Below are 57,143 nucleotides of genomic sequence, written 5' to 3' on the forward strand. Positions count from 1 at the left end.
GTCAAGGGAGAGGTGATGTGCGCACCGCCGCTGCTTCGCCTCTCCCCCGGAGGGAGAGGTCGCGCGCGAAGCGCGGTGGTGAGGAGGGAAACGCTGCGCTCTCCAATTAGGGAAATCACGACGTGATCCCGCGGTTTCGCCTCACCGATGCCGTTGCGATCGGCGCCGGTGCTCTCCTTCTCGTCAAAGTGATCGGGCTTGCAGGACACACGCAGGCATCCGATGCCGGCCGCACTAATCCTCAGAATGCGCCCGGCTTCGCACACGCGCTGACTTACGCTCTGACGAACCCGACGCCGCGGCCCGATCCGAAGACGACCGGGAATGTCGACGAGGGGACAGCGCCGGAAGCGAAGTCCTCAAGCGGCGAGTTGCGCGTCGCGCCCCCGGCTGCGCCGGTCTCGAGCGCGGAACGGGCATTGCTGGAGCGGCTTGGCCAGCGGCGCGAGGAGTGGCGCGAGAAGGGCAAGGATCTCGAGATGCGCGAGCGACTTCTCGAGAATGCCGAGCGCAAGCTCGAAAGCCGCATCAACGAGCTCAAACAGATTGAGGCGAAGGCGGAAGCGCAGGCTACGAAACGTGGTGATACGGAGGACGGCTCGCTTCGCAATCTCGTGACGATGTACGAGGCGATGAAGCCCAAAGAAGCCGCGCGCGTCTTCGATCGTCTTCCGCATGACGTGCTAGTGCCGGTGGTGCTGCGGATGAACCCGCGGAAGATGTCGGAGATCCTGGCCGTGATGTCGACGGAGGCAGCCGAAAAGCTCACGATCGCCCTTGCGACGCGCGGCCGCGAGCGCACCGAAGTGGTGACCCCGACGGCCGCTGCACTGCCGGCGAACGAACTTCCGGCCTTCGAAGCTCCAAAGCCATAGAGCAACGTCAAGATCGAAAACGTCCGACGAGGCGGAATCGGCTGGCGGCTTCGAATGTTAAGCGGCCATTAGCTCCGCCGTGAGAAGGATCGGGATCGTGGCCGCCGGGCCCAGGCGGCCCAACGAGGTCTCGCGTGGCTGATCGGACGAACTCACTTCTGCAAACAACTGCGCTTGCACTCGCCTTCGGCGCGATCTCGCTCGTCGCGTCGACAAGCAGTGCCCTTGCAGGCGACGTGCGCGTCCGCGGTGCGGAGATGAATCGGTTCGGCCGCATCGCACTCGAATTCGACCGGGCGATCAAGGTTACGGCACGCGCGTCGAACGGCGTCCTCGTTGTGTCGTTCGGGGAGCCGACGACGATCCGGCAGGAGCGCCTTCCGGTCGAGATGCCCGACTACGTGGCAACCGTTCGCCATGACCCCGATCGTACGGGGCTGCGCGTGGCGCTGGCCGGTACCTACCGGGTCAACGTGCTGGAAGCGGGTGAGAAGACCTTTATCGATCTCCTGCCCGAGAACTGGACGGGACTGCCGCCCGGATTGCCGCCGGACGTCGTCGCGGAGCTGGCGCGTCGGGCTCGCGAGGCAGAGGCGAAGATCAGGGCTGAAGACCTGCGTCGTCGGACTGAACCCGCCAAGGCTCTCAAGGCCAGCGTCGCCCGCCTGCCGACCCTGACGCGGATCGTGTTCGAGCCTCCGGAAATCGTGCCGGTCCGGTTCGACAGGAGCGGCTCGGAGGTAATCGTCCTCTTCGATGCCCCGCTGACATTCGATCGCACGCAACTCGCGGGGCAACTCGCCACGATCGTGCAGAATCTGACGGTCGAGGAGGGCGACGGAGCCCTCGTTCTGCAGTTCACCGTTGATTCCGCGCGCGAAGTCCGCAGCTTCCGGGAAGACGAGAGTTTCGTCCTCGACATCGCGGAAACCGCCTCCGCTTCAGCGCTGGCCGCACCTCAGCCTCCGAAAGCAGAGGCCGGGAAGGCGGCGACCGAGGACAAGGCGCAGCAAGCAGCTGTTCCGTCTCCAGGACCCGCACTCCCCACGGCGGCGCCCGCGCAGCCCGCGCCGCCGCAGCCTGCTCCGCCCAAGGCAGCCACTTCGGCGCAGCGCGTCGTGCAACCGGCCATCACGGCCACTGCGAGCGGGATGAATGTCCGTTTTCCGTTCCTGGGTCGCGTTGCTGCTGCGGCCTTCGAGCATGCGGGACAGCTGACGCTCGTATTCCATACGGACGAGCCGATTGCGCCGCCGGCGCTTCCCGCCGAGGCGGCCCGGTTCGCGCGAGCACTCGAAATCACCCGGGAGGGAGCGTTCGCGGTCGTCCGCATTCCGTTGGCCGGTCCACGGGTTGCTCGCCTCTCGCCGCAGGAGAGCGAATGGGTGCTCTCCTTGGGCAGCGGGCACACGGTACCGTCGCAGCCCCTCGGGATGCAGCGGAACGTCGACGAGGATGGCCGGACAGTTGTCACCGTGCCGCTGGCGGATAGTTCGGGCGTCTACTGGCTGGACGACCCGGTTAGCGGCGAGAAGATCGCGGTGGTCACGGCCTATGGCGCGCCACACGGCATTCCGCGAATCCAGCGATTCGTCGAATTTTCCTTGCTCTCCAGCCTTCATGGCGTGGCGGTTGCGGCTGCCGCCGATGACGTGATCGTGCAATCCGGCCTCGATGGCGTGACGATCACGCGCGGGCGCGGCCTCACGGTCTCGATGCCCCTGCATGAGCCGAGTCGCATCGACCAGGCGAATGCGCCCGTCGAGCCGGTCATCCGGCGCGACTGGTGGCAGGACGCACAGCGTGGCTCGGCGCGCGTTCGCGCGTTCGCGCTCATGCGCGCAGCCGCGGAGGCGCCGCCGTCATTGCGCGGGGCCGCACGGCTGGAGCTCGCGCGCGTGCTGCTCGCGAACCGCCTCAACCACGAAGCAGCCGGCGTCCTGGACTACGCTTCTCGCGAGGACCCGAAGCTCGCGGAGGACCGCGCCCTCCTGATCCTGAGCGGGATTGCGGCCCTCGGAAAAGGTCATTCCGGTGACGCACGGAAATATCTGACTGCGCCGCCCATCGCGGAGGATCCCGAAGGCATTCTATGGCGGGCCGCGGTCGACGAAAAGGAACGCCGCTGGCCGCAGGCGCTCGCGGGCTTTCGCAGGGCGATGGCCGTCATCGAGAGCTATCCGAATGTCCTGCAGGCCGAGTTGCGCCTGCAGGTCGCGAATGCTGCTCTCGAGATGCGGGACCTGCCCTATGCCGAGGGCATCCTCTCGACATTGCAGCCCCTGGCGGCAGGAACCGGCCTGCGCGAGGAAGTGATGCTGGCCCGCGCGCGCCTCGACGAAGCGCTCGGCCGCGGCGATGTCGCGGTCGACGTGTTTCGCCACCTTGCCGAAACGGGCAAGCGGCCGGTCGCTGCCGAAGCGACCCTCGCCTGGGTCGAAGTCGCGCTGCGGCTCGGCACGATGGACCCTAACGAGGCGATTGCAAAACTCGAGACCCTCGCGATGATCTGGCGTCGCGGCGAGGTGGAGGTCGCCACGCTCGGCCGTCTCGGCCGCCTCTATGCAGAGGCAGGGCGCTGGCGCGAGGCGTTCGTGACGGCACGGCGCGCCAACCGCATGTTCACCGATCACGAGATCACGCGCAGCCTGCACGAAGATACGGCGCGCCTCTTCGAGGACCTGTTCCTGACCGGGAAGGGAGAGAGTCTCTCGCAGGTCGATGCGCTGGCCCTTTATTTCGACTTCAAGGAGTTCACGCCGATCGGCCGGCGCGGCGATGAGATCGTGCGCAGGCTCGCGGATCGGCTCGTGGAGCTCGATCTGCTCGAACAGGCGGCGAGCCTGCTCCAGCATCAGGTGGACAACCGCCTCGTCGGCGCCGCGAGAGCCACGGTGGCTGCGCGTCTCGCCTCGATCCGTCTGATGGACGGGAAACCGACCTTGGCCCTGCAGGCCCTGCACCGCACGCGGCTGCCGGAGCTGCCGGCCTCGATCAACAAGGCGCGCCTGCTCCTCGAGGCGCGGGCTCTCTCCGATCTCTCCCGGACCGACCTCGCGCTGGAGGTGGTCGAAGGCGAAAGCGGTCCAGAAGTCGAACGCCTGCGCGCCGACATTCTGTGGAGTGGCCGCCGGTGGCGGGAGGCCGGAGAGGCACACGAGCGGATCCTCGGGACACGCTGGCAGGAGACCGAGCCGCTGTCCGAACAGAATCGCGTCGACGTGATGCGGGCAGCGATTGCCTTCTCGCTGGCCGATGATGCCCTTGGTCTCGACCGCTTGCGCGCCAAGTTCTCGGCCAAGATGGCCGACAGCGCCGATGCCGGGACCTTCGCATTTCTGTCGCAGCCGGATGTCGGGGCCACGCGGGCCTTTCGCGATCTGGCCCGCCGCGTGACGAGCGCCGACACGCTCGGCGATTTTCTGGCGGAGTATCGCAAACGCTTTCCCGAGGCGGCGACGCCCGACCGGCCCCGGCGCCCGTCCCTGCCCGAGGCCGGCAACGGGGCGCAGGCGCAGGTTCGGGACGGGTCCGAAGCGAGCTGACGTTCTCGAAGCGACTTGCGGCGATCAGGTCCCGTAGCTCTGCACGAGGGAGCCGGCCACAAGACTCCAGCCGTCGACGAGCACGAAGAAGATCAGCTTGAAGGGAAGCGACACCGTCACGGGCGGCAGCATCATCATGCCAACTGACATGAGGATCGACGCGACCACGAGATCGATGATCAGGAAGGGAACGAAGAGAAGAAAGCCGATCTCGAACGCGCGCCGGAGCTCCGAAATCATGAAGGCGGGGATGAGGACGTGGAGCTCGACCTGTTCCGGACCCTGCGGCTGCTCGCCACGAGCAAGGTCGATGAACAGGGCGAGATCCTTCTCGCGCACGTGCTGGAGCATGAAGGTGCGCAGCGGAGCTGCCGTGCGCTCGAAAGCCTCGGCGGGCTGAATCGTGCCGGCCACCAGGGGCTGAACGCCATTCGAATAGGCCTCCCGCAGAGTCGGCGCCATGACGAAGGCCGTCAGGAACAGCGCGAGGCTGACGACAACGCCGTTCGGTGGAGCGGTCTGAGTTCCGATCGCCGATCGGAGTAGCGAAAGGACGACCACGATCCGCGTGAAGGACGTGACCATCACGAGAATCGAGGGGGCGAGCGCCAGGACCGTCACCAGCGCGACGAGCTGCAGGGCGCGTTCTGAAATCCCGCCCGACGGTCCGAGATCGAGCGTCAGGCTTTGGGCCGATGCGCCGCCGGCGGCCAGAAGCCATGCCGCTCCGGCCAGCGCGAGCATGCGTCGAAGCCCTGGACCTCGCGCAGCGTGGTCGAGTGCAGCCATAGTCCTGATTCGCCCCCGAGACATTCGGCGGGACCGTGCGGCGCGTCTCGGCAGGGCGCAAGCACTGCCCCAACGTCATGCGAATGCGAGGGAGCTGCATTCGAAGTGGCGCGCGTGGGGGCTGCGACCTTGATGCATGTTCGCTTACGTCGCGAAAGGGTTCGAACGCGCAACCCGGCTGGCGCCCGTCATCTGCCCGGCGGGACCTCGGGCACCGTTCCCGATACTCCACCCGCAACCCGTGGAATGATGCCATATGGCGCCGAACCGGCTCGCCCGCCCTGCTGCGGAGCGGCAGAGTCGGACTGCGCTTCCACCAGTCGATATCAATCCTGCCGAAATTGGCGGCCCCGCAGATGTCCCTAGCCGGTTGGGTTCGATCGTCCGGTTGGCCGGGAAAATCTGATTGCGGGTAGGGCACGCGATTGGCGACGCCGAGCCTCGAGCCCGTGCGGCTCCGGCTCACGTGTGAGCAATCGACAGCAGCAGGGCGGGAACGAGCATCATCAGAGGCCTCCTCCAGGCGCCTGCGAGCGTGAGGGGGACCACAACAGGCCTGTGACCTCGGAAAACGAGCGGTTTGACAAGCCCTGCCGCAAGGAGCACGCTCTCGACGCCTCGTCTCTGACCCGCATCGCTCAAAGCGCACACGTGCGACGTGGCAAGTTCAGTCGAAACGCCGCAATGCCGATCTCGAGGCGAAGATTGCATGGAGGCGTCGATGCTCAGCAAAGCATTCGGAACCGCTGTCGCTTTATCCGCAGCGGCCGCGATGGGTAATGCGGCTCTCGCACAGTCGGACCACCACTCAGCGTCCCGAACCGATGGGCTCGGGCAGGTCGAATTCCAAACGTCATGCACGCCGGAGGCGCAAAAGCAGTTCGAGCGTGCCCTGGCGATGCTGCACTCGTTCTTCTTCCCCGAAACCGTCAAAGCGTTCGGCGCCATTCCGGAGACGGATCCGGACTGCGCCATCGCATATTGGGGTATCGCGATCAGTCAGCGCCCCAACCCGTTGGTCGGCCCATTCGATGCAGCGACCCTGAAACGCGGCCTCGACGCGGTCCAGAAGGGCAAGGCGATCGGCGCGAAAACCGAACGTGAGCGCGATTGGCTCGCGGCCATGGAAGAATACTACAAGGACTACGACAAGGTCGACCAGGACACGCGCGCCAAGAACTACGAGAAGGCGATGGAGGAACTCGCCCGCAAATATCCCGACGATGTCGAGGCGAAGATCTTCTATGCCCTCGCCCTGAATGAGACCTTCGATCACAAGTCGATGGACAACCTCGTAAAGTCCATTGAAATCCTGGAGCCCATCGACAAGGCTCACCCGGACCACCCGGGCGTGACGCACTACCTGATCCACAGTTACGACTTCCCGCCGCTCGCAGATCGCGGCGTCGCTGCAGCCGACAAATACGCGCAGATTGCGCCGGCTGCGCCGCACGCCCAGCACATGCCGTCGCACATCTACTCGATGGTGGGCATGTGGAACGAGTCGATCAAGTCGAACCTGCGCTCGAACGAGGTGGCGGCGGAATACGCCAAGAAGGTGAACCTGGACGGAACGATGTCCGGCGTCCCGCACGCGTACGACTTCATGGAATACGCCCACCTGCAACTCGGCCAGGACGCGAAGGCAAGGGCGCTCATTGACGAGAGTGCGGCGATCAAAAAGTTGATTGGCGCCAGGCTGGCAGGCGCGACCGCGCAGGCGGCCGTGCCGGCGCGCTACATGCTGGAACGTCAGGATTGGCGCGGGGCGGCGCAGCTCACGCCGCTCGGCAGCGGAATCCTGCCCGCGGAGGCCATCACGCATTTCGCGCGTGCCCTGGGCGCAGCCCGGAGCGGCGAGCCTGCCGCGGCCGAGGCCGACCTTCATAAGCTGGACGAGATCCGGGCTGACCTGGAAAAGGCCGGTCAGGCCTACTGGGCGGGTCAGGTCGAGATCCAGGCCAACGCCGCCCAAGCCTGGCTGGCGCAGGCCCAAGGGAACAAGGACGATGCCCTGACGCTGATGCGCACCGCCGCGGATCTCGAAGACTCGAGCGAAAAGCACGTCGCCATGGAGAACCGGCTGTACCCGATGAGGGAGCTTCTGGGCGATATGCTCATGGAGCAAGGCCAACCCGGCGAGGCGCTCAAGGAGTATCAAGCCTCGATGAAGAACGCGCGTGAACGCCTGCGCGGCTACTACGGCGCGGCCAAGGCGGCCGAAGCCTCCGGCGACAGCCAGAAGGCTACCGAATACTACGCAGCATTGGTTCGGCTGACCAAAGATGCCGACACGGAGCGGTCCGAGATTCGCGAGGCCAGACAGAAGATCGCGTCGCGCTAGCAGCCATCGCCCTGCATTTCGGGCCCAATGACATCGCTGCAGGCTCGCCCCGACATCGATGTCGCTCTCACGCACGTGGACATGCCGGGTTCCCTCGACGGCTTCGAGTTTGCCCGGCTCGTCCGGTAGGGCTGGCCCGAGGTCGGCGTGCTGGTCATCTCGGGCAAGACGGTGCCCCAGCCCGGCGACCTGCCAGCCAGGACGGCCTTCGTGGCCCCGCCGGTGCTCCCGCCGACGCTGGCTAGACACCTCCGGGAGGCGATGGACCTGCCAAAGAGCCAACGGCCCGGCATGCGCGAATCCTTCCATCCGGCAGGCGAGGGGCATCGGCCTAAGGGCGCGAGCGAATTTGCAGCGCGACCGGAGATGCCTGGTTTACCGTCATGCCTCGATATCGACCCGGCTGGTTTCGCTGCCGACGCGCCATCCCGGACAGATAGACGCCGGCCCAGAAGACCGCGGAAGGGCTCTAACGAATGGCGTGCTGCTCACCGAGATGAGGGCCCATCCGGCGTCGATCGTGCTCAATGGCGAAGACGTGGGCGTACAGGTTGGCGACCCATTGGCGCCCCTCTACCGTCAGATCGAGAGAGTGGATGGCGTCCGCGATGAACGGTTCGACTCTGGACCAGAAGAATGCAGGATAGCGCTCGGCAAGGTCAGCCGGACTCTCGTATCCAAGGCGCTCGTTCACGCCGATCTCCGCGAACTCGTGAAACAGCGCATTGAGCTTGCGCGGATAGAGCGGGTCACCCAGCTGGCCGATCAGATCCGCGGCCCGCATCAGGCCGGCTTCCGTGTCGGTCTCGGCGTGGTCATTGTCCTGCGGGACCGGAAAGCGCGTGAGCTCGATCAGGCGGGAGACCCTCTCCGCATCCACGAAAGCGTGGGTTCCGAAGCGTTCGCGTACGGCGATCTTGGACCGTTCGATATGATGCGGCGCAAGGGCGGCATCCGATGCACCTCGAGGAAGCGTCACGGTGCTGCCATCAGCATCGCTCACGAAGCGACCATAGCCGTCGCCATCGCAGATCCCACGAACGTAGCCGATGTCATGATAGAGTGCCGCGATGATGGTGTGGAGCCAATCTTCGGGCGAGACCGCATGGCTGATCAGCCGGCCGCGGAGAATGTCCTGGGCGACCAGCGTCACGAGAGCCGTGTGGTGGGCGTCGTGGTATAGGGCGTCGCTCCCGCCGATCCGCTCAATGGTGAGGCGGGCGGCCTCGTCGATCACTTCGGCATAGCGCGGCTCGCGGCTCCCGAAGGCACGCCGGTAGGTGAGCGAGAGGTTCTCGCCCAGGGCATTGGCCAGGAGTTTCGTCGTATCGAGAATGCCGGCTCCCTCCCGATCCGGCTTGCTCACTGCAGGTTAGGCCGAGGAAAGGACGACCGCCACAGATATCTGCAAGATGCGCGTGATCTCCTGCGCAGGGGGATCTATCGCCACCGGGCCCCTCAACCATCGCATGCCGCCGATTGCCTTCGGAATTCCCCCCGCTTTGCCAGCGGACGAAATTCGGGCGCCTTGCCCGAGCCACGATTCCGATAGACGGCGATCAGGCTGGCCCGCTCCAGGCCGACGAAGATGTAGGTGGTGTTTCGAAAGCGCGCGACCTCGATCCTCTCGGGCTCGACACCCTTCACACCGGCTCGCTTCTCCTGGACAGATACGGCATTTCCCTGCACGGCCGGGGCGGCGGTAAAAGACGGCCCCCACCTCGGGCCGGACAGGCTGAGCGCATCGTGCGGAAAAGTGGGTCCACTTTTCCGCACGATGCGCTGCTCAAGGACCAAAGCATCTGGCCCAAAAGCGGATTCTACTTTTGGGCCAGATGTTGGGGGCGAGAGCCGCAGAGGGAAACGCCCGTCAGGGCTTGTTGCCGTCGGTCCGCCCCAGCAGTCGCGCGAACTCCGCCTCGATCTCTTCGACCGAGAATGGATCGCTCGCGGAGCGCGGGGAGGGCGCGGAGGCCGGCGCCGGAGGAGGCGGTGCGCTCGGCTTCGAGGCCATCGCTGCGGCGACCGGATCCGGTGCCGGTTTCTCGGGCGGCGTGGCGGCCGGACCGGACTCGGGTTTCGAAGGACCATGCGTCTCGCCGGTATCCTTCGAGCCGACGGTGCTCGGAGCCTCCGGCTCCTCCACCCGAGCACGTTCGGATGCGGGCGCAGCCTTGCCTTCAGCTGGGACTACCGGTGCTTGAGCCTCCGGGGCAGGCTTGGCGGGTTCCGCGGGCCGGGCAGGCATCACGAATCCCGGCGATCCCGCAGGCGCCGGACGGTGAGGTCCGGAAGGAGCCGGCGCCGCGGCAGGCGGTTGCGGGCGAGGCGACAGAACCGGACCCTGCGCGGGTCCCGCTTCCTGTCGCGTGGGTCGTGGGCCCGCTCGGTCCGGCGGAGGCGGAGCCGCTGAAACCGGGCCCGGTGCCGGCACTCCCGGAGAAGGCGCAGGGCCAGCGCTCTGGTCAGGGGCTGGCGGAGTCCTGACCGGCGGTGGAGATACACGCCCCGCGGGTGGTGCCGCATCGGCGCGACCGGCCGGGGCGCTCGGAGCAGGCTCGCGCAAATCGTCGCGGACCGGTCCCCGGTCAGGTTCGGGCGGGCGGGGCTGAGCCTCCCCGCCTGCGGGCCGCGTCGGCCGCCTGAGGGCCTCCTCGAGCTGACGTGCCATATCGGACAGAATCGCGGCGTCGGGGCCGCGAACCGGGCGCGCCGGAGGCGTGGGGCTCGGCTCGTCGACTGCCGGGCTCGGCGGCCGCGGGCCGGAAGGCCCGCCCTCTCGAGGCGCCCGGCCGGGGGTGCCGCCCATGCGGTCCTGCGGGAGGTTGGTGGCCCGAAGTACCGGCTGCACGGGAGGCCGCTGAGGGGGGGCTGCCACAGGCTCGGGAGCCGGCGCCGGAGGAACGGCCGGGCGCAACCCAGGCTCGACACTCGGCGGAGGAGCTTCATTTCGCCGGTTGGCGGCGGGACGCAGCGGCGTCACTGATGCCGGACCTGCGACGATCTGGTCGGGCTTGAGCACCGGCTCGCGCCGGGGCGGTACTGTTGGCTCGGGAGCGTTGACGACAGGAACGGGAGCTTTCTCGGGTGTCGGCACCTGATCGAGAGCGGCGCCGAGATGGCCGGCCGGCTGATTCTCGAGAGCCGGGCGAACGGCCTGTTCGACCTGCGGGCGGCTCGGAGCTTCCGGAGGCCGCTCGAAGGAGGGCTCGAGGCGCTCGACGGAGGCCTCGCCGGGGGCGGATGGAAGCCGGGCGCCGGCCGCCCTGATAATGTTCGTCTCGACGACGAGGTCGTTCGGGCCGCCGATCAGCAGGAGATGCTCGACGTTGTCGCGTCGCAGGAGGATCAGCTGACGCTGGCGGTCCAGGTCATAGATGTCGACGACGCCGAGCCGCGGCTGGCGGGCGCGGCCGCGATCCTGTCCTGGCAGCATCAATCGACCTCCGCCGTATTTCCGCATGAGCCACCCCATCAGGGCGAGGAGCACGAGGATGATCGCGAAGGCGATGACGTACCAGGCAGCCTGCGAGGCTTCGATTCCGAATCGGGACAACACGTTGAACTCTCGAGACCGAATGTGAGGGGGTGGCAAGCCATCCCGGGTTGCCGTCAGGGCGGAGCCGGCGGAGTTGTAGCACGGCAACTCCTACCGGACGCAATGCGCTTAACTCATCGTCAATATGGAAGTCATGAGGAATTTCGTCGACTTAACCAGACATTAACCATGTACCCGGCAAAACCTGCCGTGCCGGGGCAGGGATTTGAGCCGTGACTGTATCCAATCTTCCATTGATCGCCATGCTGAAGACGCGGATGCATTGGCACCAGGCCCGGCAGAAAGTGCTGGCCGAAAACGTCTCGAATTCGGACACGCCCGGATTTGCCCCACGCGATCTGGCCGAGCTTCGCTTCACGGCTCGAGGGCAGCCGAGCGGCGGAAACCTTCCCATCGTCCGCACCGCCTCGGCCCATCTGGCGGGTGAGGCCAGCCGGCCGGGCGAAAGCGAAATTCCCGCAGGTCGATTCGAGACCCGGCCGAGCGGCAACGCGGTCAGCCTTGAAGAGGAAATGCTCAAGGCTTCCCAGAACCAGGCCGACTTCCAGCTTGCAACGTCACTCTACCAGAAGAGCCTGCAGATGCTGCGTATCGCAGCCGGCCGCGGCCGATAGAGAGGTGGGTCATGGATTTTCTGAAGACGATCTCGATCGCCGCATCCGGCCTGCGCGCCCAATCGGGCCGCATGCGCGTCGTCGCCGAGAATATCGCGAACGCAGATTCCACGGCGGAGCGGCCCGGCGCGGATCCCTATCGCCGCAAGGTCGTGACCTTTCAGCGCCACTTCGACCGCGAGTTGGAGGCCAGCACGGTCGCGCTTGGCCGGACGCGCCCGGATACCAGTCCGTTCCGGACTCGGCACGAGCCCGGGCACCCTGCCGCGGATGCGAGCGGACAGGTCAAGCTCCCCAACATCAATCCCATGATCGAGGCCATGGACATGCGGGAGGCCCAGCGAAGCTATGAGGCAAACCTCAATCTCATCACCGCGACTCGGCGCATGATCTCGCGCACCATCGAGATCCTCCGCGCCTGACGAGAATTGCCATGACCCCCACTTCGATCGCGGCTGCGACCTACGCCGCCAATCAGGGAATTTCCAAGGAGACGATCATGCCGACGAATTCGTTTGCGGCTGCGGCTTATGCCGCGGGCCAGAATCTTGCCTCCGGGGTCCGGCGCCCCGATGGTGCCGCTGCCACCGAGGGACAGTCCTTCGGCGCGCTTCTGAGCGGTGCCGTCGGAAGCGTCGCAGAAGCCGGGAAGGCGGCCGAGGCGCAGGCGCTCGCCGCCGCAGGTGGCCGTGCGGATGTCGTCGACGTCGTGACTGCGGTGGCCGAGAGCGAAGCCGCGCTCGAAACCCTCGTCGCCGTCCGCGACCGGGTGATCGCGGCCTACGAGGATATCATGCGGATGCCGATCTGACGGCGATCGGCCTGCCGCCATAGAAGATCGATGATCCGAGGGCGCTCGCCCTCGGTTCCGCCGCCCCGACACATCATCCCTAAAAGCAAGGACATCGGACATGGGCGGGCTGGCCGTCATCGAAATCGCCCGAGACGGTATCTTCACCTTCTTCAAGGTGGCCGGTCCCCTGATGCTCGTCGCGCTCGTCATCGGATTCTCGGTCTCGCTCCTTCAGGCGCTTACGCAGATCCAGGAGCAGACCCTGATCTATGTGCCCAAGATCCTGGCAGTCTTCGTGGCGATGCTGCTGATGCTGCCGTTCATCGGGGACGCCATGGCGGGCTATATGGCCCGCATCGCCGCCCGGATCGTCACCGGTGGTTGAGAAACGGGTGCCGTCCAGGATCAAGGGAGCGCGCGCGCATTCCTGCTGCCGTTACCGCCCGTGACCTTTCCGATCGCCGAACTCCCCACTGCCTTCATGCTGACCTTCGCGCGGGTCGGGACGCTCGTCATGCTGATGCCGGGACTCGGGGAGCAGCTCATCGCGCCCCGGGCGCGGCTCGGCTTCGCCCTCCTGCTCTCGCTCGTTCTTTTCCCGCTCGTGCGCACGTTCCTGCCCGCGGCCGGGGATGCGGCCGCGATAGTCGGAGTTCTCATCGGCGAGATAGCCGTCGGTCTCCTTATCGGCCTCGCTCTGCGAATGGTGGTTGGCGCCCTGCAGACGGCCGGAACCATCATCGCGCAGCAGCTCGGGCTTTCCTTCGCGATGTCCGTCGATCCTGCGATGGGTGGCCAGCAGGCAGCGATCGGCAATCTCCTGACGCTCCTCGGGATCGCCGTCATCTTCGCGGCGGACCTCCACCACGTTGCGATCGCGGCGATCCGCGATTCCTATGCGCTTCTCCCGCCCGCCGGGACGCTGGTGACGGGAGATGCGGCGAACCTCGCGGTTCGCGCTGCGGCTCTCGGATTTTCGCTCGCGGTGCAGATCAGCGCGCCGTTCATCGTCTTTGCAATTCTCTTCAATGTCGGGCTCGGCGTCCTCTCGCGATTGATGCCGTCGCTTCAGGTGTTCTTCCTGGCGATGCCCGCGACCATTCTGGTCGGAATGCTCATCCTGCTCGCTTCCCTCGGAGTGATGATGAACGTCTTCGTTACCGAACTCGGAGCATTTTTGAATCAGTTTGTGAGCCGGTAACCACTCATGGACGAGCGCACTTCGCGAGACGTTAACCGGATCGTGAGCCAGTGGCCGCCCATGGAGAATACTACTCGAGACGTTAACCAGTTCGTGATCCGGTAGCCGATCATGGCCGAGAACACCGAGCAGGACGATCGCACGGAAGAGCCGACGCAGCGTAAGCTCGACGAGGCGATCAAGCGCGGCGACGTCGCCAAGAGCGTGGAGATCAACACGCTCTTCGTTCTGGCGGCCTTCACCCTCGGCGTCATGCTTCTCTCGCCATCCCTGTCACGCAATCTCGCTCTCGACCTGCGCGGCTATCTCATGAACGCGCACCTCGTCCCGCAGGATGGCGCAGGCCTGCTCGCAGTGGCCCGGAATGCGTTGATGGTCGCCTTCGCAGCACTGCTCCTTCCCGCAGCCGCCCTGTCGGTTGCGGGACTGATGGGCGGCGCCCTACAGCATCGTCCGCTTTGGACGATGCATCCTCTGAAGCCGCAGTTCAGCCGCGTTTCCCCGATGTCGGGCCTGAAGCGCATCTTCGGTCGCGAGGCCCTCGTCCAATTCCTCAAGGGGCTCCTGAAGATTACGACGGTCGGCAGCGTTGCTGCGCTCGTCATCTGGGGGGAGTGGCATCGGCTCGAGAGCCTCATCCGGACCGAACCCGCGGGTCTTCTACCGGAACTCCTGGCTCTGACCTTGAAGCTCCTGAGCGGCGTCTGCGTGATCTTCGCCTTTCTCGCGATCGGAGACGCGATCTATCAGCGGCTCAACTGGCTCAGGCGCCAGCGGATGACGAAGCGGGAGCTGAAGGAGGAATACAAGGAGACCGAGGGCAATCCGGAGATCAAGGCCAAGCTCAAGCAGATCCGGAGCGCCCGGGTGAAGCGGCGCATGATGGCTGCCGTGCCGACCGCAACCGTGGTCATCACGAACCCGACCCACTATGCCGTCGCCCTGCGCTACGAGCGCGGGATGGCGGCTCCGGTCTGTGTCGCCAAGGGAGTGGACGATCTGGCGCTCCGCATCCGGGAGGTTGCCGCCGAACTCCGGATTGCGGTTGTCGAGAACCCGCCGCTGGCCCGCGCCCTCCATGCGACCGTACGAATCGACGACGAGATTCCCGTGGAGCACTACAAGGCCGTTGCCGAAGTCATCGGAGCGATCTTGCGGCTCCGGCGCCGTCCGGCTTAACGCTAATGGGGCAATTCCGACAGGTGGATTCCGGCTGCCGGATGAGTCTTGATCCGCAAGGGACTGTTTCGGCCCCCGAGGCCCCGAGAGGCTCCGCTTTTTCCATGGCTCAAGAGAGCAACACCTCAGGCGCGGCGATCGACCGGTCCGAACGCCCCGGTCATATCGGCCTGGTGCTGCTCGTGATCGGCGTTCTGGTCGGCGCCGTCGTCGGAATCCAGCTTCTTGGCCGCGGCCAGGCGACGCCGTTGATCCTCGGGCTGCTGGCCTTCTTCGCCATGGCCGGGATCTTCTTCCTGCTTGCAGCAGCGATCGGCGTCGTCCAGTTCGCGGGTCAGGTCGCCCGGAACGATACGACCAAGCTGATCGCCGACACGGCAGCGGAGGGGCTGGTCGTCGTCGACGACGATGGGCGGATCATCTACGCGAACGAGACCTATCTCGCCCTGGCAGGCTCGAAAGCCGGCGAAGTCCGCACCGTCGAGCGGCTTTTCACGGGGGCGCCCGAGGTTTCCGAAGCGATCTATCGCCTCGCACAGGCCGCGAGAGAGCACCGCAACGCGGCGGAGGAGATCCGCCTTTCGCCGTCTCTCGATGGGATCCACGAGTTCGGCTGGTACCGCGTGCGCGTCCGCCCGCTGGTGCGGCCCGGGCAGCGCACCGTCGCGATGTGGATCGTCGCCGACGTCACGCATGAGCGCGAGCGGCAGGAGAACGTCTTCCAGGAGCTCCAGCACGCGATCGACTATCTCGACCACGCTCCTGCCGGCTTCCTTTCGGTCGATCCGGACGGCTCGATCGTCTACCTCAACGCGACCCTCGCGTCCTGGCTCGATTACGATCTCGCTCAGGTCGGCTCGGGCGGGCTGACGCTCTCCGACGTCCTTCCCCGCAACGTCGTCGATCTCATGACGTCGTTCTCCGGCGAGTCCGGGAGCGTGCGGACGGAGCCCTTCGATCTCGATCTCCGCCGGCGCAACGGCCAGCTTCTGCCGGTCCGCCTCTACCACCGCGTCGCTTTCGGCCAGGACGGACGACCCGGTCCGTCGCGGACCCTGGTCCTCAACCGCTCACCGGGCCTCGACGTCGACGAGAAGCAGCGTGCCGCCGAGGTCCGCTTCGCCCGCTTCTTCAACAACACCCCGATTGCGATTGCCACGGTGGACGGCTCAGGGCGCATCCTGCAGTCGAACGCATCCTTCAGCCAGCTGTTCGGGGCTTCCGTTCGGGCCGGCGAGGGCGAAGGCACATCGCTCCAGCAGGCCTTCCGGCAGGAAGAGGCGCCCCAGTTCGAAGCCGTCCTGCGGGCAGCGGCCGAGAGCCCGAGCGATATCCCGCCCCTCGAGCTTCACCTGCGCGGCGAGGAAGGCCGCTCGGTGCGCATCTGGGTGGCCCCGGTCAGCGCGGCCGATGAGGCCGACGAGAGGGCGATCGTCTACGCGCTCGACACCACCGACCTCCGGACGGTCCAGGAGCAGCTCGCCCAGGCCCAGAAGATGAACGCCGTCGGCCAGCTCGCGGGCGGCGTTGCGCACGACTTCAACAACGTCCTCCAAGCCATTATCGGTTATTGCGATCTTCTGCTCGCCAACCATCGGCCGACGGATCCGTCCTTCCAGGACATCATGCAGATCAAGCAGAACGCGAACCGGGCGGCGGGTCTCGTCCGCCAGCTCCTCGCGTTCTCCCGGCGCCAGACCCTGATGCCGGAGGTGCTGAACCTGAACGACCGGCTCAGCGACCTGCACATCCTGCTCCGCCGCCTGCTCGGAGAGCGCGTCGAGCTGACCTTCAACCATGCGCGCGACCTCTGGTTCGTGAAGGCGGACGTGAACCAGTTCGAGCAGGTGGTCATGAACCTGGCGGTGAACGCCCGGGACGCGATGCCGGAAGGCGGCAAGCTGAACGTGCGCACGGCAAATGTCACCGCCGCCGAAGCGGCCCGCCTCCAGGTCACCGGGATGCCGCCGGCCGATTACGTGCTCGTCGAAGTCTCGGATACCGGGACCGGGATGCCTCCCGAGGTCGTCGAAAAGATCTTCGAGCCGTTCTTCACCACGAAGGAGGTCGGGAAAGGCACGGGACTCGGACTCTCGACGGTGTTCGGGATCATCAAGCAGTCCGGCGGCTTCATCGACGTCGACTCGACGCCGGGTGAGGGAACGACCTTCAGCATCTATCTTCCGCGCCATGTGCCGGAGGAGGTCGAGGCGGCTCCGGAGACGGCCGATGCCGAGCGCAAGCCCGCGGCCGACCTGACAGGGCAGGGCACGATCCTTCTGGTCGAGGACGAGGACCCCGTGCGGGCCGTGAATGCACGCGCGCTCTCCGCGCGCGGCTATACCGTCCTCGAGGCCGCGTCCGGCGTCGAGGCGCTGCAGATCATCGCCGAGCGGGGGACACCGGTGGACCTCGTCGTCTCCGACGTGGTCATGCCCGAGATGGACGGCCCGACCCTCCTGGGCGAATTGCGCAAGCGGCACCCGGACCTGAAGGTGATCTTCGTGTCCGGCTATGCCGAGGACGCCTTCCGGAAGAACCTGCCGGAAGGCGAGGATTTCAATTTCCTCGCCAAGCCGTTCAGCCTACGCCAGCTGGTCGAGGTCGTGAAACAGGTCATGGAGAGCTGAAAACGACCCTGGCGGATTGATGATCCAGCAGGAGCGGGAATTGTGCCGGAATCGGCATCTTGCGGATCGAAAATCAGTGGCGTTTTCAGTCTCTTACGCCTGCGGCAGGAAGTCCCGCAATGGCTGGTGATAATGTCGTCCTGGCCCGGCTCGGGCCCTTGCAAATGAGAACAAAACGAATACAAATGGTCCCTCGGCGCCCTCGTTGAGACTCACAAGCTCCCCGTGCCATAAGGACACCCGGTCATGTCACAGTCCTCCCTGCGACTGGTGGAAAGCTCTTCAATGGATAAAGACAAGTCGAAAGCTCTCGACGCGGCGCTCTCTCAGATCGAGAGGGCCTTCGGCAAGGGCTCCATCATGCGGCTCGGCAAGTCCCAGAAACCCATCGAGATCGAGACGATCTCCACCGGATCTCTGGGCCTGGATATTGCGCTCGGTGTCGGTGGCCTGCCACGCGGTCGCATCATCGAGATCTACGGGCCTGAATCCTCGGGCAAGACGACCCTGGCGCTGCACACCATTGCAGAAGCCCAGAAGAAGGGCGGCGTCTGCGGCTTCGTCGATGCCGAGCATGCGCTCGATCCCGTCTATGCCCGCAAGCTCGGGATCAATCTGGACGATCTCCTGATCTCGCAGCCCGACACTGGCGAACAGGCCCTCGAGATCGCGGATACGCTGGTGCGGTCGGGCGCCATCGACGTGCTGGTCATCGATTCCGTCGCTGCCCTGACCCCGAAGGCGGAGCTCGACGGCGAGATGGGCGAGGTTCAGCCCGGCCTGCAGGCTCGCCTGATGAGCCAAGCCCTGCGCAAGCTGACAGGCTCAATCTCTCGCTCGAACACCATGGTGATCTTCATCAACCAGATCCGGATGAAGATCGGCGTGATGTATGGCTCGCCGGAAACGACGACGGGCGGCAACGCCCTGAAGTTCTATGCCTCGGTGCGGCTCGATATTCGTCGTGTCTCCACGCTGAAGGACCGCGACGATCCGATCGGCAACTCCGTTCGCGTCAAGGTCGTGAAGAACAAGGTGGCTCCGCCCTTCAAGCAAGTCGAATTCGACATCATGTTCGGCGAAGGCGTGTCGAAGATGGGCGAACTCATCGATCTCGGGGTCAAGGCCGGCATCGTCGAGAAATCCGGTTCCTGGTTCTCCTATGACAGCCAGCGCCTCGGACAAGGTCGCGAGAACGCCAAGCAGTTCCTGCGCGACAACCCCGAACTTGCCGCGAAGATCGAGAGCTCGATCCGTCAGAATGCCGGTCTCCTCGCCGACCGCATTCTCGAGGACGCGACTCCGACGGACGAAGACCTGGATGAGGGCGTCGCCTGAGGCACGCGCCCCGACCAGAGTTTCGGAAGGCCGCTGCGGGGCCCCGCAGCGGCCTTCGCTTTTCCGGCTTTCGCCTCGACACGGCACGGCCGTCTGACTAGAAGCGCCGTGATCATTGTTATCGGGTCCGAGGACCCCAGAGTAGGCCAAGCGCGTCATGAGCGGCGTCAACCAGATCCGGCAGACCTTTCTCGATTACTTCGACAAGAACGGCCACGAAGTCGTGGCCTCGAGCCCGCTCGTGCCGCGCAACGACCCCACCCTGATGTTCACCAACGCAGGGATGGTCCAGTTCAAGAACGTCTTCACGGGTGTTGAGAGGCGCCCTTACAGTCGTGCCGTTACGTCCCAGAAATGCGTTCGCGCCGGCGGGAAGCACAACGATCTCGATAATGTCGGCTACACCGCCCGGCATCACACCTTCTTCGAGATGCTCGGCAATTTCTCGTTCGGAGATTACTTCAAGGATCGGGCGATCGAGCTGGCCTGGAATCTCGTGACGCGCGAATTCGGGCTCCCTGAGGACCGTCTGCTGGTGACCGTCTTCGCTGAAGACGACGAGGCGTCAGGTCTATGGCGGCGGATCGCAGGGCTTCCGGAGTCGCGGATTCTCAGGATCCCGACCTCCGACAATTTCTGGCAGATGGGCGATACGGGCCCATGCGGTCCCTGCTCCGAGATCTTCTACGATCACGGCGAGCATATTCCCGGCGGCCCTCCCGGCTCTCCGGATCAGGACGGCGACCGGTTCATCGAGATCTGGAACCTCGTCTTCATGCAGTTCGACCAGCTCGCGCCCGGCGAGCGGGTCCAGCTCCCGAGGCCATCGATCGATACGGGAATGGGGCTCGAGCGCATCGCCGCCGTCCTGCAGGGCACCCATGACAACTATCAGATCGATCTGTTCCGCGCCCTGATCCACGCGATCGAGGATCTCACCGGCGTTCGCGCCGACGGACAGGCGTCGCACCGGGTCATCGCCGATCATCTGCGGGCATCGTCCTTCCTGGTGGCCGATGGCGTGCTGCCGTCCAACGAGGGGCGGGGCTACGTCCTGCGCCGGATCATGCGGCGGGCAATGCGCCACGCCCAGCTCCTGGGCGCGCGCGAGCCGCTCATGTATCGCCTCGTCCCGTCGCTCGTTCGCGAGATGGGACAAGCCTATCCCGAGCTCATTCGGGCCGAACCGCTGATCACCGAGACCCTCAAGCTCGAGGAGACGCGCTTCCGCAAGACACTCGAGCGAGGGCTGTCGATCCTCGACGACTCGAGCGCGCAGCTCTCCGCAGGCGACCAACTCCCGGGCGACGTCGCCTTCACGCTCTACGATACCTACGGTTTCCCCCTCGATCTGACGCAAGATGCCCTGAAGGCGCGAGGCGTCTCGGTCGATGTTGAGGGCTTCAATGCGGCGATGGAACTCCAGCGGGAGAAGGCTCGCGCCGCATGGGCGGGATCCGGCGAGGCCGCCACGGAGGCGGTCTGGTACAGCCTCCGCGAGCGCCTCGGGGCCACCGAGTTCCTCGGCTATGAGACGGAGAATGCCGAAGGCGTCGTGCTCGCGCTCGTGAGGAACGGGCAGGAGGTCGAAGCCCTCGAGGAGGGAGAAACGGGAATTGCCATCCTCAACCAGACGCCGTTCTACGCCGAATCCGGCGGGCAGGTTGGGGACTCCGGGAATATGACTGGAGAGGGGACGAAGGTCCGCGTCACCGATACCGAGAAGAAACTCGGTGATCTCTTCGCGCACCAGGTCGTGGTCGAAAGCGGGAGGCTCCGGACGGGCCAGTCGCTCGAGCTGGCCGTGGATCACGCACGCCGGTCAGCCATCCGTGCCAACCATTCGGCGACCCATCTCCTACACGAAGCCCTCCGGCAGGTCCTTGGCGATCACGTGGCGCAGAAAGGCTCGCTCGTTGCGCCGGATCGCCTGCGCTTCGACTTCAGCCATCCGAAGCCATTGAGCGAAACCGAGGCGGCCGAAGTCGAGGATATTGCGAACCGGGTCTTGCTCGAGAACGAGCCGGTGGTGACGAAGCTCATGGCCGTCGATGCCGCCATCGAGTCCGGGGCGAGGGCTCTGTTCGGGGAGAAATACGGAGACGAGGTTCGCGTCGTCTCGATGGGACGAGGCAGCGGCAATCGCCCGTTCTCGGTCGAGCTCTGCGGCGGGACCCATGTCCAGCGGACCGGTGATATCGGCCTGATCAGGCTCGTGTCCGAGAGTGCCGTCGCATCGGGCGTGCGCCGCATCGAGGCGATGACCGGCGACACGGCCCGTCACCACCTCACGAGCGAGAGCAGGCACCTCCTGAATCTCGCCGGCCTGCTGAAGACGCCCGTCGAAGAGGCTTCCGATCGGCTTTCCGCCCTGATCGAGGAGAAGCGCCGCCTCGAGCGCGATCTCCAGGACGCCCGCCGGAAGCTCGCGATGGGTGGCGGCAGCGGAGACGCGGGCGGGGTCAAGGATGTCTCCGGCATCAAGCTGATGGCGCGCGCCGTCTCGGGCGTGGAAATGCGGGATCTCAAGAGCCTCGCGGACGACGGCAAGAAGCGCCTCGGATCGGGCGTCGTCGCGATCGTCGGCGTTGCCGAGGACGGAAAGGCCGGGATCGTCGTCGGCGTCACGGACGATCTGACCAATCGCGTCGATGCGGTGTCTCTCGTGAGGGCCGGTGCCGAGGTGCTCGGTGGCAAGGGCGGCGGCGGGCGCCGCGACATGGCCCAGGCCGGAGGACCGAACGGCGCCCAAGCGGAGGCGGCCCTCGCGGCCGTCGAGGCGGCCCTCACAGCGGCATAGCTCACGCCGCTTCGGACGACTTCCGGCCGCCCTCAGTCGTCGAACAGATGAGGATGACGGCCGGGCTGCGAGCGAAGATATTGCTTCGGGGCACGCACGGTTCCGCCGAGATGCGCGGCAGCATGCCAGGGCCAGTGCGGGTCGTAGATGATGGCACGCGCGAGGGCGACCAGATCGGCGTCGCCGGTCCCGACGATCGCTTCGGCCTGGTCGTAGCTGGTGATGAGACCGACCGTGATGATCGGCATGCTGGTTGCGGACTTGACGGCGCGGGCGAGCGGCACCTGATAGCTCGGACCGACCGGGATCTGCTGTGCAGGCGTCATCCCGCCGCTCGAGACATGGATCGCGCTGCAGCCTCGCGCCTCCAACGCCTTCGCGAAGGCGATGGTCTGATCGATGTCCCAGCCTCCTTCGGCCCAGTCGGTTCCCGAAACGCGCATGCTGACGGGCTTCTCGGCCGGAAAGGCTTGGCGGACCGCGTCGTAGACCTCCAGGGGAAAGCGCGTGCGGTTTTCGAGGCTGCCGCCGTATTCGTCGTCGCGCCTGTTGGCCAGAGGCGACAGGAACTGGTGCAGCAGGTAGCCGTGCGCTGCATGGAGTTGAACCGCATCCAGTCCGAGCCGCGCCGAGCGCCTTGCGGCGTCCGCGAAGGCGTCGCGCACCTTGGCGAGCCCATCTTGGTCGAGAGCGACCGGGGGATTCTCGCCCTCCGCGAAAGGAATCGCGGACGGGGCCACCGTCTGCCAGCCGCGGTCCTCGTCGGGCCGGATCTGTCCACGCCCCTTCCAGGGGGCATGCGTCGACGCCTTGCGGCCGGCATGGGCGAGTTGGATCCCGAGCGGCATGTCCGAGTAGCACCTCACGATCTCGAGGACGCGCCCCAGGGCTTCCTCGGTCTCGTCGGACCATAGGCCGAGATCGTCCGGGCTGATGCGCCCTTCGGGCAGGACGGCCGTTGCTTCGATCATCAGAAGCGCCGCTCCGGACAGCGCCAGATTTCCGAGGTGGATGACGTGCCAGTCGGTGGCGCGTCCCTCATCGGCCGAATATTGGCACATGGGCGCAATCACGATGCGATTGCGCAATTCGAGAGAGCCAACCCGATACGGGGTGAAGAGCGCACTCATCCTGTCATCTCCTGCCGGAACGATACCTCTGCAGTTCGACTCCCATACAAGGCTACGAAAATTTCGGGTGATGGCCACCTCCCGGCCCCCGAGCCACCGGACGGCAATAACGACTATGGGGTCACGCGAGATCCCTCGAAGGCGGCTTCCTGAAGTGGTCTCCGGGCAAGAAATTATCTTTACGAGCCGATAGTGGAGTTTTATCGATTTTTTGCTTGGATACACGTCCTGTTTTGCGCAATGCTGCCCGCCGGAAGGGCCTGTCGATGAACGAGCACAATATCCGCGCCACGACGGCGACCACCGTTTACGATCGCATTCGCGACGACATCCTGTCGGGCGGTCTCGCACCGGCCTTGAAGTTGCGGATCGAGTTCGTGTGCGAGCGCTACGGGACAGGGGCGAGCCCGGTCCGGGAAGCCCTCAACCGCCTGTCGCAGGATGGCCTCGTGGAAAGGCGAGACCAGCGCGGGTTCTACGTCGCTGCGGTCAGCCTCGAGCAACTCGACGAACTCGTGAAGACGCGGTGCTGGGTCGAAGCGATCGCCCTGCGGGAGTCGATCATCCACCGAAACGCGCCGTGGGAAGAGAATCTCGTTCTTGCGTTCCACCGTCTGTCACGAACCAAACGCTCGCTCGACACGGCTGCCTATACGATCAATCCGGAATGGGAGGAGCGCCACCGCGCGTTCCACCACGCGCTAATTGCAAATTGCGGATCATCGCAACTCCTCACTTTCTGCGACGAGTTGCGCGATCAGGCAGACCGCTACCGGAAGCTCGCAGCCGCACGCGTTTTTCCGCAGCGGCAAGGGCCGGACGAACACAGGGGAATCATGGAAGCCACGATCGACGGCGACATCGACCGCGCCGTCTCGCTTCTCGATGCGCATTACCGGAGGACGCAGGCGATTATCGAGGAAGAGTTCCGCAGCCGGCCCGCGTGACACGGATCCACTTCGTCATTGCGAGCCGGAGGCTAAGCAAACCGGGAGCACCTCCGTCGGCGGGTAGATTGCTTCACTTCGTTCGCAATGACGAAGAGGGTCTGAGGGCGTGAGGAGCAATGCCGGAACCGGAGTAGCGCCGGACCCACTGCCGTCATTGTGGTCTGGCGTCGTCAGCCTGCCGCGAACCCACTGCTGTCATTGCGCGCCGCAGGCCGTACGCACAACCCATCCCACCGCACTTCGTCCTTGCGAGCCGCAGGCGAAGCAATCTACCCGTCGACGGATGCGCTTTGGGATTACTTCACTGCGTTCGCAACGACGGTGAGACACGCGCGAAGGCTTAAGCCACCTTCACCTTCAGCTCTCCGACACCTTCCACCTTACCCAGCAGAGTGTCGCCGCGCTTGACGGCGCCGACGCCTGCGGGGGTGCCGGACATGATCAGGTCGCCCGGAGCGAGCCTGAAATAATCGGAGAGGTAGGAGATCATCTCGGGGATCTTCCAGATCATCTGGTTGAGATCACCCTTCTGCTTCAGTTGCCCATTTACTTCGAGCGTGACCGAGCCCTCCGTCAGGTGTCCGGTCTTCTCTGCGGGCACGATCGGTCCGCATGGGGCCGAATGCTCGAAGGCCTTGCCGATCTCCCAGGGACGCCCCAGCTTCTTGGCTTCGCCCTGCAGATCGCGCCGTGTCATGTCCAGACCGACGGCATAGCCAAAGACGTGATCCATCGCGTTTTCGACAGGGATGTTCGTTCCGCCGCTCTTGAGCGCGACGACGAGCTCGATCTCGAAATGAACGTCCTCGGTCTTCGGCGGATAGGGAAAGTCCTGGCCTTCGGGAAGGAGATTGTCAGGGTTCTTCTGAAAGAAGAACGGAGGCTCCTTGGTGGGATCGTGGCCCATCTCGATCGCGTGTTCGGCATAGTTGCGACCGATGCAGTAGATCCGCCGCACCGGGAATTCATCGTCGGATCCGACGACCCGCAATGACGGCACGGGAGGAGGGGAGATCACGTAACCCACGGTAGCGTCCTTCTTCTCTGCTAGTGTCTGGAGGCGGCGAAATACTCGACCTTCCGCTCGATGTAACCGAACATCGTGTCGATCACGAAGGCGAGGCCGAACAATACGATCAGCAGCGCCCACATGTGGGACATCAGGAAATTCGACGAGTAGATCTCGAACAAACGGCCAAATCCCACGACCGATACGAGAAGCTGCCCGATGATGACGCCCTTGACGGCTCGGAGCAGGCCGAGCCGGATTCCGGTGAGGATCTCGGGGAGAGCCGACCAGATGTAGATCTTCGTGAAAGCCTGCCACGGCGACGCCCCGTACACGCGCGCCATTTCCACGAGCGATGAGGAGATCGCATGAGTTCCGGCCCGTGCATCCAGGATGATGATCCAGATCGCGAAGAGCACGACGGTCAGAATGATCGTGGTCTCACCGAAGCCGAAGAGCGCCATGATGACGGGGACGACCGCAGACAGCGGCGCCGAGATGAACGTGTTCACCCAGGGGAGAAGCATTCCATCGAGAATGGCCGAGCGCCCCATCAGAATTCCGACCGGAACGCCAACCATGATCGCGATGCCGCTGCCCACGAGAAACGTCCGCATCGTGATCCCGAGTGCGTCCCAGAAGGACTCGTTTGCCGCGATCTCGAACAGCTTCTCGAGTGCCGTCGACAGGGGCGGGATGAGGATCGTCAGCTCGAGCCGACCGACGATCTCCCAGAGCACGGCCCAGAGGATCAGCGATGCCATCGCGGGAATGCGAAGACCGAAAATCGTCATGGCAAGGTCTCAATCCAGGTAATGCTTGAGCGTCTGCCAGATGCGCTCGACCGTATCGAGGTAGATCGGGTGGCGCCGGATCTGATCCGGACCGGTCTCGCGCGGCAGCTCGACGTCGATGATCTCGGAGACGCGGCTCGGCCGGCGTGACAAGAGCACGATCCGGTTGGAGACATAGACCGCCTCTTCGATGCTGTGCGTGACGAACAGGAACGTCTTGCGCTCCTGCGCCACGAGCCGGAGGAGATCCTCCTGGAATTGACGGCGGGTCTGCTCGTCGACGGCCGAGAAGGGCTCGTCCATCATGACGATGTCGGCATTCACGGCGAGCGCCCGCGCAAGCCCGACCCGCTGGCGCATGCCCCCGGACAATTGATGCGGAAATTTCTGCTCGAAGCCCTTCAGACCGACATCGGCGAGGTATTTCTCGGCGCGCGCCTCACGCTCGGAACGCGGAACACCGCGAAGCTCCAACCCGAAGGCAGCATTCCGGATCACGGTGGCCCAGGGCATCAGGGCAAAGTCCTGGAACACGAAGGACCGCTCCGGCCCCGGCCCCGTGACTTTGCGGCCGCGGATGAGGACATCGCCGCTGGTCGGAGGGAGGAGTCCGGCAATGATCTTGAGGAGCGTCGTCTTCCCGCAACCGGAGGGGCCGAGGAGCGACGTCAACTCGCCTTCGGGAAAGGACAGGCTGATATTGTTGAGCGCTTCGACTCCGCCCGGATAGATCTTGGAGACCCCCCGGACTTCCACGATCGGTGATGCGGCACCGGCCGTCTGCGCAGGGGATGGCATTTGCTGCAGGGCTGCACTTCTCATCGTGATGCTCGCTTCTCAGGCCGCAGGAATCGCTGCTCGCTCCAGCCGAGGAACTCGATGAAGAGCACCGATACGAGGATGACTGCCGCGATCGCCGCATACATCTTCGGGTAATCGGCAATCGATTGGTTGTAGGTGATGATGTCACCGACGCCGGTCGGCGTGACGAGGAGCTCGGCCAGGATCGCACCGACGAAGCCGGCAGCGAGACCAAGGCGGAGGCCCGCGAAGATCACCGGAGTCGCCGACGGGAGGATGATCTTGAAGATGAGCTGCCGGCGCGTGGCCATGAAGCTCTCGCCCATCTCGATCAGCGAATTGGGTGTGTGCCGGACTGCCTTGAACGAGTTCAGCACGATGACCGGGAGCGCCATGATGCAGACCACGAAAACTTTGGTCATGATGCCGATGCCGTAGGCCAGCACCAGGAGCGGGACGAGCGCTGCCAGAGGCGCGGCCTGCATGACGATGAAGACCGGCACGCCGAACCACTCGATCCGTTCGTTCAGGCCCATCGCCACGCCAACCGCGACACCCACCGCGGCCGAAAGCACGATCCCGATCACGAGCGGAACGAGGGTGATGCCGAAAGCAGTGATCAGGCTGCCGTCGAGCAGCATGCCGACGAATGCGGACAGCGATTCGAGGAACGTCGGAAAGGACGGGCTGATGGGGAGCCGGCCCGCATATTCCCAGGCTGCGAGCACAATCGCGAAGGAGAGCACGCGAAGAACCATGGAATGCTGCGCCAGCCTCTTCATGGCACCGGACGCGTCGGGGCTTGACGACTCGATCGAAACCGGACGCAGGCCTTCCACAGATTGCGACATGGGCGTCACCTCTCTTCGCGCAGAAAGAAATCGGGGGCCCTCGGGCCCCCAGGGCGGCGCTCGATCCTGGCTCAGCTCCCGAGCTTCTTATGAGCGCGATCGAGGGGGCCGAAGTTCCAGAAGTCTTCGACCTTGAGATCCTTCGGATCGCCGGTCATCTGGCCAGCCTGCGTGTAGAACGTGAAATCGGCTTTCACGGCTTCCGGGCTGCCGCCGGCCTTGTCGAACACCCCGTTCTCAACCGCTTCCTTGTAGTAATTGGCGACGTCGCTGAGGAGCTCCTTCGGGAGATCCTTGAGGAGGCCACGCTTGGCGCGCTCTTCCTCGACGACACTCGGATTGCGGGCCATTTCCTGCCAGAATTTCGCGAATTCCTCGACGATGATGTCGGCCTTCTCGGTGTTCTTCTCGAGCCAGTCCGTGCGCGTGAACAGGATCTCGTCGCTCGCCTTCTCGTCGATGCCCGGGAGGACATGGAAGCGATCCGGCGCCTTCGAGAGCAGGAGATTCTTGTTGGGAAGATCGACGATCGTCGCCTTAATCTGCCCGTTCAGCATCGCGACGACGCGGTTCTCGGAGCCCGGGACGTAATTCCGCTGCCCGAACTTGATCCCGTTCTTTTCAGCAATGATGTTCCCGATCGCCTCGGTACCCGTCCCGCGCGCATGGAACGTCATCGTTTGTCCGTCGAGATCCTTCCAGGTCTTGTAGGACTTGTCGGCGACGGCAAAGAAGACGAGCCGCGTCACCTGGAACAGCCCGCGCAGCGGTGCCTTCGACTTCTGCGCGACCGAATACGGCGTCCCGATCCCGAGATCCGCCTGGCCGTTCACGACTGCCTGGATCGCGAGCTCCTCTTTGGCGAACGACGTCAGGTTGTAATCGACCCCACGTTCCTTCGCGCGCTCGAGCGCGACGAGGTAGGCCAGGGTCTCGACGGAAATCGTGTCCCCGAGCGCAACCTGCACCTTCTGTGCCTGTGCAGCCGTCGGCGCCGCGAAGCCGGCAGACGCGATGACGGCGCCCGCGGCCATTCCCACAATGTTCCTGAAGAAAGACATCGCCCACTCCTCGGTTGCGTTTCCCGACGTCGGTCGGCGGTGGCTCCCGCATCTTTGATCCGACGGTAGGATCGAAAATAAATGTTTTCTGGGGAGTGTAAACGATTTTATCGACAAAATTCCCAGGACCGCCAAAATGGCAGGGGATTCCAGGGGGCGGTATGTGGGGGCGGTGCCGAGGGGCGCCCGCGACGGATGCATTCATCGACCATCGACGCGCGGGAATGCGCCGGCGCAATTGGAGGAAGCGCCACGGCGCGGGGGACCGGTCCAGAGATCTCGGCAAGGTGTGCCGGGCACGGGGCCCGGCACGAATGCTTCGGTCCTTGAGCGGCGCATCATTCGACGCGGAAAAGTGGCCCCACTTTTCCGCACGATGCGCTAGGCGGCCATCGCCTTCTTGAGGTTCTCGTCGATCTTGTCGAGGAAGCCGGTCGTCGACAGCCACTTCTGATCGGCTCCGACGAGGAGGGCGAGATCCTTCGTCATGAAGCCCTGCTCGACGGTGTCGACGCAGACCTTCTCGAGCGTCGTCGCGAACCGCGCGAGTTCCGCATTATCGTCGAGCTTGGCCCGATGCGCGAGGCCGCGTGTCCAGGCGAAGATCGACGCGATCGAATTGGTCGACGTCTCCTTGCCCTTCTGGTGCTCCCGATAGTGACGGGTCACCGTGCCGTGCGCCGCTTCCGCCTCGACGGTCCGGCCGTCGGGAGTCATGAGGACGGAGGTCATCAGCCCGAGGGATCCGAAGCCCTGCGCCACCGTGTCGGATTGTACGTCGCCGTCATAGTTCTTGCAGGCCCAGACATATCCGCCCGACCACTTCAGGGCAGAGGCGACCATGTCGTCGATCAGCCGGTGCTCGTAGGTGATGCCGGCCGCGTCGAACTTCGACTTGAACTCGTTGTCGTAGACCTCCTGGAAGATATCCTTGAAGCGTCCGTCATAAATCTTGAGGATTGTGTTCTTGGTCGAGAGATAGACGGGATATTTCCGCATCAGGCCGTAGTTCAGCGAGGCGCGGGCGAAATCCCGAATGGAATCGTCCAGGTTGTACATCGCCAGCGCGACGCCGGCGTCCGGAAACTTGAACACTTCCTTCTCGATGACCGTGCCGTCCTCGCCCTCGAACTTGATCGTCAGGCGGCCCTTGCCGGGCACCTTGAAATCGGTGGCGCGATACTGGTCTCCGAAGGCATGACGCCCGATCACGATCGGCTGGGTCCAGCCCGGCACGAGGCGCGGCACGTTCCGGCAGATGATCGGTTCGCGGAAAATCACGCCGCCGAGGATGTTGCGGATCGTGCCGTTCGGCGACTTCCACATCTCCTTGAGATTGAATTCCTTGACGCGAGCCTCGTCGGCCGTGATCGTCGCACATTTCACGCCGACGCCGTAGCGCTTGATCGCCTCCGCGGCGTCGACCGTGACCTGGTCGTTCGTAGCGTCCCGGTTCTCGATGCTGAGATCGTAGTATTTGAGATCCACATCGAGATACGGGTGGATCAGCTTGTCCTTGATGAAGTGCCAGATAATCCGGGTCATCTCGTCGCCGTCGAGTTCGACGACCGGATTGGCGACCTTAATCTTCGCCATGAGCTCACCTTGCGCTGGAGGGTCTGGTGCGCCCCGCCGAACGGCTGAGGGCTTGGCCGCGGCTATAGCGCGGCTTCGGCGGTGGGGGAAGCCAGCCTGTCGCAGGCAGAGGCCCCTTCGTCGGATTGCCCGGATAGCCTCCCGAGATCGTCATTGCGGCAGGTCCTGCTTTCGTGACAAAGCGCCCGAATGACCTCGTCACCCCGCCCCACGCCCGCCATCGTCCTCGTCGAGCCGCAGCTCGCCGAGAATATCGGGATGGCGGCCCGCGCAATGGCCAATTTCGGCCTGTCGGAACTGCGGCTCGTCTCGCCCCGGAATGGGTGGCCCAAAAAGGGGGCGCATTCGGCTGCGTCCGGTGCCTCGCACATCCTGGAAAATGCGAAGCTCTTCCCGACCCTTCGAGAAGCCATCGCCGATCTCCACTTCGTCCTCGCGACGACCGCCCGCGAGCGCGATCAGATGAAGCGGGTCCATGGGCCGGAGGCGGGCCTGTCGCAGGCGGCCGCCCGTCTCCGGGCCGGGGAGCGGGTCGGCATACTCTTCGGGCGGGAGCGCGCCGGGCTCGACAATGACGAGGTGTCCCTTGCCGATGCGATCATCACCTTTCCGGTCGATCCCGAATTCCCGTCCTTGAACCTCGCGCAATCCGTGCTGCTGGTCGGCTACGAATGGTCCCGCCAGTCAGGTGCCTCGATCCCCTTCGGGGAGGATATGCGGTCGTCCGGGGCGACCCGGGAAGCGGTCTTGTCCTTCCTCGACTATCTCGAAGGGCAACTCGATGCGATCGGCTACTTCCCTGCCGACAAGCGCGCCATCATGATCCGCAACATGCGGGACATCTTCCACCGGCGAGATCTCTCGGAGCAGGATGTCCGTACGTTGCGGGGCGTCGTCCGGGCCCTGTGCGAAAGTGCGCATGGGAGGAAGACTTAATTCGGCTATGGTTTGGTCCAGCTTGGCGCCGGACGGCGCCCCTCCGAGCGAGTTCGATCATGCGTCGTGCCCTCCTGGCAGCTCTGCTGACCACGTCCCTCCTTGCGCCGGCCTTCGCCGCAACGCCGCCCGGGCAGCCCGAGAAAGGGCCCGGAGGCGCCGATTACCCGAATGAGACCGTCGTCAAGCGAGCCGTCGGGAGCGCGAGCGCCGCCACTTTCGTCTTTCATGCCGCCGGCGAGGCGAGCAAGGCCCGGCCCGTTATCATCTTCCTGCATTCATGGGGGGCCGCGAACCCTCAGTATTATGGCGGATGGATCGAGCACCTCGCGCGTAGGGGAAATCTCGTCCTCTTCCCGCGCTTTCAGGAGGTGAACCGCACCCGGCCGGCTGATGCGACCGCAATGGCCGCAACACTGGTGCGCGAGGCACTCGAGGCTCTGAAGGACGACAAGGAAGCGCACCCGGATCCGGGGAGGGTTGCAGTCGTCGGCCACCTCGCTGGAGCCGCTATCGGGCTCAACCTCGCGATTGAGGCCGCGGAAGATGGGCTCCCGACGCCGAAGCTCGTCTTCGCTCTCATGCCCGGCGGCATCGCCTCCGACGCCAAATCGCGGGGCATCCTGCTCGAGGATCTCGGCAAGCTGGATCCGGACACGCTCCTGATCACGATGAGCGGCGACCGTGATCATCTTCCGACCGATCGGGCGAGCCGCCGCATCCTGCGGGAGACCACAGGCGTGCCGGTCAACCGGAAGCTGTTCATGCGGGCATTGTCCGACAGCCACGGATTTCCGGTGACGAGCGCGACGCTCGCCTCGCCGGGTTCCCCGATGCCGGCCTATGATGCGGCCGGGATCAAGCTGCCGCCCGATCCACCCCGTGACCCGAAGGATAAGGCGTCGCGCTGGAAGTGGACGGCCGACATGGCTCTCACGGGAGAGCAGACCGTGCTCACGGGCCAGCTCGGAGCGAACAAGACCGATACGCTCGACTATCTTGCCTATTGGAAGACATTCGATCTGGCGTTGGAAGCGGCCTTCGCAGGCCGCGACGCAGCCTCGCTCCGCAGCGATCCCTATCTGGTCGACATGGGTAATTGGAGCGACGGCTGGCCCATGAAGCGGCTGTCCGCGGAAATGCCGAAAGGGGAAGGCGAGCCCGAGAAGGCACAGGCCAGTCCCCGGCGGCGGATCAACTGACGGGGCGACCCGCCCCGGGCCGGCTCACTGGCTGATCCATAACCGATTTTTCATCGTGATCCGCCATCCTGACACGGCATGACAGGGCCGGGGCAGAGCATGCGGATCGATCTCCTTGCAGGGACAATCTATAGGGCTGCCGTCATGCCGGCCCCTGCGCCAACCATCCTCGTCTTCGATTCAGGATTCGGTGGCCTCACGGTCTTCAGTGAGGCCGTCAAGGCGCGCCCGGATGCGCAATTCGTCTATGCCGCGGATGACGCAGGCTTTCCGTACGGACGCCTGAGCGAGGATGCGCTCATTTCCCGTGTCGTCTCGGTCATCGCCCGGCTCATCGATCTCGTCTCGCCGGACCTCGTCGTCGTCGCCTGCAACACCGCATCGACCCTTTGTCTCCCGGCGCTGAGAGCGCGATTCTCGATCCCGTTCGTCGGGACGGTCCCGGCGATCAAGCCTGCCGCCGCGCTGTCCCGGTCGAAGCTCATCTCCGTGCTGGCGACCCCGGGGACCGTCGCACGGGACTACACGCGGGACCTGATCGCCACCTATGGAGGCGATTGCAGCGTGACGCTCGTCGGATCGAGGCGCCTCGCCGGTTTCGCCGAGGCGGAACTCGCGGGCTGTCCTGTACCGGACGGCGACATTGCAGCCGAGATCGCCCCCTGCTTCGTGAGCCGAGATGGCGCACGGACCGACGTGGTTGCACTGGCCTGTACGCATTATCCGCTGCTGCTGGAGCGGTTCACCCGGATCGCGCCGTGGCCCGTGACATTCCTCGACCCGGCTCCGGCCGTCGCCCGGCGAATGACCCAGCTCCTCGGACCTCCGATCCCCAGGCAGCGGGCCGACGAGCAGGCCGCCTGGGCCGTCTTTACCGGCGGCGCCGGGCTGTCGGATTCCCTGCGGTGGGCTCTTGCCGAACGGGGATTGCCGCGGATCACGATCGAGCCGATGCCGCTCCATCAGAGCTGAGCCTCGCGAACGAACGCGAACATCACATTGACATTCGTAACGGCCGGAGGTAGCAACCCCGGTCCGCGCGGCCCCTCCAAGGGCCGCGCTGATATTTTACGCACCCGTGGCCCGGCTCCGGCCGGCCTGTCGGCCCGAAAGGGCAGAGGAGGGCGCGTTCCTCGAAAAGCCGTTCGACAACACAGAGGAACCGCGATGTCGAAGCGCATTCAGGCCAAGCACAAGCTTGACCGCCGCATGGGCCAGAATATCTGGGGCCGCCCGAAGAGCCCCGTCAATCGCCGTGAGTATGGGCCGGGTCAGCATGGACAGCGCCGCAAGGGCAAGCTGTCGGACTTTGGCACGCAGCTCCGGGCCAAGCAGAAGCTCAAGGGCTACTACGCGAACATCACCGAGAAGCAGTTCCGCCGGTACTACGCGGAGGCGATCCGCCAGAAGGGCGACTCGGGCGAGAACCTCATTGGCCTGCTCGAGCGCCGTCTCGATGCCATCGTGTATCGCGCGAAGTTCGTGCCGACTCCGTTTGCGGCGCGGCAGTTCGTGAACCACGGGCACGTGAAGGTGAACGGCCGGCGCGTGAACATTCCGAGCTTCCTCGTGAAGCCCGGAGATGTGATCGAGGTGAAGGATGCCTCGAAGCAGCTCGAGTTGGTCGTCGTCTCCACGCAGCTCGCCGAGAGGGATGTTCCGGACTACATCGAGGTGGACCACACCAAGATGACCGCGAAGCTCAACCGCGTTCCCTCACTCTCCGAGGTTCCGTATGCCGTGCAGATGGAGCCGAACCTCGTGATCGAGTTCTATTCTCGCTGATCCGCACCATTTGCGGTGTCACGAGACACACTCCAGGCCTCGGCATTGCCGGGGCCTTTTTCATGGGTGCATACTACCCATTGTCATAGCACCCTCCTCGTCATGGTGGGCCGCGGCCGTGATGCGTAGCCCCTCCCGTCGCACTTCCGTCATTGCAAGCCGCGGGCGACGCGAACCATCCATCGACGGGTAGATTGCTTCACTGCGTTCGCAATGACGAGGAGGGCATGAGAGCGCGAGGAGCACCACCGGAAACGGAAGTAGACTCCGCTTCCACTGCGGCGTTGCGAACCGCAGGCGAGGCAATCCGGACTCACGATGACAACAGTCATCGGGAGCGATCGTAGAGCGGTGTCGGGGAGGAAAGGGCGGCATGTCGGCTGAAATCTATGAAATCTGCGACGAGCGTTTCGCGCGCCTCGTCAGTCCCAATGCGCGGCTCGAGAAACTCTATGAAGGGTGCCGGTGGGCGGAAGGGCCGGCCTACTTCCCGGCCGGGCGCTTCCTCGTCTGGAGCGACATCCCGAACGATCGGATGCTGCGGTTCGACGAGACGACCGGCGCGGTCGGCGTGTTCCGCTACCCGGCCAATTACTCGAACGGCAATACGGTCGACCGGGAGGGACGGCTCGTCACGTGCGAGCATGGCGGGCGCCGCGTGACGCGAACCGAGCATGACGGCAGCATCACCGTGCTCGCCGATCATTTCGACGGAAAACGCCTCAACAGTCCGAACGACGTGGTGGTTCGCTCGGACCGGTCCGTCTGGTTCACGGATCCGGCCTACGGGATCGACTCCGATTACGAAGGGCACAAGGCACCGAGCGAGATCGGAGCCTGTCATCTCTACCGGATCGACCCCCATTCGGAGGTATTGCGGATTGCCGCCGATGATTTCGTTCGCCCGAATGGGCTGACATTCTCACCGGACGAACGCTGCCTGTATGTGGCGGATACCGGAGCGACGCACGTCAGGAACGGACCACGCCACATCCGGGTCTTCGATGTCGACGAGGACGGGAATCTCACGGATGGCCGTGTTTTCGCGGAATGCACGGCCGGGCTCTTCGACGGCCTCAGGTGCGACGATGACGGTCGGATCTGGGCCTCGGCCAGCGACGGAGTCCATGTCTACGATCCGGACGGCACGCTCCTCGGCAAGATTCACGCGCCCGAAGTGGTTGCCAACGTCTGCTTCGGTGGTCCGAAGCGAAATCGTCTCTTCATGTGCGGAACGACGTCGCTCTACGCCGTGATGGTCATGGTGAATGGCGCAAAGACATTCTGATCGAGTTCCTTCACGCCCCGGCGAATTAACCACCAAACGAGCGAAGGAGGTGTACCGGTTTCCGACCGGAAACCGGTACGACGCTGCAGTCACATGGCTCCCGATGGATCAGGGCCGCTGCGGCTGATCCTGCTGCGGGCTGCGGTTACCATCCGGGCCGCGCATGCGATCGTGCATAGCGTCCCGCCATCCTCCGTGATGCATGGCATGGCGCATTTGGCGTCCATGGCCACCCATCATGCGATCCTGGCGCATGAGGATCGGGAGGAGCCGCTTCTGGTTGTCGTCGAGTGAGGCCCACAGGGGCTTCATCGCAGTTGCCAGAGCGGTGGCGTGTTCCGCGCGCTTGGAGGACATCTCGGCCCGGCGCTCGAGCCGCTGCATCAGATCGGGCCTGGGCTCACCCCGGCGCTCACGGCGCGTCTCCATGCGCTCGGCCCGGTCGGCCGCCGCAGTGCGGAGGGCTTGCTCGACCGGCCCCCACAGCCGCTGCTGCTCCGAGTTGAGCTTCAGCCCGGCCTGGATGCCGGCAATTCGAGCATCCGTCAGGGCGTTGACGTCGGCTCGGCTGAGAGGCGCCCGGCCTCTCTCCCGAGGCGCAGCCTGCTCCGTCGTGCCTGCAGCGGGCGGGCTTGCCGGCGCCTGAGCCTGGGCCCATGCAGTGGTGCCGCCCAACGCGAGCAGGGATGTCAGAGCCAGGGCTTTCATCATCGTCATGCCAATCTCCTTCGCGAGAGTTCGCATTGCCGAGCTTCGCCGATCGGAGTTCACCTCAGGGTGGAGGAGAGATGACATTTTCGTCATGTCGCCGGAGTGCGGTTCGACCGGGAAGGCCTCAGCTCGATCAGAGCCGCTTCAGGAATCCGGCGAACCGCATGAGGCCTTCAGGCCAGGGACCGTGGCCGCTCTCGGTATCGATATGTCCGGAGTCACCTGCATCGACCGGAACCGCGCCCCAGTCGTGAGCGACAGCCGACGCCGTCTCAATGTCGCAGTAGGGATCGGTGCGGCTGGTGACGAGCACTGCGGGGAAAGGCAGAGGTCCACGCGGCAGTGGTGCGAAGGCGCGATCGATCACAGACGGGAAGTCCGCGCGCTCCACATCGGGGAGGCCAACCAGGAAGGCGCCGCGCACGCGTCCAGCCGGGAGCAGCGGGGCGGCATGCGCCACGGCAACCACGCCGAGAGAGTGCGCGACGAGGATAACCGGTCGCTGTGCGGCCTCGACGGCCTCGACGATCCGGTGCGTCCACGCGGCGCGATCCGGTACGTCCCAGCTATCCTGCTCGACGCGTCGCGCCGTCGAGAGCTGCCGCTCCCAGCGGCTCTGCCAATGGTCTGGCCCGGAACCTTCAAAGCCCGGGATGATGAGGATGTCGCAATCGGAAGTTCGCATAAGGGGCCCCAGAAGGAATCGAGAACCGGGCCGTAGCCGAACCTTCCTCTCGTCACGAGATGATCGTTCAGCCCCGGTCTCGGCGGATACCGGTCGGATGGAGCGCCGGTCGTCTCTCAGGGGACGCGTCGGGGAGAGAGCCCGACGCCGGAGTCGATTTCACTGCGCGGCGCCGAACACCCGCCTGAATATCGTGTCGACATGCTTGAAATGGTAGGCGAGGTCGAAACAGGCCTCCAATTCCTCGTTGGACAGCTTGGATGACACCTCCGGATCCTTCTTCAGGAGGTCCAGAAACTCGCCTTCACCCCGCCAGACCGGCATCGCATTGCGCTGCACAAGCCGATAGGCGTCTTCCCGAGATACGCCCTCCTGAGTGAGGGCGAGCAGCACACGCTGGGAGTGAACGAGGCCGCCGAGCCGATCCAGGTTGCGCTGCATGTTTTCCGGATAGACCAGGAGCCGGTCGATGACGCCGGTCAGGCGCGCAAGAGCGAAATCCAGGGTAACTGTTGCATCGGGCCCGATCATCCGCTCGACGGAGGAGTGGGAAATGTCCCGCTCATGCCAGAGGGCTACGTTCTCGAGGGCAGGCACGACATAGGCACGCACCATTCGTGAGAGGCCTGTGAGGTTCTCCGTCAGCACGGGGTTGCGCTTGTGGGGCATCGCGGAGGAGCCCTTCTGACCTTCCGAGAAATACTCTTCTGCTTCGAGAACCTCGCTCCGCTGGAGGTGGCGGATCTCCGTCGCCAGCCGCTCGATCGATGAGGCGATCACTCCGAGCGTGGCGAAGAACATGGCATGGCGATCACGCGGAATGACCTGCGTCGAGACCGGCTCGACCGAGAGGCCCATCTGCTCCGCGACGTATTCCTCCACCCGTGGATCGATATTCGCGAAGGTTCCCACGGCCCCCGAGATGGCGCAGGTGGCAACCTCCCGCTGCGCCGCGATGAGCCTGAGCTTGGCGCGTTCGAATTCCGCATAGGCCTGCGCGAGCTTCAGCCCGAACGTCGTCGGCTCTGCATGAATCCCATGCGAACGGCCGATCGTGGGCGTCATCTTGTGCTCGAAAGCGCGACGCTTCAGAGCTGCCAGCAGATTATCGAGATCCTGAAGCAGGAGATCCGCGGCACGAGTCAGCTGGACGTTGAGGCAGGTATCGAGCACGTCGGATGAAGTCATGCCCTGATGCACGAAGCGCGCCTCCGGACCGACGATCTCGGCCAGATGCGTCAGGAAGGCGATGACGTCGTGCTTCACTTCGCGTTCGATCGCGTCGATGCGCTCGACGTCGAATTCTGCCTTGGCGCCCAGCTCCCAGACCTTCGCCGCGGCCTCACGCGGCACATAGCCGAGCTCGGCCAGAGCCGTCGTGGCATGCGCTTCGATCTCGAACCAGATTCGAAACTTGGTCTCCGGAGACCAGATCGCGACCATTTCCGGACGGCTGTAGCGGGGGATCAACGGAACCTCCTGGTCGCTTGCAACGATCGACGAGACCGCTGCGGATATCGGATCCGGCGCGTAACGATCGCAGCCAGCATCGAATTTCGGTGATGTGCCGTTTCGCTATTCCATAGGCGTAATGAAGGCAAGCAACCTCAGCGGCGGGCGAATGACAGATGCGCCGATCCGTATCGATATGCGCCATTTCGAGCGCCCTTCAGGGGTTGACACTCCTGCCGAAAGGGCAAAACCTGTCGGAGCTGCCAGCGTCAAGCGCGGCAGCGACAGAGCTTCTACTCCCATTTGCGCGGAGGTAGCCATGATACCACCCAAGGAGCGCGCCGCGAGCATCGCCGCCGCAATCGGCCGGGTATCGGCGTAGCGGAATATCACGGACGGCGTGTCGGGAGCGGTCTCTGTAAGCCGCACAGTGAGGCAAGGCTTCGACTTGACCCCCTCCCGACATCGCATCAGCTGGCGTCATGCCAAGCGGAACTGCTCAGATTGGAACGAAATCCTCTGCAGATCCCGCATCAACGTTGCACTCACACATTCCCCATTTCCGCATAGCCCGTTCAAGCTCGGCCGGGTACTTGGCCTCTTGGGTCGTGTCGACCTCATGATGCGGGACCAACGAACCGCCGTGAGGATCGAGTGGCTGCGCGCAGGCGCCATACTCCCAACTCTCGATCGTCAGCGGGGCAGGTAAATGCTGCAACGGCGCCCGTCTTCGGCAGTGAGATGGTCCGAAACCATCTCCTTCAGGACTTATGTCCTGATCGGCGCCGGGCTCGTTATCCTGCAGGCGCTCGTGCTCCTCGCCATGGGGCAGCCGCCGGTCTGCGCGTGCGGATACATCAAGATCTGGCACGGCGTCGTTTCGAGTCCGGAGAATTCGCAGCATCTCACGGACTGGTACACTCCCTCGCACATCATTCACGGCTTCGGGTTCTATTTCGCCCTTTGGTGGCTCACCCGGAATGCGCCGATGTCGATCGGCTTGCGGCTTGTGCTTGCGATCGGGCTCGAGGTGAGCTGGGAACTCCTGGAAAACACGCCCTTGATCATCGACCGGTATCGCCAATCCGGGTTGGCGCAGGGTTATGCCGGCGACAGCATGATCAACTCCGTATTCGATACGCTTTCGATGGTGCTGGGTTTCGCTTTGGCGCGCGTGCTGCCGGTATGGGTCATCGTGACCCTCGCGGTCTCCATGGAAGTCGTCACCGGCTACATCATTCGCGACAATCTTCTGCTCAACATCATCCAGCTCATCTACCCGACCGAGTTCATCTCGAACTGGCAGCTTGGGAAATAACGAGCTGGCGCCTTTTAGCATCGGCCCCAAAAGTGGCTTCGACTTTCGGGGCCGATGCTTCGGTTCTCTAGCGGCGCATCGTGCGGAAAAGTGAACGCACTTTTCTGCACGATGCGCTTGCGACACGAACAGCACTTTCGCACCGCTCTATTGCAGGCCTGGTCCTCAGTCGAGGCGCAGCGAAATCCCGTCGAGGGGCAGGCCAGTAATCTCGGTCTGCCAGATCTGGCCGGCCTCGATCGGAAAGGCCCGGGTCAATGTCCCGGTCGAGACGATCTCACCTGCATGCAGTGGCGGATTGTGCGGATCCCCGGCCAGGCGTTCCACGAGGTGGCGAAGGGCCGAAAGGGGGCCGTTGAGGACATTCGCGGCGAGTCCATGATCAACGGCGGCGCCGTTGCGCAACAGATCGATTTCGAAAGCCGGCAGCGCGCCGAACCAGGAGTCGCGCTCATCCTCGGAGATGAAACGACGGGGGCCAATCAGGCAGGCACCGTGCAGCCCGAAAGCAGCGACGGTATCGGGCGCGGAGAACTTCCAATCTGCAAACAGGGACTGGACGATCTCGAAGCCATGCGCCACCCACTCGATGCAGGACAGCAATTCCCGTTCGTCCATTCCGGCCCGAGGCGCGGCGCGAAGCTCGAACACGATCTCGGGCTCGATCCGCGGCTCGACGAAGGCCCCGGCTTTGCAAAGGCCTACACATTCGGCCAGATCGCGAACGGTGGTGTCGTACACGTAGCCCCAGATCGGGGCATAGACGTCGTATTCCGGCCAGATCGTGCGGTTCGTGAAGCCGATCTTGCGTCCGATGACGCGTTCGCCGCGTGCTTCGCGCCGGCGCCGGATGGAGGCTGTCACCTCGTATGCAGTATCCAGATCGAAACCTGAGAACCGCGCCGATAGAGAAGGGACCTGCCTGTGCTCCTCCAGTGCGGACAGGAAGTCCTCGGCGATCTGGTCCACTGGAAGGCTCGGGGGAGCATGGTTCATCGGGAAGGTCCGCTGCTCGTGTCGAACCGGTCTCAGGCGCGGCCGATCGATTGCTGGGCAGCGGTCCGGATCGCCGCGATGTTGTCCTCGTAGGATGGCCCGCGGAAGACGGCCGATCCGGCGACGAGGACGTTCGCACCGGCCGAGGCGGCCAGCGGCGCGGTCTCGGGCGTGATGCCGCCGTCGACTTCGATGTCCACGTCTCGGTCTCCGAGAATTTCCCGAATGGTCCGGACCTTGTCGCAGACCGGCGCGATGAAGGACTGGCCGCCGAAACCGGGATTCACCGTCATGCAGAGCACGAGATCCACGAGATCCGCGACCGGCTCGACTGCGCTCGCGGGCGTTCCCGGATTGAGGACCACTCCTGAACGCTTGCCGAGCGCCCTGATCGTCTGCAGGGACCGATGGAGATGGGGACCGGCCTCGGCGTGGACGCTGATGATGTCGGCTCCCGCCTTCGCGAACGCCTCGAGATAGGGATCCGCCGGCGCGATCATGAGGTGGACGTCGAATGTCTTCTGCGAACACGGGCGGATCGCGCGGACGATGTCGGGGCCGAGCGTGATGTTCGGCACGAAGTGACCGTCCATCACGTCGATATGGATCCAGTCGCCGCCAGCCTCGTCTACCGCACGAACCTCCTCACCGAGCTTCGCGAAATTTGCCGAGAGGATGGACGGAGCGATCAGCAGGGGCCGTGTCATGGGGCCGCGCGGTAGCATGGGGGATCCTGAGCGGCAACCGCGGTCAGGCGTCGCGCGATCGGCTTAACGATCTGGGGCATCAGGTAGATCGGGAACTGGGCGAGCGCGAAGAAGAGAAAGGTGGTATCGGGCGTGTCCGCCCCGAGCGCGGCGATGAGGAGACCCATGTTGCGCTGGGCGGTCCCATAGCCCAGGACGAACCGTTCGGCCGGTTCGAGCCAGCGCAGCACGAGAAACGCGCTCACGAAGCCCGTGGCCGCAAGTCCGAACGCCACCGCGAGATAGCCGATGGCGCGGAGCGGGTTGGCGATGGCTGCCGCGAGGACGCCGTCCATCGCCGCCACAGCGAACAGAAAATACATCAGGACGCCGAAACCATCGAACTGGGCCCGGTAGGTCCGGATGCGTGCCTCTCCGAGAACGCGGCGCAGCAGCATTGCTGCCAGCACCGCGCCGCCGATCAGGAGGAGCAGGCGCCGAAGGAGGATCGTGATGTCCAGCGGAACTGCGCCTCCTGCAACGAACTCGGCGAGGAGCGGGGAGATCACAGGCGCGAGAGCTGTCGTCAGCAGAACCGAGACCATCATGAGCGTAGGCTCGAGGCCGAGCATCATCGCGACCGCGGGAGCAGACATGATCGGCGGGGCAGCCGCGAGCACCGCCAGGCCGAGCACGAGTCCCGGATCGAGCCATGAGCGGCCGAGGAGCGCGATCACGGCGAGGGCCAGCACGGCCGGGGCTACGATGAGCCAGGCATTCGCCGAGGCGATGGCGCGTGGACGCCGCAGCAGGGCGCGCAAGGCCGTCGTGTCCACGCGCGCGAAGGTGATCATCACGAACATGAAGATCGTGAATCCCAGGAGGGGGCGCGCCGCAGAAGCGAATTGCGGAAGCGCGAGCCCGAGGAAGATGCTGACGGCGAAGCCCTGGGTGCCGTAGCGGCCGACCAGGGCCAGCCCATCGAGGAGCAGCCGCATGAGGATCCGAAATGGTTTTCAGCGATAACGGGATAGAATGAACGTCTGTTGTTGACTCGGGCGCCGCGACCCTCACATTCCGCGCGGCCCGAGGCAAGCTCAGGAAGGGCGGATCAGGTTATGAAAGTGGACGTGGTGGTGCTCGGGGCCGGAATCGTCGGGACCTCGATTGCGTTGCATCTGCAGAAGCGGGGACGGTCCACGCTGCTCATCGACCGCCGAGCCCCCGGCGAGGAGACATCGTTCGGGAATGCCGGCCTGATCCAGCGCGAAGGCGTCTACCCTTACGGATTTCCGCACGATTTCGGAGCTTTGCTTCGCTACGCTCTGAACCACACGATCGATGCGCATTACCATCTCTCGGCGCTGCCGCGTCTCGCCCCGTTCCTCTTCCGATACTGGATGCATTCGCGCCCGAACCAGCACGAAGCCATCGCGCGCCTCTACGCTCCCCTGATCGAGCATTGCCTGACCGAGCACATGGTTCTCGCCGAAGAGGCGGACGCAACGGCCCTGATCCGCCACAAGGGCTGGATCAAGGTCTTCCGCTCCGAGGCCATTATGCGAGCGGAGGTGAAGGACGCCGAAGAAGTCAACCGTGACTTCGGAGTCAACTTCGAGGTCCTGGACCCGAAGCGCATTGCGGAGATGGAGCCATACATCACGGCTTCGCTCGTCGGTGGATTGCACTGGACGGACCCGGCTTCCGTTTCCGACCCGCATGCCCTGACGATGGCTTATGTCGGTCTGTTCGAGCGGCTGGGCGGGCAGGTTGCGATGGGTGACGCGCGCACGCTCGAGGAGGCTTCACCCGGGTGGCGCGTTCGGACGGAGCACGGCGTCGTCGAGGCCGGAACAGCCGTCGTGGCGCTGGGCGCCTGGGCGGATATCGTGTCGAAGCCCCTCGGCTATCACCTGCCGCTTGCCGTCAAGCGCGGGTATCACATGCATTATCGCCCCGAGGGCCACGCGGTCCTGAATCACCCGACCCTCGATTTCGAGCGTGGCTACTTCCTGGCGCCCATGAGCCGCGGCATCCGCCTGACGACGGGCGCCGAATTCGCCAATCGGGATGATCCGAAGACCCCGGTGCAGCTCGCGCGGGCCGAGCCGGTGGCCCGCAGCCTCTTTCCGCTCGGAGAGCGGCTCGATCCGGAGCCCTGGATGGGCGTGCGGCCATGCACGCCCGATATGATGCCGATCATCGGCCCGGCACCGCGCCACAAGAATCTCTGGTTCGGCATCGGACACGCCCATCACGGGCTGACGCTCGGACCGGTGACCGGACGGCTGCTCGCCGAGATGATCACCGGCGAACGAACCATCGTCGATCCGCGGCCGTATCGCCTCGACCGGTTCTGAGCCGCGCACCGTGAGCCCGCATCACCCGTAGAGATCTCGCCAGGCGGGTATCGCACCTGGGAACGGCAGGCGCGTCGCTTCGTACACGCCACGGGCGATCGCCCGTGCCAGGCAGTCGCCTGCCACCGCCGCAATCTCGACGAGGTCGGCCTCCGACCCAAGAGGGCGAAGGCCGGTCGCGGCAGCAAAGACCGTATCACCGTCCTGGAGGGCGTGAGCGAAGCGCAGGCCTTTGGCGAGACCGCCATGGGCGGCAACTGCAAGGCGCTTCGCCTGTCCCTTGTGGAGTGCCGCATCGGTCGCGACGAGGGCAATCGTGGTTGCGGGCTGCGGGCCCGCCTTCCAGGTCAGCCTGCGCTGTTCCGGCGCTACGCGGGCCGGGAGACCGAGGCCCCCGAATTCGGCATCCTCTTCCAGAGCCCCGGCCCAGAAATGGGGGCCTTGCCCGACCACGGCCGAGGCGATGCTGTTCACGACGACGAGCGCGCCGACCGTGTAGCCGGCGCTCGTCCTCGCGCTGGCAGAGCCCAGCCCGCCTTTGAGGTTGACCGTCGTGACACCGGCGCCGCCGCCGGCGTTGCCGAGCGCGAAATCCCGGGCGGCCCTCGCGGCCGCCTCGTATCCGAGCTCACGGTAGGGTGGGTAGCGGCCCCAATTCTTGTCCCCCCCATTGAGGAGATCGAACGCAACTGCCTGTGCCACGATCGGCACGCGTACGGCGCCTACCGGGAAACCGATGCCCTGTTCCCGCAGATAGGCCTGGACCCCGCTCGCCGCGTCGAGGCCGAATGCCGAACCGCCTGACAGCACGATGGCGTGCGCGCCGGGAACGAGCCGATCCGGTTCCAGGGCATCGGTTTCGCGCGTTCCCGGCGCGCCGCCGAGGACTGAACACGCGGCGACGGCCACGTCGTCGAACAGGGCCACTGTGACGCCCGAGGCCAGGGAAGGATCGTCGGCATTGCCAATTCGCAGGCCGGGAATGTCGGTGATCAGGTTGCGGAGCGGTTCCATGCGCGGATGGAAGCCTATGCGGCCGATGATCACAAGATGAAGATGAGACCTTAAGCGCCTTCCTGAGGAGTTCCTTCGGACTTATGAGAGGGGATGCTCGACGTATCTCTCCCTGCAGCGGCGCTCGGTGGTTTGATCAGCTTTCTGAGCCCCTGCGTATTGCCTCTCGTCCCGCCCTATCTCTCCTTTCTCGCTGGAACGACCGTTGCCGAGTTGCATGAGGGTGGCGACCGGCAGGTGCGGCAGCGGGCGGTAAGGGCCGCGCTCCTCTTCGTTGCGGGCTTCACGACCGTGTTCGTCATCCTCGGTGCGACCGCCTCGGTGATCGGACAGGTCATCCGGCAGCATCTGATGCTCCTGAGCACGGCTGCCGGGGTCGCCATCATCATCATGGGCCTGCATTTTCTGGGCGTCTTCCGGATCGGCATGCTCTATCGAGAGGCACGCCTGCAGGTCGGGCGTCCGGCGGGGGCCTGGGGAGCCTATGTGATGGGGCTCGCCTTCGCGTTCGGGTGGACGCCCTGTATCGGGCCGATCCTCGCGGCCATCCTCGCTGTTGCCGGATCCGAGACGAGCGTCGGCCGTGGAGCGCTGCTCCTCGGGGTCTATTCGGCGGGGCTCGGAATCCCGTTCGTGCTCGCCGCCTTCGCGATGCGCCCGCTTGCTGCTCTGATGTCCGGGATGCGAGCACGGTTCGCCCTCATCGAACGGACGATGGGAGTGCTGCTGGTTGTGACCGGATTCGGCTTCCTCGCCGGCTGGATCACCGATGCCAGCTTCTGGCTGCTCGAGACGTTCCCGGCGCTCGCTCGCCTCGGATAGCTACTGCTGCGCATCGTGGCCCGGCGAGGCGCCGGCACTGCCGCCGATCCGGCTTCGTTCGGACGACAAAAAAACCCGCCCCGGAAGGGGCGGGCTCTTCGCGATGGTTCGAGGCAAAGCCGTCAGTCGGCGACCTCGTTTCCTGCGTAATCGATCTTGCCGTCGGGACCCTTCTTCCACGTATACATGACGTAGTCCGGACGCGTGATATCGCCCTTCTTGTCGAAGGAGAGTTCGCCGAGCACGGTCTTGTAGGGCTTACCTTCCCGAATGATCTCCGACATCTTCTTCGGGTTCACGCCCCCCGCCTGCTTCGCCGCATCGACGAGGATCTGCACCGCAGCGTAGCTGTAGAGGGTGTAGGCTTCCGGCTCGTAGTTCTTGGCCTTGAACTTCGCCACGGCGTCCTTGGCGGCCGGGTTCTTTCGCGGATCGGGCGCGAAGGTCATGAGCGTTCCGTCGGCACCGGGACCGGCGATCGAGACGAACTCTGCCGAGACGATGCCGTCACCGGACATGAGCGGCGCTTGCAGGCCCTGGTCGCGCATCTGGCGAATGATCAGACCGGCTTCCGTGTGGAGTCCGCCGAAATAGACGACGTCGACATTCGCCTGCTTCAGCTTGGACACGAGCGCCGAATAGTCTTTCTCACCCGGATTGATGCCCTCGTACAGCACCTCCTTCAGACCCTTCGCGTTCATCGCCTTCTGGGTCTCGTCGGCCAAGCCCTTCCCATAGGGTGTCTTGTCGTGGATCACCGCGACCTTCTTGCCCTTGAATTTGTTCGCGAGATAGGCGCCCGCAACTGCGCCCTGCTGGTCGTCGCGACCGCAGGTGCGGAAGGTGTTCCACAGGCCACGGTCGGTGAACCGGGGGTTCGTGGAGGCCGGGGAGATCTGGATCATGCCCGCCTCTTCGTAGACCTCCGAAGCGGGGATCGAGACACCAGAGTTGAAGTGGCCAACCACCATCTTCACGCCCTCGGCCGCGAACTTGTTCGCGACGGAAACGCCCTGCTTCGGATCCGAGACGTCGTCGCCGATCACCAATTCCAGCTTCTGGCCATTGATGCCACCGGCGGCATTGATGTCCTCCACGGCCTGTTCGGCGCCGTTCTTCATTTGCGCTCCGAAAGCGGCATTCGGTCCGGTGATCGGGCCCGCGACGCCGATCTTGATCTGCGCCTGAGCCATGCTCGAGAACGCAAGGCCGAGACCGAGCGCGACGCCGGTCAACAGCATTTTCTTCATTAGGCTACTCCTCTGGTGGTTCTTGAGGCCCGAAAGGGCTGGTTCGGCGGTCGTGGCCGCCGTCCGAGCGTCATCATGCCGCATTCTGCGCATAAGTCACGCCGGATTCAGAATTATCGAGACGCACTCTCGGCGCCTTTGGCTCGCCAGCTGAAGAGGCCGGTTCGTTCGTAAAGCCAGCGATACTGTGTCGTCATCTGCCGCGCGCGCGTGTACCGGTATCCGAGAGATCCGATCAGCAGCACCACGATCGCATCGATCACATAATAATGGAGCGAGAGGAGAGTGCCGTCGAAGAGGGCGAAGTGGATGAAGCGCACTGCCGCAGCGAGAATCAGGAGATACGCGATGAGAACGCCATAGGGTCGCCATGTCACCGCCATGGCCCGGCCGGTCATCCAAGCCGCCCAGCCACCCATCGTCACGGTGACGAGGAGGAAGAGCCAGATCGACGGCTCTTCGTAGAGTATGCCCTGCATTAGTGCCGCCCTCCTTCGAGGTAGGCTGCCCGTACCTGCGGATTGCTCAGCAGCTCTTGTCCGGTTCCGGACAACGTGATCGTCCCGGTCACCATCACGTAGCCGCGATGCGCAAGCTTCAAGGCATGATAGGCATTCTGCTCGACGAGGAACACCGTCATCCCGTCACGCTTGTTCAATTCTCGGATCACGTCGAAGATCTGTTTCACGACGAGGGGCGCGAGTCCGAGGGAGGGCTCGTCGAGAAGGAGGAGCCGGGGACGGCTCATCAGCGCGCGAGCGATCGCGAGCATCTGCTGCTCACCGCCGGAGAGGGTGCCTCCGCGCTGATGGAGCCTCTCCTTCAGACGCGGAAAGATCGTGCAGACCCGTTCGAGATCCTCGTCGAAATGCGCCGCATTGTTGATCGAGGCACCCATCTGGAGATTTTCGAAGACGCTCATGCGCGGGAAGATGCGCCGCCCTTCGGGAGATTGCGCGATCGACATGCGCGCAATTTCATGGGTGGGGACACGTGTGATGTCGCGTCCCGCAAATGTGATCGTTCCCTCGCGCGCGCGGGGGTTGCCGAAGATCGTCATCATCAATGTCGACTTGCCGGCGCCGTTGGCGCCGATGATCGTCACGATCTCCCCTTCGTAGATGTCGAGATCAACGCCTTTCAGGGCAACGATATTACCGTAATAGGTCTTGACCCCGCGGATCGTAAGCAGCGGCGGGCGTGCCGTCCGGCTGGCTTGGTCGGCCAGAACATTGGTGTCGGCGACGCTCATGGATGTACCCGTACATAACGTGGCGTTTCCCTCCCCACTCGGACGCTCCCACAAGGGGCGAGGTGATGTGCGAGCGGCCGCCTCTTCACCTCTCCCTCGAGGGAAGAGGTCGACGCCCGAAGGGCGGCGGGTGAGGGTGGCAGCGCTGCGGAACGAGCGATTGGCGCACCCGTGCTCATGCACCGACCTCCGCCTCGACTTCGGAAACTTCGTCGTCCTCGACACCGAGATAGGCGGCGATGACGCGGGCGTCGTCCTTCACCTCGGTCGGCGTGCCATCAGAGATCTTCGTGCCGTAATCGAGGACGACCACATGGTCCGAGATCCCCATCACAACCGACATGTCGTGCTCGATCAGGAGGACCGACGTATTGTCGTCTTTGCGGATCGACAGCAGCAACTCGTTCAATTGATGACTCTCGCGCGGATTGAGGCCCGCTGCCGGCTCGTCGAGGCACAGGAGCGTCGGTTCGGTGCACATCGCCCGGGCGATCTCGAGCCGGCGCTGATCACCATAGGGCAGATCGCCGGCAGGATCGTCGGCTCGGCCGATGAGATTAATCCTTTCGAGCCACGCCATGGCTCGCTCGATCGCCCGGCGCTCGGCCGTACGGTATCCGCCCACGCCGAGAATGCCGAGCACGGTGAAACCCGACGCGAGCATCAGCGGGTTGTGCTGCGCGACGAGGAGGTTCTCGAGTACGGTCATCCCCGAGAACAAGCGAATGTTCTGGAATGTCCGGGCGACCTTCGCGCGCCAGTTGATGCTGTGACCTGGCAGGCGCTCGAGGAAGAACTGATCGCCCGATGCGGTTCGCAGTGAGAGCATGCCTTCCGTCGGCTTATAGAAGCCGGTGATGCAATTGAACACCGTCGTCTTGCCGGCGCCGTTCGGTCCGATGAGCGCCGTGATGTCGCCGCGGCCGACCCGGAACGAAAGATCGTTGACAGCGACCAAGCCACCGAAGCGCATGGTGAGGTGTTGGACATCCAGCACCGGATCGTTGTCCCAGCGCATCAACCGTGTCCCTCCTTCACGAGGGATCCGGAAATCGCCTTGCGCTCCTTCAGCACGACAGAAGGCTGGCGGTTGGCTACGAGGCCTCGTGGCCGCCACACCATCATGGCGACCATGCCGAGACCGAAGAGCAGCAACCGGTATTCGTTGGGATCGAAGCCTGCACCGAAGACCGCCTTCAGGAAGTCCAAATTGCGCAGGATCTCGGGTCCGCCGACGAGGACCACCGCACCGATCGCAACGCCGATCTGCGAACCCATTCCCCCGAGGACGACGATCGCGAGAATGATCGCGGATTCGAGGAAGTTGAAGCTCTCCGGTGACACGAAGCCCTGACGTACCGAGAAGAACGCGCCGGCAAAGCCGCCGAACATCGCGCCCATGGCAAATGCGGTCAGCTTCGTGTTCGTCGTGTTGATGCCAAGCGAGCGGCAGGCGATCTCGTCTTCGCGAAGTGCCTCCCAGGCCCGTCCGACGGGGAGCCGACGCAGCCGCATCGTCACGAAATTCGTGATGAGGGCGAGCGCGAGGATCAGGTAGTACAGGAAGATGATGCGGTGCATCGCATCGAATGTCAGCCCGAATGTCGCCGCGAAGCCGTTATCGCTCGAGTTGAAGGGAATCCCGAAGAAGCTGACGCGCGGGATCGACGAGATGCCGGCACCACCATTGGTCAGAGCGACCCAATTGATCAGCACGAGCCGGACGATCTCGCCGAAGGCGAGCGTCACGATGGCGAGATAGTCGCCACGCAGACGCAGGACCGGAAATCCCAACAGGACGCCCCAGAAGGCAGCAAGCGTTCCCGCCAGCGGCAGGCAGATCCAGAAGGAGAGGCCAAACGTGGTCGACAGCAGCGCATACGAATAGGCGCCGACTGCATAGAAGGCCACATATCCGAGGTCGAGAAGGCCAGCGAGGCCGACCACGATGTTCAGGCCCCAGCCGAGCATCACATAGGTGAGGATCAGGATGCCGAGATCCACCCAGTAGCGTGACTCGCTCAGGCCGCCCTGGACGAAATAGACGATCACGGGAAAGGTGAGCGCAATACCCAGGAAGATCGGCACGCCGGCAGTCGAGAGAAACCGGCCGAGGCTGCTGGCGACCCGCGATGGTCCGGAGGCGCCCCTCGCTTCTCGGGTCGCGTGGAAAGCCTCTATGGCCAGACGGCCTGCGAAAGCGATGGCGCAAAACAGGGCGACGAGGCCCCAGCGCGGCGTCAGAAAGAGATCGGCGCCGCTCTGGTCCGTCCGATAAGCGATGATCGGAAACGAGAGCCCGAGGGTCAGGAGAGCTGTCAGCGCGGCATGCTTGACGGCTGCTGCGAGATCGAAGGTGGGCCGCACCACGGCGGTGGCCGACGCCGCGATGGTCGTTGAGGTGGTCGATGCCGTCATGGCTTGCTCGTCCTAGACCTTCTCGACTTCCGGTCGACCCAAGATGCCCGAGGGCATGAAGATCAGGACGATCGCAAGGATCGAGAACGCAGCGACATCCTTGTATTCGATGGAGAAATAGGCCGACCAGAGCGTCTCGATCAGTCCGATGATGAGACCGCCCAGCACGGCGCCAGGCAGGGATCCGATGCCGCCGAGCACGGCGGCCGTGAAGGCCTTGATCCCAGGAACGAACCCGTCCGCGAAGCTCACGACCCCGTAATAGAGGAGATACATCGTGCCTGCGACTGCTGCGAGTGCGGCGCCGATTACGAAAGTCAGCGAGATCGTGCGGTCCACGTCTATTCCCAAGAGGGCCGCCATCCTCCGGTCCTGCTCGCAGGCGCGTTGCGCTCGCCCGAGAGAGGTGTTCTGGACGATGTACCAGAAGATTCCGAGAAGCAGCGCGGTCGCGAACATGATCACGATCTGCTTGTAGGAGAGCGCCACGGCATAACCGCTCGCACCTTCCCAGAGCACGATGACGTCCTGGACCATCGGGGGAGTCGGCTTGTTGCGAGCGCCCTGGGCGACCTGGACGAAGTTGGCGAGAAAGATCGAGACGCCGATGGCCGAGATCAGGGGCGCCAGCCGGAAAGAGCCCCGCAAGGGCCGGTAGGCGAGCCGCTCCAACGTCCAGCCCCACAGGGAGGTGAAGGCCATCGAGACCAGGAGAACGATCAGGAGCGCCAGCGCAACGGACCCTATCCCGAGCAGGGTGGTGAGGATAAGGAAAGTGATCAGAGCGATGAAGGCGCTCAGCATGAACACGTCGCCGTGAGCGAAGTTCACCATGCCGATGATGCCGTAGACCATCGTGTATCCGATGGCGATCAGCCCATAGATTGAGCCGAGGGTCAGCCCATTGATGAGCTGTTGAACAAAAACTTCCATATCCGCCCTAAGCCCCCTCTGGAGGGGAATTATGATTGTGGTCCGACCTCAGCCTCCTTGTAACATCGAGGCCAAAGGGTCGAAAGGTGGCGGGTTCTAGCAAAAGGACTAAGGAACCACAACGACCCTGCCGGCGGCCCATGGGCTTCCCTTCGGCGCGGGTAGCACTTATCTCGGGCCCGTCTGCGCCGTGTCCGGAATGCGCAGCGCGAGATCTTGATGCCTGAGAGACCCACCACGACCCCGCCGGACCTGCGCGGGGCGCTTGATCCCCATCTGTTCCGCGAAGGCATGAGCCGGGTGGCCGGAGCCGTGCACATCGTAGCAACCGATGGGCAGGCCGGTCGGGCAGGCTTCACCGCGACTGCGGTGGCGCCAGTGACGGATCAGCCCGCCTCTCTCCTCGTCTGCATCAATGCGGCCGGGCGCTCGGCGCGATCCGTGCAGGCAAATCACGCCTTCAGCGTCAACACACTTTCGGCCGGGGATCAGGCCATCGCAGACATCTTTGCCGGGCGCGCCGGGCTGGAGGGGCGAGATCGTTTTTCGGTGGGCTCCTGGGACACCCTCGAAACCGGGTGTCCTGTCCTCACTACCGGCCTCGTCGCCTTCGATTGCCGCCTGATGGATTCCCGCCTCGTCGCGACGCATTTCGTGATCATCGGCGAGATCGTCGCCATTCGACTCGGGCAGGCGGCGCCGGCGCTGGTCTACAGCAATCGCTCCTACCACGCTCTTTAGAGAAAGCGCTTCGGCACCGAAAGACCCGTGGCTCCAGGCTGGCTGTCGGGGCATGGCCGAATCGGAAGCCCGACGAATCGCCTGGCGAGTCGGCTCCGCGTCTCTGGCTCGCGCTTCCCTCCGTCAGCCGACTGGCACTTTGGTGCCGGGCCGTTAGAGTGATGCCCTCTCACGAAGGGCAGCAGAACGGAGATTCGACATGGCCATGACGATGCAAGGCGAGGTAACGCTGCCGGCGGAACGGGCGCGGGTCTGGGCTGCGCTGAACGATCCCGAAGTCCTGAAAGCCTGCATCCCGGGCTGCCAGGAACTCGAGAAGGTGAGCGACACTGAGTTCGCCGCAGTCGCGAAGCTGGCGGTGGGACCTGTCAAGGCGACCTTCAAGGGCAATGTCATACTCTCCGACATAGACGCGCCGAACGGCTACACGATTACCGGCGAAGGGCAGGGGGGTGTGGCCGGATTCGCGAAAGGTGGCGCGAAGGTGCGCCTCGCCGAGGCGGAGGGCGGAACGCAGTTGAGTTACGATGTCGAGGCGCAGGTTGGCGGCAAGATCGCGCAACTGGGCGGGCGCCTCATCAACGGCGTCGCGAAAAAGTATGCCGACCAGTTCTTCGGCAATTTTGCCAAGCTCCTCGCTCCGGCCGAAAATGCCGCCTGAATCCGCGCTTTCGGCGGTCAATTCGCGAGATGACGGTCCTTGACCGCCAATTCAGGCCGGTTCACATTCCTTTTCGACGCGTTGAGCCCGCGTGCTCCGTCTCACGAATGACATGCCCGTCCCGGGCTCCGGCAATAAGGTCGGCATTCAGGCTGACCAGGAGGAGGAGAACTCATGACCACCGTTTCGATGACGGTGAACGGTCAACCCGTCACCGCTGATATCGAACCGCGCACTCTTCTCGTCACGTTCCTGCGCGAGAATCTTCGCCTCACGGGCACCCATGTCGGCTGCGACACGAGCCAATGCGGCGCCTGCGTCGTCCATCTCGACGGCGAGGCCGTGAAATCCTGCACGGTCCTCGCGGTTCAGGCGCAAGGGAGTTCGGTCACGACCATCGAAGGGCTCGCCACGGACGGAGAACTGCATCCCATGCAGGCAGCGTTCCGCGAGAACCATGGCCTGCAGTGTGGTTTCTGCACGCCCGGCATGATCATGTCGGCCGTCGACATCGTCAGGCGCAAGGGCAAGGACCTCGACGAGGCGACTATCCGCGCCGAGCTCGAAGGCAATCTTTGCAGATGCACGGGCTACCACAACATCGTGAAGTCGATTGCCGCCGGGGCTCAGGCCATGGCGCAGGCGCCGCTTCAGCAGGCAGCCGAATGATCGGACCCGCGCCCCAGGCGCGGGTTCTTGCATTTCGAGGACAACGCCCGCGAGAGGCAGCCCAGGAGGACTTCGCATGACCGAGGCAGGGATTGGCGCACCGGTGCGCCGGAAAGAGGACCATCGCTTCATCACCGGTCAGGGGCGCTACGTCGATGACCTAAACAGGTCGGGTCAGGCTTATGCCTATTTCGTTCGATCACCCCACGCGCATGCGCGGATTGCCGGGATCGACACGTCCGCAGCACGGACCATGCCGGGCGTGCTCGGGATCTTCACGGGTGACGATCTGGCCGCGGACAAGGTGGGCGGCCTGATCTGCGGTTGGATGATTCACTCGAAAGACGGGTCGCCCATGAAGGCAGGGCCGCACCCGGCGCTCGCGCAGGGCAAAGTGCGGTATGTCGGTGACCACGTGGCGGTCGTTGTAGCGGAGACCCTGGCGCAGGCGAGGGATGCGGCCGAAGCGATCGTCGTCGATTACGATCCGCTGCCCGCCGTCGTGGATCCCGCGACGGCCCAGAAGGCGGAGGCGCAGGTCCACGAAGCCGCGCCCGACAACACCGTCTTTCGCTGGCACCTGGGTGACAAGTCGGCCGTCGATCAGGCCTTCGAGCAGGCCAAGCACGTCACGAAGCTCGATCTCGTCAACAACAGGCTCGTGCCGAACGCGATCGAGCCTCGCGCCGCAATCGGTGAATACGATGCAGGCACGGACAGCTATACGCTGTATACGACGAGCCAGAACCCGCATGTCGCGCGACTCGTGCTGTCCGCCTTCATCGGGATTGCGCCCGAGCACAAGCTCCGCGTCGTCGCGCCGGACGTGGGCGGGGGCTTCGGCTCCAAGATCTTCATCTATGCGGAGGAGACGGTCTGCGTCTGGGCCGCGAAGAAGGTGAAGCGTCCCGTGAAATGGACCGCAGACCGGACCGAGGCTTTCCTCTCCGACGCGCATGGCCGCGATCACGTCACTCATGCCGAGCTCGCGCTGGACGAGAGCGGCAAATGCATCGGGTTGAGGGTTTCGACAATCGCCAATCTGGGCGCTTATCTTTCGACCTTCTCGTCGTCCGTTCCGACTTATCTCTATGCGCCGCTGCTCTCCGGCCAATACGACATTCCGGCAATCTACTGCGAGGTCGATGCCGTCTACACGAACACGGCGCCCGTCGATGCCTATCGCGGCGCGGGCCGGCCGGAAGCGACCTTCGTGCTCGAGCGGATCATGGAGAAAGCAGCCCGCGAGCTGCAGATGGATCCCGCCAAGTTCCGGAAGCGCAACTACATCACCCGGTTCCCGCATCAGACGCCGGTGATCATGGCTTACGACATCGGCGACTATCAGGCGTCCCTGAACAAGGCGCTCGAGATTGCTGATTACAAGAACCTCGGGAAGCGCAAACGGGAGAGCGCGCGCAACGGTAAGCTCCGTGGCATCGGGTTCTCGAGCTATATCGAGGCCTGCGGGATCGCGCCGTCACAGGCAGTAGGGGCCCTCGGCGCGGGCGTGGGCCTCTGGGAATCCGCCGAAGTGCGCGTGAATCCGACCGGATCTGTGGAGGTGCTCACCGGCTCGCACAGCCATGGCCAGGGTCATGAGACGACCTTCGCGCAGCTCGTGTCCGATCGGCTCGGGATCTCGATCGATCAGGTCACGATCGTCCATGGCGACACCGACAAGGTGCAGTTCGGGATGGGCACATACGGCTCCCGGTCCGGCGCCGTGGGGATGTCCGCGATCGCCAAGGCAATCGACAAGGTGATCGCAAAGGGCAAGAAGGTTGCCGCATACGTGCTCGAAGCCGGCGAGGGCGATATCGAGTTCCGGGATGGGCGGTTCTCCGTAGCAGGGACCGATCGCTCGCTGGCGTTCGGGGAGGTCGCGCTGCAGGCCTATATCGCGCACAAATTCGCCGGACAGGATCTTGAGCCCGGCCTCAAGGAGGGCGCCTTCTACGATCCGACGAACTTCACCTTCCCGGCGGGCGTCCACATCTGCGAAGTGGAGGTCGATCCGGAGACCGGAGTGTCGACGATCGATCGCTGGGTTGCCGTCGACGATTTCGGGGTCGTCATCAACCCCATGATCGTCGAGGGCCAGGTGCATGGCGGAATCGCCCAGGGTATCGGCCAGGCACTCCTCGAAGGCGCCGTCTACGACGGGTCCGGTCAGCTCGTGACGGCGAGCTATATGGACTATTGCATGCCGCGCGCGGTCGATCTTCCTTCCTTCGAGGTTGGCATGACCGTGACACCATGCCCGTCCAACCCGCTCGGCATAAAGGGCTGCGGTGAGGCCGGTGCGATCGCTGCGCCGCCGGCCGTGATCAATGCGATCACCGACGCCCTCGGACATGAGGACCTCCAGATGCCGGCCACTCCGCAGAACGTCTGGCGCGCCGCCCAGAAGGCCACGTTGCCCATGGCAGCCGAGTAACCATTCCCTGTCGGGCGGCGATGATCCGCCCGACCCTTGATTCCATGACGATGTGGCTCTGGAGCTTCGACCCGGTCCGGAGCCGGAAGGGAACCGCAGAATGTACGCCTTCGAATACCATCGCCCGACGAGCTTGCGGCAAGCGGCGTCGCTTCTGACGAAATCCGAGGACGCGAAGATCATCGCAGGAGGGCACACGCTGCTTCCGACCATGAAGCAGCGTCTTGCCGCGCCCGGGAGCCTCATCGATCTCTCGCAAATCCCTGAACTGAAGGGGATCGAGCGTGCGGCGCGCTCGATCACGATCGGGGCAATGACGCGCCACGCGGACGTCGCGAATTCCGCGGACGTGCGAGAGGCGATCCCGGCGCTCGCGGAGATGGCCGAAATGATCGGCGATCCGCATGTCCGTCATCGCGGAACGGTCGGAGGTTCCATAGCCAACAATGATCCGGCGGCGGATTATCCTGCGGCCTGTCTCGCGCTCGGCGCGACGATCATCACCAATCAGCGCAAGATTCCCGCAGACGAGTTCTTCACCGGGATCTTTTCCACGGCGCTCGAGGAAGGGGAAATCATCACGAAAGTGGTTTTCCCGATTCCGTCGAAAGCAGCCTATGCCAAGTTCCGGAATCCGGCCTCCCGTTACGCGCTGGTGGGCGTGTTCGTGGCCAAGCGGGCAGGGGAGATCAGGGTCGCGGTCACCGGAGCTGGCTCCGATGGCGTCTTCCGGGTTCCGGCCATGGAGGAGGCGCTTGCCAAGCGCTTCTCGCCGAAGTCGCTCGAGGGGATCACGGTTCCGCCTGACGGCCTGAACAGCGATATCCATGCAGACGCGACCTATCGCGCCCACCTCATCGGCGTGATGGCCCGGCGGGCCGTTCAGGCCGCGGCGAACCGCTGATCGGGTAGAGGATCCGCACGGGACCTGCGGGCTCGCGCGGCTCGCAGCCCGAAGATGCTCATGGTCGGGCGAACGCGAGCCCCGGGGTCCGCGTTATGCTGCAACCGCCTTGCAGTATGGTGGCCAGGGCTGACAGTCACCAGATTGCATGCGTTTGTACGCCGACCGCGAGGCCGTTTTGAAACCTCTCCCGCTCTCCATCGACGAGACGCTCACGTTGCTCGGCGGCGCCGATTATGTCGCCGACCGGGCCCTCGCCACCGTCCTGTTTCTCGCGCTCAAGCTGAAACGGCCGCTCTTCCTCGAGGGTGAGGCCGGCGTCGGCAAGACAGAGATCGCCAAGGTTCTCGCGAGGTCGCTCGGACGAGAGCTGATCCGCCTGCAATGCTACGAAGGGCTCGACGTAGCGGGGGCGGTCTACGAGTGGAACTATGCCGGCCAGATGATGGCGATCCGCCTCGCCGAAGCGGGTGGAGGCGTCGACCGGAACGCTCTCGAAGCGGATCTCTTCTCCGAGCGCTACCTCGTGCGCCGGCCGCTCCTGCGCTCGCTGGAGCCGGCGCCGGAAGGTCCTCCGGTCCTGCTGATCGACGAGCTGGACCGCACCGACGAAGCCTTCGAGGCCTTTCTCCTCGAGGTGCTCTCCGATTTTCAGGTCACGATTCCGGAGCTCGGCACCGTCCGGGCGGAGCATCCTCCGATCGTCGTCATCACCTCGAACCGGACCCGTGAAATTCACGACGCGCTGAAGCGCCGCTGCC

Annotated in this window: 51 protein-coding genes (1 of these 51 cut by a window edge); 27 read left to right on the forward strand and 24 right to left on the reverse strand. The window is 64.5% G+C overall.

The genetic code is table 11. From position 1 onward, the window contains the following. Positions 1-122: 122 nt before the first annotated feature. Both BN1233_RS35240 and BN1233_RS35245 read left to right on the forward strand, forming a co-directional pair. Entirely contained in the window at positions 123-875 is a 753-nt protein-coding gene (locus BN1233_RS35240) for a MotE family protein (RefSeq protein ID WP_244471016.1), read from the forward strand. A 134-nt stretch (positions 876-1,009) separates the two neighbouring features. Continuing rightward, positions 1,010-4,420: a hypothetical protein gene (locus BN1233_RS35245; protein ID WP_046868323.1), complete on the forward strand. Its 3,411-nt coding sequence runs from the start codon at positions 1,010-1,012 to the stop codon at positions 4,418-4,420. A 24-nt stretch (positions 4,421-4,444) separates the two neighbouring features. On the opposite strand, the gene fliP is transcribed toward BN1233_RS35245, so the two are convergent. Next, complete coding sequence (gene fliP, locus BN1233_RS35250) at positions 4,445-5,209, reverse strand: flagellar type III secretion system pore protein FliP (RefSeq protein ID WP_082145847.1); 765 nt, start codon at positions 5,207-5,209, stop codon at positions 4,445-4,447. A 721-nt stretch (positions 5,210-5,930) separates the two neighbouring features. Between fliP and BN1233_RS35255 the strand changes: the two genes are divergently transcribed. After that, entirely contained in the window at positions 5,931-7,553 is a 1,623-nt protein-coding gene (locus tag BN1233_RS35255; RefSeq protein WP_147707729.1) for a tetratricopeptide repeat protein, read from the forward strand. Positions 7,554-8,022: 469 nt separating this feature from the next. Here BN1233_RS35255 and BN1233_RS35265 read toward each other — a convergent pair whose 3' ends face one another. The 3 genes from BN1233_RS35265 to BN1233_RS35275 all read right to left on the reverse strand — a co-directional run bounded on the left by BN1233_RS35265 (position 8,023) and on the right by BN1233_RS35275 (position 11,112). After that, positions 8,023-8,889 (reverse strand): hypothetical protein, encoded by an 867-nt coding sequence (locus BN1233_RS35265; protein WP_046868430.1) that lies wholly within the window; start codon positions 8,887-8,889, stop codon positions 8,023-8,025. A 122-nt stretch (positions 8,890-9,011) separates the two neighbouring features. Continuing rightward, the gene (locus BN1233_RS35270) at positions 9,012-9,200 is read right to left on the reverse strand and encodes a hypothetical protein (protein WP_046868326.1); all 189 of its coding nucleotides are present in this window, start codon (positions 9,198-9,200) and stop codon (positions 9,012-9,014) included. Between the two features lie 223 nt (positions 9,201-9,423). Then, the gene (locus BN1233_RS35275) at positions 9,424-11,112 is read right to left on the reverse strand and encodes a flagellar biosynthetic protein FliO (RefSeq protein WP_046868327.1); all 1,689 of its coding nucleotides are present in this window, start codon (positions 11,110-11,112) and stop codon (positions 9,424-9,426) included. A gap of 212 nt (positions 11,113-11,324) precedes the next feature. On the opposite strand from BN1233_RS35275, the gene flgB reads away from it, so the two are divergent. From flgB to alaS, 9 genes are all read left to right on the forward strand, one after another. Further along, complete coding sequence (flgB, locus tag BN1233_RS35280; protein ID WP_046868328.1) at positions 11,325-11,726, forward strand: flagellar basal body rod protein FlgB; 402 nt, start codon at positions 11,325-11,327, stop codon at positions 11,724-11,726. A gap of 11 nt (positions 11,727-11,737) precedes the next feature. Next, positions 11,738-12,148 (forward strand): flagellar basal body rod protein FlgC, encoded by a 411-nt coding sequence (flgC, locus tag BN1233_RS35285; protein WP_046868329.1) that lies wholly within the window; start codon positions 11,738-11,740, stop codon positions 12,146-12,148. 77 nt (positions 12,149-12,225) lie between these two features. After that, positions 12,226-12,537 (forward strand): flagellar hook-basal body complex protein FliE, encoded by a 312-nt coding sequence (gene fliE / locus BN1233_RS35290; protein ID WP_046868431.1) that lies wholly within the window; start codon positions 12,226-12,228, stop codon positions 12,535-12,537. Positions 12,538-12,637: 100 nt separating this feature from the next. Further along, a complete protein-coding gene (locus BN1233_RS35295; RefSeq protein WP_046868330.1) occupies positions 12,638-12,904 on the forward strand; it encodes a flagellar biosynthetic protein FliQ in 267 nt (88 codons plus the stop codon). Between the two features lie 60 nt (positions 12,905-12,964). Further along, positions 12,965-13,720: a flagellar biosynthetic protein FliR gene (gene fliR, locus BN1233_RS35300; RefSeq protein ID WP_425311776.1), complete on the forward strand. Its 756-nt coding sequence runs from the start codon at positions 12,965-12,967 to the stop codon at positions 13,718-13,720. 111 nt (positions 13,721-13,831) lie between these two features. Continuing rightward, positions 13,832-14,899: a flagellar biosynthesis protein FlhB gene (gene flhB / locus BN1233_RS35305; RefSeq protein ID WP_046868331.1), complete on the forward strand. Its 1,068-nt coding sequence runs from the start codon at positions 13,832-13,834 to the stop codon at positions 14,897-14,899. Positions 14,900-15,003: 104 nt separating this feature from the next. Next, the gene (gene cckA / locus BN1233_RS35310; RefSeq protein WP_046868332.1) at positions 15,004-17,529 is read left to right on the forward strand and encodes a cell cycle histidine kinase CckA; all 2,526 of its coding nucleotides are present in this window, start codon (positions 15,004-15,006) and stop codon (positions 17,527-17,529) included. 246 nt (positions 17,530-17,775) lie between these two features. Then, positions 17,776-18,867 (forward strand): recombinase RecA, encoded by a 1,092-nt coding sequence (gene recA, locus BN1233_RS35315; RefSeq protein ID WP_046868333.1) that lies wholly within the window; start codon positions 17,776-17,778, stop codon positions 18,865-18,867. 157 nt (positions 18,868-19,024) lie between these two features. Then, positions 19,025-21,667: an alanine--tRNA ligase gene (alaS, locus tag BN1233_RS35320; protein WP_046868334.1), complete on the forward strand. Its 2,643-nt coding sequence runs from the start codon at positions 19,025-19,027 to the stop codon at positions 21,665-21,667. Between the two features lie 32 nt (positions 21,668-21,699). On the opposite strand, the gene BN1233_RS35325 is transcribed toward alaS, so the two are convergent. Continuing rightward, positions 21,700-22,797 (reverse strand): NADH:flavin oxidoreductase/NADH oxidase, encoded by a 1,098-nt coding sequence (locus BN1233_RS35325; protein ID WP_046868335.1) that lies wholly within the window; start codon positions 22,795-22,797, stop codon positions 21,700-21,702. Positions 22,798-23,063: 266 nt separating this feature from the next. Between BN1233_RS35325 and BN1233_RS35330 the strand changes: the two genes are divergently transcribed. Next, complete coding sequence (locus tag BN1233_RS35330) at positions 23,064-23,744, forward strand: GntR family transcriptional regulator (protein ID WP_147707730.1); 681 nt, start codon at positions 23,064-23,066, stop codon at positions 23,742-23,744. A gap of 343 nt (positions 23,745-24,087) precedes the next feature. On the opposite strand, the gene BN1233_RS35335 is transcribed toward BN1233_RS35330, so the two are convergent. The 6 genes from BN1233_RS35335 to BN1233_RS35360 form a co-directional block, all read right to left on the reverse strand. Then, the gene (locus BN1233_RS35335; protein ID WP_046868337.1) at positions 24,088-24,774 is read right to left on the reverse strand and encodes a fumarylacetoacetate hydrolase family protein; all 687 of its coding nucleotides are present in this window, start codon (positions 24,772-24,774) and stop codon (positions 24,088-24,090) included. A gap of 20 nt (positions 24,775-24,794) precedes the next feature. Beyond that, positions 24,795-25,550 (reverse strand): ABC transporter permease, encoded by a 756-nt coding sequence (locus BN1233_RS35340; RefSeq protein WP_046868338.1) that lies wholly within the window; start codon positions 25,548-25,550, stop codon positions 24,795-24,797. 9 nt (positions 25,551-25,559) lie between these two features. Further along, positions 25,560-26,372, reverse strand: coding sequence for an ABC transporter ATP-binding protein (locus tag BN1233_RS35345; RefSeq protein WP_046868339.1), 813 nt, complete (start codon positions 26,370-26,372; stop codon positions 25,560-25,562). Further along, complete coding sequence (locus BN1233_RS35350; protein WP_046868340.1) at positions 26,369-27,202, reverse strand: ABC transporter permease; 834 nt, start codon at positions 27,200-27,202, stop codon at positions 26,369-26,371. Before BN1233_RS35350 ends, BN1233_RS35345 begins: the two co-directional genes overlap by 4 nt. 71 nt (positions 27,203-27,273) lie before the next feature. Then, the gene (locus tag BN1233_RS35355) at positions 27,274-28,263 is read right to left on the reverse strand and encodes an ABC transporter substrate-binding protein (RefSeq protein WP_046868341.1); all 990 of its coding nucleotides are present in this window, start codon (positions 28,261-28,263) and stop codon (positions 27,274-27,276) included. A 381-nt stretch (positions 28,264-28,644) separates the two neighbouring features. Then, a complete protein-coding gene (locus tag BN1233_RS35360; RefSeq protein WP_046868342.1) occupies positions 28,645-29,859 on the reverse strand; it encodes an NADP-dependent isocitrate dehydrogenase in 1,215 nt (404 codons plus the stop codon). A 189-nt stretch (positions 29,860-30,048) separates the two neighbouring features. On the opposite strand from BN1233_RS35360, the gene BN1233_RS35365 reads away from it, so the two are divergent. The 5 genes from BN1233_RS35365 to BN1233_RS35385 all read left to right on the forward strand — a co-directional run bounded on the left by BN1233_RS35365 (position 30,049) and on the right by BN1233_RS35385 (position 35,070). Next, positions 30,049-30,795, forward strand: coding sequence for an RNA methyltransferase (locus BN1233_RS35365; RefSeq protein WP_046868343.1), 747 nt, complete (start codon positions 30,049-30,051; stop codon positions 30,793-30,795). 59 nt (positions 30,796-30,854) lie between these two features. After that, positions 30,855-31,997, forward strand: a complete 1,143-nt coding sequence (locus tag BN1233_RS35370; protein ID WP_046868344.1) for an alpha/beta hydrolase fold domain-containing protein — start codon at positions 30,855-30,857, stop codon at positions 31,995-31,997. 99 nt (positions 31,998-32,096) lie between these two features. Next, positions 32,097-32,969, forward strand: coding sequence for a glutamate racemase (gene murI, locus BN1233_RS35375; protein ID WP_046868345.1), 873 nt, complete (start codon positions 32,097-32,099; stop codon positions 32,967-32,969). 195 nt (positions 32,970-33,164) lie between these two features. Next, the gene (rpsD, locus tag BN1233_RS35380) at positions 33,165-33,782 is read left to right on the forward strand and encodes a 30S ribosomal protein S4 (protein WP_046868346.1); all 618 of its coding nucleotides are present in this window, start codon (positions 33,165-33,167) and stop codon (positions 33,780-33,782) included. A 373-nt stretch (positions 33,783-34,155) separates the two neighbouring features. Further along, positions 34,156-35,070 carry an SMP-30/gluconolactonase/LRE family protein gene (locus tag BN1233_RS35385; protein WP_046868347.1) on the forward strand — a complete coding sequence of 305 codons (915 nt, stop codon included), beginning with the start codon at positions 34,156-34,158 and terminating at the stop codon, positions 35,068-35,070. A 108-nt stretch (positions 35,071-35,178) separates the two neighbouring features. On the opposite strand, the gene BN1233_RS35390 is transcribed toward BN1233_RS35385, so the two are convergent. The 3 genes from BN1233_RS35390 to purB all read right to left on the reverse strand — a co-directional run bounded on the left by BN1233_RS35390 (position 35,179) and on the right by purB (position 37,936). After that, on the reverse strand, positions 35,179-35,787 hold the full coding sequence (locus BN1233_RS35390; protein WP_187144453.1) for a Spy/CpxP family protein refolding chaperone: 609 nt from the start codon (positions 35,785-35,787) through the stop codon (positions 35,179-35,181). A 127-nt stretch (positions 35,788-35,914) separates the two neighbouring features. Continuing rightward, positions 35,915-36,466, reverse strand: a complete 552-nt coding sequence (locus tag BN1233_RS35395) for an RBBP9/YdeN family alpha/beta hydrolase (RefSeq protein ID WP_046868348.1) — start codon at positions 36,464-36,466, stop codon at positions 35,915-35,917. A gap of 159 nt (positions 36,467-36,625) precedes the next feature. Beyond that, entirely contained in the window at positions 36,626-37,936 is a 1,311-nt protein-coding gene (gene purB, locus BN1233_RS35400) for an adenylosuccinate lyase (RefSeq protein ID WP_046868349.1), read from the reverse strand. Positions 37,937-38,627: 691 nt separating this feature from the next. Here purB and BN1233_RS35405 point away from each other — a divergent pair. Beyond that, positions 38,628-39,236 (forward strand): DUF2585 family protein, encoded by a 609-nt coding sequence (locus BN1233_RS35405; protein ID WP_046868350.1) that lies wholly within the window; start codon positions 38,628-38,630, stop codon positions 39,234-39,236. 165 nt (positions 39,237-39,401) lie between these two features. Here the strand turns inward: BN1233_RS35405 and BN1233_RS35410 are convergent, their stop codons facing one another. From BN1233_RS35410 to BN1233_RS35420, 3 genes are read right to left on the reverse strand one after another with little or no spacing between them, the layout of a single operon-like run. Next, positions 39,402-40,232: a 2-keto-4-pentenoate hydratase gene (locus BN1233_RS35410; RefSeq protein WP_046868351.1), complete on the reverse strand. Its 831-nt coding sequence runs from the start codon at positions 40,230-40,232 to the stop codon at positions 39,402-39,404. A 32-nt stretch (positions 40,233-40,264) separates the two neighbouring features. Beyond that, complete coding sequence (gene rpe, locus BN1233_RS35415; protein ID WP_046868434.1) at positions 40,265-40,939, reverse strand: ribulose-phosphate 3-epimerase; 675 nt, start codon at positions 40,937-40,939, stop codon at positions 40,265-40,267. After that, positions 40,936-41,916 carry a bile acid:sodium symporter family protein gene (locus BN1233_RS35420; protein ID WP_046868352.1) on the reverse strand — a complete coding sequence of 327 codons (981 nt, stop codon included), beginning with the start codon at positions 41,914-41,916 and terminating at the stop codon, positions 40,936-40,938. Before BN1233_RS35420 ends, rpe begins: the two co-directional genes overlap by 4 nt. A gap of 120 nt (positions 41,917-42,036) precedes the next feature. Between BN1233_RS35420 and BN1233_RS35425 the strand changes: the two genes are divergently transcribed. After that, entirely contained in the window at positions 42,037-43,278 is a 1,242-nt protein-coding gene (locus BN1233_RS35425; protein ID WP_046868353.1) for an NAD(P)/FAD-dependent oxidoreductase, read from the forward strand. 21 nt (positions 43,279-43,299) lie between these two features. Here the strand turns inward: BN1233_RS35425 and BN1233_RS35430 are convergent, their stop codons facing one another. Beyond that, positions 43,300-44,292, reverse strand: coding sequence for a P1 family peptidase (locus BN1233_RS35430; protein WP_046868435.1), 993 nt, complete (start codon positions 44,290-44,292; stop codon positions 43,300-43,302). A gap of 93 nt (positions 44,293-44,385) precedes the next feature. Here BN1233_RS35430 and BN1233_RS35435 point away from each other — a divergent pair, with 93 nt between their 5' ends. Next, positions 44,386-45,114, forward strand: a complete 729-nt coding sequence (locus BN1233_RS35435; protein WP_046868354.1) for a cytochrome c biogenesis CcdA family protein — start codon at positions 44,386-44,388, stop codon at positions 45,112-45,114. Between the two features lie 122 nt (positions 45,115-45,236). Here BN1233_RS35435 and BN1233_RS35440 read toward each other — a convergent pair whose 3' ends face one another. From BN1233_RS35440 to BN1233_RS35465, 6 genes are all read right to left on the reverse strand, one after another. After that, a complete protein-coding gene (locus BN1233_RS35440; RefSeq protein ID WP_187144454.1) occupies positions 45,237-46,364 on the reverse strand; it encodes a branched-chain amino acid ABC transporter substrate-binding protein in 1,128 nt (375 codons plus the stop codon). 113 nt (positions 46,365-46,477) lie between these two features. After that, on the reverse strand, positions 46,478-46,843 hold the full coding sequence (locus BN1233_RS35445) for a DUF6867 family protein (RefSeq protein WP_046868355.1): 366 nt from the start codon (positions 46,841-46,843) through the stop codon (positions 46,478-46,480). Beyond that, positions 46,843-47,616 (reverse strand): ABC transporter ATP-binding protein, encoded by a 774-nt coding sequence (locus tag BN1233_RS35450; RefSeq protein ID WP_046868356.1) that lies wholly within the window; start codon positions 47,614-47,616, stop codon positions 46,843-46,845. The genes BN1233_RS35445 and BN1233_RS35450 overlap by 1 nt, the downstream gene beginning before the upstream one ends. Before the next feature lie 175 nt (positions 47,617-47,791). Continuing rightward, complete coding sequence (locus BN1233_RS35455) at positions 47,792-48,634, reverse strand: ABC transporter ATP-binding protein (protein WP_046868357.1); 843 nt, start codon at positions 48,632-48,634, stop codon at positions 47,792-47,794. After that, positions 48,634-50,034 carry a high-affinity branched-chain amino acid ABC transporter permease LivM gene (gene livM, locus BN1233_RS35460; protein ID WP_046868358.1) on the reverse strand — a complete coding sequence of 467 codons (1,401 nt, stop codon included), beginning with the start codon at positions 50,032-50,034 and terminating at the stop codon, positions 48,634-48,636. The genes BN1233_RS35455 and livM overlap by 1 nt, the downstream gene beginning before the upstream one ends. Positions 50,035-50,046: 12 nt before the next feature. Beyond that, a complete protein-coding gene (locus tag BN1233_RS35465; protein WP_046868359.1) occupies positions 50,047-50,967 on the reverse strand; it encodes an ABC transporter permease subunit in 921 nt (306 codons plus the stop codon). Between the two features lie 219 nt (positions 50,968-51,186). Between BN1233_RS35465 and BN1233_RS35470 the strand changes: the two genes are divergently transcribed. The 6 genes from BN1233_RS35470 to BN1233_RS35495 form a co-directional block, all read left to right on the forward strand. Beyond that, positions 51,187-51,708 (forward strand): flavin reductase family protein, encoded by a 522-nt coding sequence (locus BN1233_RS35470; RefSeq protein ID WP_046868360.1) that lies wholly within the window; start codon positions 51,187-51,189, stop codon positions 51,706-51,708. Between the two features lie 199 nt (positions 51,709-51,907). After that, positions 51,908-52,369, forward strand: a complete 462-nt coding sequence (locus BN1233_RS35475) for an SRPBCC family protein (protein ID WP_046868361.1) — start codon at positions 51,908-51,910, stop codon at positions 52,367-52,369. A gap of 174 nt (positions 52,370-52,543) precedes the next feature. Beyond that, positions 52,544-53,038, forward strand: a complete 495-nt coding sequence (locus BN1233_RS35480; protein ID WP_046868362.1) for a (2Fe-2S)-binding protein — start codon at positions 52,544-52,546, stop codon at positions 53,036-53,038. Between the two features lie 76 nt (positions 53,039-53,114). Continuing rightward, a complete protein-coding gene (locus BN1233_RS35485) occupies positions 53,115-55,478 on the forward strand; it encodes a xanthine dehydrogenase family protein molybdopterin-binding subunit (RefSeq protein ID WP_046868363.1) in 2,364 nt (787 codons plus the stop codon). Positions 55,479-55,578: 100 nt separating this feature from the next. Next, the gene (locus tag BN1233_RS35490; RefSeq protein ID WP_046868364.1) at positions 55,579-56,382 is read left to right on the forward strand and encodes an FAD binding domain-containing protein; all 804 of its coding nucleotides are present in this window, start codon (positions 55,579-55,581) and stop codon (positions 56,380-56,382) included. Between the two features lie 148 nt (positions 56,383-56,530). After that, positions 56,531-57,143 carry the 5' portion of an AAA family ATPase gene (locus BN1233_RS35495; protein ID WP_187144455.1) on the forward strand. The gene runs 332 nt beyond the window's last position, so 613 of the gene's 945 nt are visible here — the first part of the coding sequence; the start codon lies at positions 56,531-56,533; its stop codon lies off the right edge, out of view.

Source organism: Microvirga massiliensis (assembly GCF_001006805.1).
Classification (GTDB): domain Bacteria; phylum Pseudomonadota; class Alphaproteobacteria; order Rhizobiales; family Beijerinckiaceae; genus Microvirga; species Microvirga massiliensis.

Excerpts from the sequence above, each read along its gene's own strand:
- fliP (WP_082145847.1), bottom strand. The coding sequence starts at position 5,209 with ATGGCTGCACTCGACCACGCTGCGCGAGGTCCAGGGCTTCGACGCATG.
- BN1233_RS35255 (WP_147707729.1), top strand. The coding sequence starts at position 5,931 with ATGCTCAGCAAAGCATTCGGAACCGCTGTCGCTTTATCCGCAGCGGCC.
- flgC (WP_046868329.1), top strand. The coding sequence starts at position 11,738 with ATGGATTTTCTGAAGACGATCTCGATCGCCGCATCCGGCCTGCGCGCC.
- fliE (WP_046868431.1), top strand. The coding sequence starts at position 12,226 with ATGCCGACGAATTCGTTTGCGGCTGCGGCTTATGCCGCGGGCCAGAAT.
- BN1233_RS35295 (WP_046868330.1), top strand. The coding sequence starts at position 12,638 with ATGGGCGGGCTGGCCGTCATCGAAATCGCCCGAGACGGTATCTTCACC.
- flhB (WP_046868331.1), top strand. The coding sequence starts at position 13,832 with ATGGCCGAGAACACCGAGCAGGACGATCGCACGGAAGAGCCGACGCAG.
- cckA (WP_046868332.1), top strand. The coding sequence starts at position 15,004 with ATGGCTCAAGAGAGCAACACCTCAGGCGCGGCGATCGACCGGTCCGAA.
- recA (WP_046868333.1), top strand. The coding sequence starts at position 17,776 with ATGTCACAGTCCTCCCTGCGACTGGTGGAAAGCTCTTCAATGGATAAA.
- alaS (WP_046868334.1), top strand. The coding sequence starts at position 19,025 with ATGAGCGGCGTCAACCAGATCCGGCAGACCTTTCTCGATTACTTCGAC.
- BN1233_RS35325 (WP_046868335.1), bottom strand. The coding sequence starts at position 22,797 with ATGAGTGCGCTCTTCACCCCGTATCGGGTTGGCTCTCTCGAATTGCGC.
- BN1233_RS35330 (WP_147707730.1), top strand. The coding sequence starts at position 23,064 with ATGAACGAGCACAATATCCGCGCCACGACGGCGACCACCGTTTACGAT.
- BN1233_RS35340 (WP_046868338.1), bottom strand. The coding sequence starts at position 25,550 with ATGACGATTTTCGGTCTTCGCATTCCCGCGATGGCATCGCTGATCCTC.
- BN1233_RS35345 (WP_046868339.1), bottom strand. The coding sequence starts at position 26,372 with ATGAGAAGTGCAGCCCTGCAGCAAATGCCATCCCCTGCGCAGACGGCC.
- BN1233_RS35350 (WP_046868340.1), bottom strand. The coding sequence starts at position 27,202 with ATGTCGCAATCTGTGGAAGGCCTGCGTCCGGTTTCGATCGAGTCGTCA.
- BN1233_RS35355 (WP_046868341.1), bottom strand. The coding sequence starts at position 28,263 with ATGTCTTTCTTCAGGAACATTGTGGGAATGGCCGCGGGCGCCGTCATC.
- BN1233_RS35360 (WP_046868342.1), bottom strand. The coding sequence starts at position 29,859 with ATGGCGAAGATTAAGGTCGCCAATCCGGTCGTCGAACTCGACGGCGAC.
- BN1233_RS35365 (WP_046868343.1), top strand. The coding sequence starts at position 30,049 with ATGACCTCGTCACCCCGCCCCACGCCCGCCATCGTCCTCGTCGAGCCG.
- BN1233_RS35370 (WP_046868344.1), top strand. The coding sequence starts at position 30,855 with ATGCGTCGTGCCCTCCTGGCAGCTCTGCTGACCACGTCCCTCCTTGCG.
- murI (WP_046868345.1), top strand. The coding sequence starts at position 32,097 with ATGCGGATCGATCTCCTTGCAGGGACAATCTATAGGGCTGCCGTCATG.
- rpsD (WP_046868346.1), top strand. The coding sequence starts at position 33,165 with ATGTCGAAGCGCATTCAGGCCAAGCACAAGCTTGACCGCCGCATGGGC.
- BN1233_RS35385 (WP_046868347.1), top strand. The coding sequence starts at position 34,156 with ATGTCGGCTGAAATCTATGAAATCTGCGACGAGCGTTTCGCGCGCCTC.
- BN1233_RS35390 (WP_187144453.1), bottom strand. The coding sequence starts at position 35,787 with ATGACGATGATGAAAGCCCTGGCTCTGACATCCCTGCTCGCGTTGGGC.
- BN1233_RS35395 (WP_046868348.1), bottom strand. The coding sequence starts at position 36,466 with ATGCGAACTTCCGATTGCGACATCCTCATCATCCCGGGCTTTGAAGGT.
- BN1233_RS35405 (WP_046868350.1), top strand. The coding sequence starts at position 38,628 with ATGCTGCAACGGCGCCCGTCTTCGGCAGTGAGATGGTCCGAAACCATC.
- BN1233_RS35410 (WP_046868351.1), bottom strand. The coding sequence starts at position 40,232 with ATGAACCATGCTCCCCCGAGCCTTCCAGTGGACCAGATCGCCGAGGAC.
- rpe (WP_046868434.1), bottom strand. The coding sequence starts at position 40,939 with ATGACACGGCCCCTGCTGATCGCTCCGTCCATCCTCTCGGCAAATTTC.
- BN1233_RS35420 (WP_046868352.1), bottom strand. The coding sequence starts at position 41,916 with ATGCGGCTGCTCCTCGATGGGCTGGCCCTGGTCGGCCGCTACGGCACC.
- BN1233_RS35425 (WP_046868353.1), top strand. The coding sequence starts at position 42,037 with ATGAAAGTGGACGTGGTGGTGCTCGGGGCCGGAATCGTCGGGACCTCG.
- BN1233_RS35430 (WP_046868435.1), bottom strand. The coding sequence starts at position 44,292 with ATGGAACCGCTCCGCAACCTGATCACCGACATTCCCGGCCTGCGAATT.
- BN1233_RS35435 (WP_046868354.1), top strand. The coding sequence starts at position 44,386 with ATGCTCGACGTATCTCTCCCTGCAGCGGCGCTCGGTGGTTTGATCAGC.
- BN1233_RS35440 (WP_187144454.1), bottom strand. The coding sequence starts at position 46,364 with ATGAAGAAAATGCTGTTGACCGGCGTCGCGCTCGGTCTCGGCCTTGCG.
- BN1233_RS35445 (WP_046868355.1), bottom strand. The coding sequence starts at position 46,843 with ATGCAGGGCATACTCTACGAAGAGCCGTCGATCTGGCTCTTCCTCCTC.
- BN1233_RS35450 (WP_046868356.1), bottom strand. The coding sequence starts at position 47,616 with ATGAGCGTCGCCGACACCAATGTTCTGGCCGACCAAGCCAGCCGGACG.
- BN1233_RS35455 (WP_046868357.1), bottom strand. The coding sequence starts at position 48,634 with ATGCGCTGGGACAACGATCCGGTGCTGGATGTCCAACACCTCACCATG.
- livM (WP_046868358.1), bottom strand. The coding sequence starts at position 50,034 with ATGACGGCATCGACCACCTCAACGACCATCGCGGCGTCGGCCACCGCC.
- BN1233_RS35465 (WP_046868359.1), bottom strand. The coding sequence starts at position 50,967 with ATGGAAGTTTTTGTTCAACAGCTCATCAATGGGCTGACCCTCGGCTCA.
- BN1233_RS35470 (WP_046868360.1), top strand. The coding sequence starts at position 51,187 with ATGCCTGAGAGACCCACCACGACCCCGCCGGACCTGCGCGGGGCGCTT.
- BN1233_RS35475 (WP_046868361.1), top strand. The coding sequence starts at position 51,908 with ATGGCCATGACGATGCAAGGCGAGGTAACGCTGCCGGCGGAACGGGCG.
- BN1233_RS35480 (WP_046868362.1), top strand. The coding sequence starts at position 52,544 with ATGACCACCGTTTCGATGACGGTGAACGGTCAACCCGTCACCGCTGAT.
- BN1233_RS35485 (WP_046868363.1), top strand. The coding sequence starts at position 53,115 with ATGACCGAGGCAGGGATTGGCGCACCGGTGCGCCGGAAAGAGGACCAT.
- BN1233_RS35490 (WP_046868364.1), top strand. The coding sequence starts at position 55,579 with ATGTACGCCTTCGAATACCATCGCCCGACGAGCTTGCGGCAAGCGGCG.